Genomic DNA, 42,054 nt, shown 5'->3' on the forward strand with positions numbered 1-42,054 from the left:
CAGGGGTGGGGCCGAGGGCTGATAGCCGTAGCCGTCCTCATCTGGCTCTGGCTCGGCTACTTGCTCCTGTTCCCCTTCACTGCCGAGGGGGAGTGCGATTCCCGCGTCTTCCACCAGAACGGGCCCTGGCCGATGTCCTACCACACGGACGAGGGAGAGCGCTGTGATGCCGCGCGTGACCTGGGACCGATGCTCGCCGCCCTCCTCCTCTCCGTCCCCCTGGCCGCACTCGGCACTGGCCTGTACGCATCGGGAACGTCGGCAGTCCGCACCGCCGCGTACGCCGCGGAAATCGCCCGCCTGAACGCCACCAAGGAAGTCTGAGTGATGGCGGAGTACACGGCGTCGACTTCGGACTGGTCGGCGACAGCTTCCGGATTCCGTTGCCCCACACTCCCGCTCGGCCCGCATGCTCGCCATGCCGACCGACCGCGGGTCCATCGCCGAGCCAGGACGTTCAGTGTGAGTCGTTTCGGGGTCCCACGCCCTCGGTGTACCACCTGACGATGTGCGCTTTGAGGTTGTCGATGGAGTAATTGATCTTCGTTCGGACAGCGTCCGGGCTGACGAACACGGCCTTGAACGGCCACGGCCCCTCCATGTGACCCACATGTTCCTCTGTGTCGTCGGTCAGTACGGCCGTGTGCCCGTCGTCCAGGGTGACGACCCAGTAAGTGCCGCCGTCCTCCAGCTCGTGAAACACCTGTATCCGGCATGCGTCGACGCCCGCTCCCAACAGCGTGCTGACGACACCGTATCGACGGGCGACGTCGTGGAGATCCCCCGTCCCCCTCCACGTCACCCGGGTCGCGATGGCCGGCACTTCCGCCGGTCGGGTGAGGCCTCGTTCGGGGCAGTCGGCGGCGTCTTCCACGTGCATGCGGACGGAACCTCCTCCGTGGGTGGATACGCAGGGCCCACAAGCTTGCCCTACCCATGGCTAGTCCCACCATCGCTCTACGAGGTCGACGACTCCCGCATCGAGGTGAAAGGGGTGCCGGCTGCGGTCACCGTCGGGCCCGAAGGCGATGTTCTTGCCCAGCGCCACGTCATGGCCGCCGACGAGGCTCAGCGTGTCCGGCACGGCGACGTGCTCGTTCTCGACCCAGTACCCCAGCTGGGCCCATCGACCCTCGACCGCATTGCGTAAAGTCACGAGATCCAGTACCTCCGGACCGTCCGTGACGCCCGACCGCAGCGCCTCGGCGAGGGTGCCGGTGAACTCGTCGCCCGCCGGGATCATGTCGTCACCGGAGCTGAAGTACAGGGACGGCGCCTTTCCCACCAGGGACAGCGCGCTCGACGTGCCGGCTCCACCCGGCCTCGGGTCGCGGGTGAAACAGCACGAAGTGGCCTCGAAGTCCTCGCAGTCGAGGAGGACGACCCGGCGGGCCGCCGGACTCCGCCGCACGAGGTCGGCAACCGTTCGCAGCGGGGCGAGGCCCTCCGATCCCGGAACGGCGCGCGGGAGGACGAACTCTCTGTGGTGCGAACCAGAACCGACATAGTGGAACAGCAGAACGTCCGACGCCTCTTCGGCGGCGCGGCGTACGGCGTCGAACACCTCGGCGGGATGCTGCCACGATGTGACCACGGTGACGTTCTCGGGGCGGAACGCCATACCGATGGCAGGGGAGATCAGCGTCTCCGCCAGCTGCGCAGCCCGTGCCGCGGGCTGCGACTCGCGCACGCGGACGGCATCATCGTCGCAGGCGACCAGCACGGCGCGGGACCGTTCGAGGTCGGGCAGGAGCGCAGGACGCTGCTGTGGGGCATCGGTTGCCATGCCTCCATTGTGGGCGTGTCACGGCAATGGCTGGGAAGCCGATCCGTGCAGCCGTACCCGGGCCATTCGGTCAGGCCTACGCCTGGTCTTCGACCGGGTAGCGCACACCTATGCGTCGGCGGACGGAGTCCAGGGTGCGGATCACGGCCAGCGTGCCGTCCAGGGGGAGCAGCGGAGACTCGGTCTCGCCTGACCGCAGGCAGCGCATCACTTCGGTGGCTTCGAGTCCGTAGCCGTGGCCGGCGACCGGCGGGGCCGCGAAGTGTTCCGGCTCGACTCCGCCGCGGTGGAGGACGATGCCGGCCGGGTTGAACAGGTTCGGCGGGAAATCGATCCGCCCCCGCGTGCCGTACACGACGGCTGCCTGGCTGAGCGTGGCGGCGAACGAGCAGCTCACCATCGCTGTGGCTCCGCTGTCGTACCCGAGGAGGATACTGGTGTGCTCGTCCACGCCTTCAGGGGTCAAGTGCGCGTGGGCCTGGATACGGTCGGGTGCGCCGAGCAGGAAGTGGGCCAGGGCCACGGGGTAGACGCCGGCGTCGAGCAGGGCGCCGCCCCCGGCGGCGAGGTCCCGCAGCCTGTGGGTGGGGCCGACCCGCGTGCGCCAGCCGAGCTCGGCGTGCAGCGAACGGATCTCACCTATCGCCCCGTCGGCGATGAGTTCGGCCGCCTTGCGCACGGCGGGGTTGAGGAGCGTCCACATGGCCTCCGTCAGGAACGTGCCGCGCCTGCGAGCGAGGGTGACCAGCTCCTGCGCCTGGGCGCTGTTCACGGTGAGCGGTTTCTCGCACAGCACGGGGCGCCCCGCGTCCAGCAGCATCGCGACGGCAGGATGGTGGTAGCCGTGAGGCGTGGCGACGTAGACCACATCGATGCCCGGGTCGTCGGCGAGGGCCTGCCAGGAGCCGTGGGCCCGCGCGATCCCATGGCGGGTGGCGAAGGCGTGAGCCGCCTCGTTGCTGCGGGAGGCGACGGCGGCGACGACCGCACCCGGCAATTGGCGCAGGTCCTCGGTGAACGCGGCCGCGATGCCGCCCGTGGCCAGGATGCCCCACCGGATCGGGCGGCCCTCGGGCAGGTCCACGGCAGCTCCCGCATGTCTAGACCAATCGTGCCGCGCCGTACGTTACTGAATGACCTGCGGCCGGGCAAGGGTTTCCTCGCAGCGCGATCACCGGGGCTGGCTCCTGGCCGTGGGTCCGGGGCCCCGGGCGGCATCCGTCGGAGCGGTCAGGGGACTTCCGACAGAGTCACCCGCACGTACTGGTCTGCCTGCACGTACTGGTCTGCCCGCACGTACGGGTCTGCCCGCACGCGTCAGTACGGCCGAGCCCGCTTCGCGAAGGCCGGCGACAGCTCGTTCTGCGAGGTACTCGGGAAGGCGACGGTGTTCGGGTCCCCGTCCGAGACGTAGCGGTTCTTCCCGGCGGCGAGCTTGTCCAGCCAACGCGACGAACCGAACTCGGCGTCCTCGTCCTTGGGGCCCGCCGAGCGGATCCGGGGGATCGCGCCGGGTGCGAACGCCTTGGCGAACGGCGAGACCGAGGGGTTGGCCCCCACGAGGTACACCCCGTCGTAGCGGTAGCCCGTTCCCCGCGTGGCGAGCCCCGCCGGCTGGGGCATGGCACCGAAAGGCAGGGCGAGCGACGTGACCTGCGTCCCGGGCGCGGCCTTCTCGATCGCCTGCTGTCCGGCAAAGATCGCCCGCGTGGCGGCCGCCTGGTCCAGGGAGCGCAGGTTCTCGTGGCGGTCGGTGTGGTTGGCGACCTCGTGCCCGTGCTCCTTCAGCCAGGTCAGCGCCTTGGCGGAACCGGTGGCCGAGAAGGCGTCCGCGTTGACGAAGAAGGTCGCCACCGGCTTGAACGCGGGGTACTTCTGCGCCGTCTCCGTCAAGATGGCGACGGCGGTGTCCCGCGCCGGGGTGCCGTCCGGGTCGAGGTGCACCTGACTGTTGGTCGAGTCGTCGAACGTGAGGACCACCGGGTGCATGCCGGCCGGGATGTCGATGCGGCCCGTCTGGAAGTCCCGGGCGGTCACCGGCACGTAGTTCTCCCGGGCGAGACGCTCCAGCTCGGCCCGGAAGTCGGCCGGGGTGCGGTCGTAGACGCTGGCCGGTTTCTCGGTGAGCTGGTGGTACATCAGCACCGGTACTTGGCCGAGTTCATTGGCGCCGACCTCCGCCGGGGCCTTCGCGGCGACGGGACCGACCGCCGCCGGTGAGGCGGTCGCGTGGCGTCCCCCGGCGGCCGGTGACGGCCCCGTGGAACAGCCGGAGGCGAGCAGGGCGGCGCCGGCCAGGGCGCCGAGCGGGACGAGCGGATGGCGCATGACAAGCCCCTTCACGGCGAATGTGTCGCGCCATTCCTACCTGCGACGGGAGCCCGCATACCGCACTGTCCTCTGCATGGCGTAGCCGCTGCGCCGGGACCGAACGCGGCCGTTCGTGTGAAAAACGATCGGAAGGAGACGACCGGCACGCCGTGCGGCAATGAATGAAGGCAGCATCCCGCCCGGCCCACGGCACGAAGGACGTCATGATGTCCCCCACACGCATATCCCACTCCGTCCCCTCCCTCCGTCCGCGCCGCCCGGCCCGTCTGGGCGCCCTGATAGCGACGACCGGGGCGCTCACACTGGCCGGAGCAGGCGTCGGAGCCTGGACATTCCTCGCGCCGGGTCCGGACATCCAGGGTCTGGGCGACGGCGCCGTCCTCGACGGGCGCAAGGCCGCACAGGTCAGCGCCTACCTCGCCGCCGACGAGGCCGGCGGCAGGGACAGACTGCGCGCCACCCTGGACGGCGCGGCGCTCCCCGTCACACCTGAGGGCGCGCGCCTGAAACTGGCCCTCCCTCACCTCAAGGAGGGTCGGCACACGCTGGTGGTGGCGGGCGGCAGCAGTCTCCCCTTCGCGTCGTACCGCAAGGTCGTGGGCTTCAGTGTGGACGCCACCGCTCCCGAGCTGAAGGTGGCCGACCCCGAGATCAAGAACGTCGCCGCCCCCGTGACCATCACCGGCAATGCCTCCATCGACGCCGAGGTGACCGTCAACGGCAAGAAGGTCCCCGTCGACAAAGCCGGGGCCTTCAAAGCCACTGTTCCCAAGGGCATACCCGTCGTCACGGTCACCGCAGTGGACCGCGCCGGAAACACCACCGCCAAGGACGTGTCCGCGCGGGGACGTCGCCCCATGATCCGTGCCGCGCACATCACCGCCATCGGCTGGGGCGACAACACGCTGCGCGGCGACATCCTCGCCCTGGTCCGCAGCGGCAAGCTCAACGCCGTCGAGCTGGACGTCAAGGACGAGGACGGCGAGGTCGGGTACGCGTCCCAGGTGCCGCTGGCCCGCCAGATCGGAGCGGCCAAGGGCTACTACGACGCCCGCAAGGCGATCGCCGAAATCCACGCCGCCGGCGCCCAGGTCATCGGCCGCGTCGTTGCCTTCCGCGACCCCAAGCTCGCCTCCGCCTCATGGAAGTCCGGCAAGCGCGACCAGCTCGTGCTGAATCCGGCCGGACAGCCCTACGACGGCGGCCACTACGGCGCCCTGTCCTTCACCAACTTCGCCAACCCCGCTGTCCGCAAGTACAACCAGGACCTCGCCGTCGAAGCGGCTCGGCTAGGCTTTGACGACATCCTCTACGACTACGTGCGCCGCCCGGACGGCCCGCTGTCGCACATGCGCTTCCCGGGCATCGGTACCGCCACGCCCGAGCAGTCCATCACCTCGTTCGTCGCCGACACCCGGACCGCTCTGCGTCCGCACGCCAAGTACCTCGGCGTCTCGGTCTTCGGCATCGCCGCCACCCGGCCCACCGAGATCGCCCAGGACATCGGGGCCTTGGCCAAGGTCACCGACTACATCGCACCGATGGTCTACCCCTCCCACTGGGGCCCGGGGGAGTACGGCGTCGCGCAGCCCGACACCGCCCCGTACGCGATCGTGCAGCGTTCGCTCGCCGACTTCGCCCGCCAGGCGAAGGGCACGCGGACCGAAATCGTCCCGTGGCTCCAGGACTTCTCGATGGGCAGCACCTACGGGCCGGCCGAGGTGGCCGAACAGATCAAGGCCGCGGCGGCCAACAAGATGAATTCCTTCATCCTGTGGAACGCCGGTGCCCGCTACCAGGGCACGGCGCTCCAGCAGATCGCCACGCGCTGACGGGGCCGGCCGTACGGGTCTGAGTGGCCCTCGGCCGTATGGGAGGCGGGGCGTTCGGCCCCGCCTCCCACAGCAGTTCCCGCGTCGGTGGGCGGCGGCAGCCCTGAAGCTACCCAGGACGCCTTGTCCGCCCTCGAAGCCCGTATCGCTGCTCACGGAGACGGCTTCCTGCGCGGGGTGAGCTGACCGGCCTGTCAACCAGCAGTCAAAGCCCAAGAGAACCGGGCCATGCCCGCGGACATGGGTGGTATTTTCCCAGTCGCACCCGGTTCCCCCCAGACGCCTGCTGCGAGACGTCCTCTGTGGGGCTGCTGGCCCGTTGGGCTATTGGCCCTGGTCTCGGCCCATCTGGTCCTTGAGCTTGTCCTGGGCGGTGTCGACCTGGCCGCTGTACTTGCCCTGGGACTTGTCGTCGACGAAGTCACCGGCCTTGTCGATGCCTTTGCCAGCCTGGTCTTCGTGACCCTTGAGCATCTGCTTCAGCTTGTCCAGTACGGACATGGTGGACCTCCTGCAGAGATTTCCGGACTACTTCAGGATCGCGGATCCCCACCCACACTGCATCGCGAGTGGTGTCCGATGGGGTGTGTCGTCGTCACCGCTGGGGGCGCGCCCCCGGGGAAATCAAGTGAGCACGGCTGTTTGCACGGAGCTCACCAACACCTCAGGCTGGAGCGCCCCGGCCATTCCCTGGCCGTGCGCCAAGACACCCAGCGCCCCCGCACTTGCCACGCACAACGGCAAGCTGTACTGCGCGGTCCGCGGCGGAGACAACATCCACCTCTGTAACACCACCGCCACCGGCTGGAACACCTTCGCCCCCGTCACCGCCGCCGGGAAGACCCTCTCCGCCCCCGCCCTGGCTGCCTCCGACAGCGACCTGCACCTCGTCTGCCGAGCCCCGCTCTACTCCGCGACGGGACTGTCAAAGCAGGGTCCTTCACGTCCCATAGCCAGATCTGGCCGCTTCCTGTTCCCACGCCGAGCGTGCTTCCTTCGGCGTTGAAGGACAGGGAGAGCAGGTAGCCGTCCGGACACGGGATCGGCGCGCCGATCGACACGGGGGCCCGGGGGTTGGTGATGTCGTCGAGGCGGATGAGGCCGTCGGAGCCGCCGGTGGCCAGGGTGTGGCCGTCCGGGCTGATGCGGGCCGCGTACATGTTGACGTCCGGGACGGTGAGGGGTCGACCGAAAGAAAGCGGTCGGCGGGGGTCATCGATTTCTCAGGCAACCTGGCGCCGCTTGCGGGTCGTCCCGTCTGCGGCGAGTTGTTCAGCCGACGCAGCTGGGAACCGCGGGGACGCTGCCGGTGCAGTTGTTCGGGTTGTTGGCGGTGACGGGGGACGAGGTGAGTGTCATGGTGCCCGACTGACGGTAGATACCGCCCGCAGCGACCGTTGCCGCGTTCCCCGAGACGGGGGTACTTGTCACGGTGAGAATGCCGTCGACGGACGCGATGCCACCACCGTGTGCACCCTTGTTGGTCCCGCTGACGTCGCTGCTGGTCAGGGTCGCCGTACTGGCGTTGTACAGCCCACCGCCGTTCCCGACGGCGGTGTTGCCGGACAGGGTGCTGCCGGTGAACGTCGCCGCCGCGCCGGCTCCGCCGCTGTGCACGCCGCCCCCGGTGCCGGTGGCCTTGCTGTTCTTCACGGCGCTGTTGGTGAGGGTCAGCGCGCCGAAGTTCAGAATGCCGCCGCCGTTGGCCGGGAGCAGGCCCAGCAGCGCTTTGGCGGAACCGTTGCTGACGGTTACGCCCTTGAGCGTGAGGTTCCCCGTGTCGGTGACCCGGAAAATGCGGAAGTTCGCCGATCCGGTGCGGGTGATGACGTTGTTGTCCCCCTCGAAGGTGATGACGGTGGAGATGGCCGGCAGGCCGTCCGGGCCCTGGGTCAGGCTGCTGTTGTAGGCAGACGTCAGGTTGTAGGTGCAGCCCGCGGCCAGCGTGATGACTCCCCCGCCGGCGTCGTTGGTCGTGGTGACCGCGGCTACCAGGGAGGCTGCGGAGCAGGGCACTGCGGCCGCGTCGGCCCGTGCGGCGGCGGGCACGGCCATGGCGATGCCTACGGACATGAGCACGGTCGTGGAGAGAACGGGAAAGGCGCGGGTACAACGCACGGTGACCCCTTGCGGCTGCGGCCGGGTAAACCAGTTCTGAGAAATCTGGCTTCTTTCCGTTAGGAACGGACACCGGCAACCAGGTAAGTGGTTAGAGGTGACAGTATGGTGTGTCTTCGCATTCAAATAGATGGCACAGGCGTGCGACAATCGGTCGCGCTAGCCCTGCCTGACACCAGAATCACCCCGAACGCACCAGGGTCATCACCGCGGCCCAATCGGACAAATTCCAGAGCCGACGCATACCCGCATGCCAGTGACTGGGTCGTCGGGAGCGAGAAGCTGCGGGTGTGCGGCTGCCGTGGCAGACCATCCGCCCGACAAACCCTGGCCGGCCCTTCAGTGGCTGGTCGATCCTCAAATTCGCCGCCTACGCGCAGAGATCACGGCCGGCGATCCGGATCGGCGTGAAGCCCCGCGCTGCCGTCTTGCCCGACGCGGCGTCAACTTCAGCGCACCAAGACCTCGCAGGAGCCCACCAGCGCCGGCGGCGACCTCGAGACGACACTGCGATCTCATGCTCATGTCCAACCGGACATCGGCACGGTGAAGTGGTTCGGCAATGAGAAGGGGTTCGGCTTCGTCTCTTCACAGAGGGGCGGCGACAACCTCTTCGTGCACTTCAAAGGCGTCGAGTCCGATGGGGGTTCAAGTCCCTGAAGGAAGGCCAGACCGTCTCTTTGTCGCTGAGCGCGGGCAGAAGGGCATGCAGACGGCTCAGGTCCGCTCGGAATAACCAGCGTGCGGACTGAGTGCCGTAATGGGTGAAATTTGCCATTGCGGCACCCAGTATCAATTTGGCGATTTCCGGCCGAAGTTTTGTTAATCCGTCCATTTTGAGACATTTGATCAATATATGCAATGTGGGGTGAGTTATCTCGACGTAAGGTGACGATGTGATCAGTTGGGAAATATTTCCAACTGCACAAATCGAAAGGCGTACCCATGCGCATCACGCGCACCACCGCCATCTCCCGGACAATCCTGCTTGCTGCGGTCGCGGTCGTCGGCCTTGCCGTGACACCCACGCTCGCTTCCGCTTCTGCCCCGGCTCGAGGAGGCAGTACTCAGACCCTCGCCCACTACGGCCTCCTCGGCCTCCCCGGTGCCAATGGTGCCAACGGCCTCGGGACCAACGGCGGCGTCGGCGGCTTCGGCGGCGTCGGTGGTGCCGCCGGCTTCAACGGTAATGGCGGCAACGGTGGCGTCGGCGGCAACGCCGACGGCAGTGCGAGCACCGGTGGCGCCGGTGGCGCGGGAGGGGCCGGCGGTGCCAGTGGCAACGGCGGCAGCGGGGGTGCCGGCGGCGACGCAACCCTCGGTGGCACTGGCGGCAAGGGCGGCGTAGGCGGCGCCGGCAACGCCGGTGTTGGCATCGCCGGTGGGAAGGGCGGCAAGGGCGGTGCCTCAACGGCTGGTGGCGGCCACGCGGGCGGAGCCGGTGGCGCCGGCGGCGCGGCCAGCCCCGTGTGCCCCGGCAAGCCCGGCGGCAACGGAACCGCCGCCACGTTCACCGCGGACGGCACCGCCGGCGTCACTGGCGCTGCAGGCAAGACCACTCTCCCCTGCTGAGCGGATCACCGGGTGAGGACCCAGTCCGTGCTCCAGAGCCCCGCGCGGCTCTGGAGCACGGATCTCGCTTCAGTGGCTTCGCTGTCGAGCTGCTCTTCGCGTCCTTGGACACGGTGCTGCGCGATGGAGACATCTGCTTGCAGACGCTGGAGGTGATCGCTGCCGGTTGTGGTGCTGATCTGGCCCAGGTAGGCGCCGATCCTGCCGCGGGCGTAGGTCTGGGCCTCGGCTTGCCTCAGGAGGCTGCTGTCCGGGCGCAGGTCGCGCGGACCCCGACGGCGTACGGCATGGTCGCGCGGCCGACGGAATAACGCCTCCCGGGCACGTGCCGGGGCCGCCCGCGCCCCTGCGAGGGCTGGGCGGCGCTATCCGGCAGGCGGCGCTGCGGTCGTCTTGCGGAGAACGCCTATCTTGTCGATGCGGTGCTCGGGATTGCCCTGGGCATCGTTCCAGAAGTTGCCTTCGGCATGGTCTTCCGGGGTGGCGCAGGTCGAGATCGTGATCATGGCCCGGGTCGGGGTTACACCCGGCTTTCCGGGGACCGCGGCGCGCTGCTCGCTCAGCGAGCGTTCTGATCGGAAGGACGTCTTGCGGCTCGCGGTGATCTCGTACGTGTACACGACATCGCCCACGGTCACGAGCACCGAGTCGCCCTTCGCCACGGCGGGCAGGTCACGCAGCGGGCCGCCCGCCGACAGGCGGTGCGCGGTGACCAGGAAATTGCCCGCCTGGCCGGGCCCGACTCCGCCACGCTTCCCGTACGGGCTGGCCGCCACACCCTTGTCCTGAATGCGGGTGCCGGGCGCATCGTCGGTGGTGCCCTCGTACGGCATCACTCGCAGCCCGGTTATGCCCACCGAGGGTATGGACAGGACGGAGGCCTCGGTCTGCACGGAGGTAACCGGTGGCTCGGGCGCCCGCGCGGCAGTGGCGGCCGGCGCCGAAGCGGGTGCCGCTGCCATCGTCGGCGGTGCGGGAGCCGCCGCGCCGGCGGCAGCCTGGGTGGTGGTGCAAGCCGCCATCAGGACGACCATGGCGCCGGCCGCCGCGGCGGATGCGGCTCGGGACGGGAAATGCAGGGGCATGAGCGTTTCCGTACTGGTCGGCGGGGTCGTCGCGGCAGGTGCGCGAGCCGGTTTGCCCGCCAGAGTGACATACGGAGCAAGAGGTTCATAAGGGCCGGACCTGTGACCTTCGCCCTCCCGGGGACGGGACGGGACGGGGCGCGGTGTGGACGGGGCAGGGCGTGGTGACGGTCAGGACGTGGTGGTTGTGAGGACGCCGATCTTGTCGATGCGGTGTTCGGGGTTGTTCTGCGCGTCCCGCCAGTGATTGCCTGCCGCATCGTCCTCGGGCGTGAGGCAGGTGGTCACCGTGATCATCGCGCGGGTGGGGGCGGCGCCGGGGAAGCCGGGGACCGCGGCGCGCTGCGCGGCCATGGAGGACTGGGAGCGGAAGGAGGTCGTCCGGGTCGTGGTGATCGTGTACTTGTACGTCACACCGCCGGAGGTCACGACGACGGACGCGCCCGTCGGCAGTGACGGCAGCGCCCGCAGTGGCCCGCCCGCCACGATGCGGTGTCCAGTGACGATGTAGTTGCCCACATCGCCAGGGCCGACGCCACCGGCGGGACCATGCGGGCTGGCGGCCACCCCCCGGTCCTGGATTCGAGTGCCCGGCGAGTCGTCGGGGCTTCCGCGGTACGGGACGACGGGCAGCCCGGACACGCCGATGGCCGGAATCGACAGCACGGCTGACTGCGGGCGTGCCGCTGCGGCCGGCCGGGTCGCCGCCGCGGGGGCGCCGGGCGTCGTCAGCAGGAGGGCGAGGGCGGCGCTGGTGAGCACCGCTGGCACGGTACGGGAGGCGAGGAACGCGCGTTGGGACATAGCGGGATCCCTGGTCGGCCGGGCCGCGCGGGGGCGGACAGGCCCGGTTGGCCTTTCCAGCGTCGCATACGGGGCCGGGTGCGGCAGGGTGGCGTCCGACAGCAGAAACCAGGAGGCGCAACAGGCCGGTTCCCACGGGCGGAACCGGGTACCGCACTTCTCGCCGAGCTGGGCACTGCTCGGTCTGCGCGCTCCCGCTCCACCCAGTGTGTGAGGGCCGACAGGCCCCCTTTGGGATGCCTGTCGCGCTTTGCTCGGGCCCCCTCCACCCGTACGCGGCGCTTCCAGGGCGGGAGGCGGGGCCTGGGTGGGCTGTACGCCCAGCGCGGTAGCCGTCCGTGCTCAGTACGGCGGTGTGAGCGCGACGACCCGGCAGACGTGGTGGGAGTCCTGCGCCACGCGAGGAGGGCCTCTCGGTCGACCAGCAGGATCCCGTGCCGCTTTCCCCAGGCGGCGGCGTCGCGGGTGAAGGACCCGTTCGTCACGACCATTGACTGCGCGGCCCCGTACACGGGCCCGGGCGTTCCGTTGATCCGGTACAGGACCTCGGAGCCGACCCTTCGGTGCGATGTGCCGGGTGGGTGTCAGTGGGGCGCTGGCAGTGACGGACTGTCAGGAAGTCGTGCTTGTGCTGGTCGTGTGAACAAGAACCGGGTTCGTCACTGACATGGAAGTGGTGTCCGGGGTGGCTCTCACGTAGTGGGTAGCCTGGTCGCAGATCACCTAGGCGCGGATGCTCATGCCGCCCTGGGTGCTGTAGTTGCGGGCGGTGACGGCCCAGCCGTCGGCGCTGTCGGTCTGCTGCGGCACGGCGATCGAGGTGGAGAGATGGGGCCTGCCGCCGTCGCTCTCGGCGCCTCCGCCCGTCGCGTAGTAGCCTGCGGGGCATTTCACCCGGGCAGACTGCTCGCCGCTCGGTCCCGTGCTGCGCCACTCACCCACCGCGCGGACGGGCCGCAGGGCGGCCGCCTTCCCGGCGGCGTGCCCGGTCGCCCTCAGACCGCCGTCGCCGAGATCGGGGGCGCTCGGCGCGGCGGACGCCGCGGCGCTCGCGGCGGCCGTCAGCACGGCGGCGGCGAGGAACGTGATGAGTCGGCGGGCCTGGGGAACGCGGGGCCGGGGAACAGTGGGGTCGCTCATGGCGCGCTGGCCTCTCTGTTGGCCGGAAGGACCGGAAGGAGACGTGTCGGGGCGACCGTAGGGAGGGCACGGCACGGCGAACCGATTCTTCCGACGCCGACACGCCGTCACGTTCCGTGCTCGTGCCAAGGAGCAGCTCGACACCGGGGCGAAGCGGGAGCTGAAGAAGCTGCGCCGGGCCGCCCAGAGCCGCGATGGGCAGATCACCTCGGTCGTGATGTGCTTCATGGCCGAGGGAGTGGCTCACTTCTGGGGTCGCGAGGCACCCTGGCACACCGAACTCACCGAACGACGCGATGAGTTCCTCCAGCTGGACCGCGTCTCCCGGGCCGACCGCGACGAAGAAGACCGCGCCCGTACCGCGGCCGAAGCAGAGCGCATTTCGGCCGAGCTATCCGACAACCCGGAGTTCCGGACCACGACCAAGCGCTCCCACCACCTGGACATCGCGGCGAACGCCTATCCGCCACCAGCGGACGCGAACGGCGAACAGCTCGAGGAACACGAGCGCCTCATCCGATGGGCGGTGACAAGGGCGCTCGTGTGCCCGCAGTCAAGAGGAGTCACCACACGTGCAAGCTCATCGTGTCCGCCTTCGTTTCCCTCGACGGCGTCGTGGAGGTCCCGGGCGGCGAGCTCGGTCCCGGAACTCCGGGTGGACCTTCAAGGACATCGAGTTCCTGCCCGAGGCATTCGAGATCAAGGGCCGGGAGCAGAAGGAAGCCGCCGCGATGATGACGGGCCGGGTCAGCTACCAGGCGTTCAGCCCGGTGTGGCCCGACATGGCGGACTTCGCGGACTTCGCGGACTTCGCGGACTTCAAGGCGATGCCGAAGTACGTAGTCTCCACCACCCTCACCGACGACGACCTGGTGACGAACTGGGGCGAGACCACGCTCCTGCGCTCGCTCGACGACGTCGCCGCCCTCAAGGAGGCCGAAGGCGGCCTGATCATCGTGCACGGCAGCGCCTCGCTCAACCGGGCCCTCACCTGCCGCCTCGCGCCGGTGGGAGTCCTCGCCGGATTCGCGGGCTCCTCCGTCACCGTCCTGGCCTTCACCACCGGAGCGGGACTCGGCCTCCTCTGGCTCACCGCAGTGTCGGCCCGGCTTCTCACCGCTGCGTCGACAGTCCGGCAGTAAGCACGCCCCTGCGGCTTGCAGGCCAGGCGAAAGCCCAGCGACAACCCAAGATCACTACGCACGGATAGACGGGACACTGCGACATGACTGAACCGGTGAAGGGCCCTGCCAGCTACTTCCCTTCGATCGAGAAAAAGTACGGACGCCCGATCACGGAGTGGAAAGACGCCATCAGGGCCTCGCCCCTGACCAAGCACATGGAACTCGTCTCCTGGCTCAAGACCGAGCACGGCTTGGGCCACGGCCACGCCAACGCGCTCGTCGCGCACACCCTCGCCGAGGACAGCAGGCAGTGAGCCGCACGTAATCCCGTACAGGGGAGAGACCAGCGGCTTCTCGCAGAATCATCCCGGGGAGGCCGCACTGCCTTTCCTGTGGCGGGCCGGAACCGGGCATACTGAACTTGATTGAGTGATGTCGGCGCCGTTCGCCCGACAGTTTCTGGGTGGGTCGTGGACCACGGTCTACGACCGGCATCGGCGCTGGTGCGCTGACGGCACCTGAGAGCGGATCCTGGCGGCCGTTCGCGCTGCCCGGAGATCTCATCGGTCATCGCCAACATGAGCAAGTCGCCGGCCAGCGCGAACGGCCGCACCGGATCGTGAGGTGCCGGGCTCGGCGAGCCGGCCGCCTGCGCAGCGGGGAAGGGCGGGAACTGCAGGGTCAGTTCGACATGGCTGCTCCGTACCCGCAGGTACTCAGCGGCCTCGCCGTCAGCGGTGTTCGCGTCCGTTTCCATCAATGCGCCGCACAGTAACACCCAGGACTGCCACGAAAGGTGACGGTCAATCAGGCAGACAGTACCCCGGGCGGCGCGGCAGGATGGTGGTGCGGCGCGCGGCGGTGCCGGCCGGCGGCCAACGGGGAGGGGACGATGGAACGATTGCGCGTCACCGGGGTGACCTATCTCGGCGGGCATCCGCGACACCCACGCCGGATCGAGGGCCTGCGGCTGGACGTCGCCGTGGCGGGCCTGTCGGTGGGACGGCCGCTACGCAGCCTGCTCTCCGTGAGCTGGCCGTCGCTCACCGGGCTCTACGTCCTGACAGCGAAGGACGTCGGGGACAAGGCGGACAGCTGGGAGTTCCTCGAAAACTTCGGGCTGCTGATCCGCGCGTGGGAGGGCGCCGCCGCCGCAAGCGTGATCGGGCTGGACATCGACGACGTGACCTGCTGGCTGCTCGCGCCGCAGACGCCCGTCCGGGAGCTCAGGACGCGGCTGGCCTCCTGGACGCTCGGCGCCGTCGGTGCCCAGCGGCAGGCGGGCACGGGCGACGCGGACACACCGGAACAGGCGGCTCTGCAGGCCATCGCGGTGTGGCGCGCGGCCAGCCTGGGCCGGGAGCCGCTGACCGACCGCAAGACGCTCTCCTACCGGCTCGCGGTCGCCGAGCAGCACCGCCGCAGCGGCGACCTCCTCAGCGCGCTGACGCTGCTCCAACAGCTCGCGACGCAGGCAGTCGATGCCTTCGGCACAACGGACCAGGCCACCATCGTGGCACGCAACAACCTCGCCTTCGCTCTGGCCGTCGGCGGTTTCCGGCGCGAGGCCATCGAGGCGTACTGGGAAATCCTGGACGACCTGGCGGCCGCCAGGATCGCCGACCAGGCCAAGGCGGAGATGTTCGCCCGCCAGAACCTGGCGCGACTGCACGACCCCCACTGGCACCCCTGACAGACCTCACCGGCTGCCGACGGGATCCGGACTCGGCTTCAGTACTTGACCTTGAATTCGTGGATGTCGGCCTGAGAGTGGTCAGCCGTCCATGATCAGGCCGGTGCCGGCGAGGCAGCCGTCGATGAGGTGGGGGCGGTACTGGATCTTCTTCAGGCTGCGCTTCACGGCCTGGGGGAGTTGGTCAAGGTTGGCGGCGGCGAGGTTGCCGATGGTGCGCTTGACCAGCGACCAGATGCCCTCTTGCGGGTTGAGGTCCGGTGTGTACGACGGGAGTTGGAAGACGGTGAGCCAGTCCGCGCTCGCCTTGATGAACTCCCGCATCGGCGGCATCAGGTGGGCGCGCAGGTTGTCCCACACGAGCACGATCGGGCCGCCGAGCTGGATGTGCGTGCGAATGAGCAGGTCCCGGTAGTCCTGCCAGGTCAGGCCCTTCTTCTCGCCCTTGCGGCCCCGGCAGACGTGGAAGCTGTAGAACATCCGCGAGCGCCGCCCGGATTTGAAGCAGCTCAGCCCGGCCATGGAAACCCGGCCGCCTCCCCGGCCGCGCACCCGCACCACAGGCGTGCGGCCGACCCGGCCCCAGGTCCTGGCGCGCGGCGGCCTCATCGACTGCCCGGCTTCGTCCTCGAAGACGATCCAGGCCCCGTGGGCCGCCGCGGCGCTTTTACCCGGGGCCACACCTCCTTCTTCCACACCTCGACCGCCGTGTCGTCGCGCTCGATAGCCCGGCGTGCCGGCTCCTGCCACGACCATCCGTGGCGCTTGAGCAGGGCCCAGGTCCCCTCGACGGTGTAGCTGACGTGGAACATCCGTCCGATGAGCGTCTTGATCCGGGCCAGCGTCCAACGCTGGTCCTCCCAGCCGTGCGCGAGCGGCCCACGCTCCAATTCGCGCTCCAGCCGAGCTACTTGCGCATCACTCAGCTTCGACCTGCCCGGCGACCCCTTCGACTGGACCCCGGCCTCGCCGCCCTCCCGCCACTGCCGCCGCCAGCGTTCCACCGACCGCTCGGACACCCGCAACGTGGCAGCGATCTCTCTGGTCTTCTCCCCACCCTCGAAGCGGACGACTGCCTCCAGCCGGATCCGCTCCCGCGTGGCCCTCTCGGCGTCGGTCAAGCCGCCGCCCTGCGCGTACCTCACGGTCCACAGCTACCGGACCCGAACCCGAACCGTCAGGGGAACAGCCCGGCTTCACTCAATCAAGTTCAGTAGCAAGCACCGGGCCCAGATCCCTCGGCCTGTACGCCTTGTTCGCCTTGCCCCGTCCCATGAACTGCTCCCCGACCGCATTTACGACGGCGTCGCGCACCGACAGTCCGACACCGGTGTCTTCCTCGCGGCGGCCGGGCTGGAGAACGCCGAGGACGTAGACCTCACCGACCCGACTTCGTGGAATGGCGAGGTGCCGGGCCTGAGGCGTGGGACCCCTTCTCTGAAGACCCTGTCCTGGGAGGGCGGCTCGCAGCGAACCCGCTCCCTCGCGACCCGCAGCCACGCCAAGACGTAGCTAGATGTGGGGCAGCCAGCCATCGGCGAAGCCGGAGCGCTCCCGTGCGCGCTGCGCCTTCTCCTCGAGGAGTCGGCGGAACCCTGCCAGGGCATAACGCTCCCCGGTGCCCGCTCTGGGCCCGGGGATGCCGGCCATGCACTGCTGGGGCTGGGGCTGCCAGCCGGTGACCAGGACTCGTAGCCGCATGCGCTCCGCCCGCCGGTACAGGTGCAGGAGGTGGAGCAGGCCGTCGACGTCCATGGCCGCGACGGCGTTCAGGTCCACCAAGAGATCGCGCTCGTCCGTGGTCACGTAGTCCAGCGCGCGCTGCAGGACTCCTCCCGAACCCTCGTCGAGTTCCCCGGTGGCGCTGATAAGAATCGAGCTGCCTCGGTACTGGACGTCCGCGTTGGTCAATGTTCTGCTCCCGTCGCCCGAAGGCTCCGGACCTCGCGGGCCCCATCCTGGCGTGCCGCGGCGTAGGGCTGGCATGCGGCGCGCTGATACGCGCGTAGAGAGCCGGTACCGGGGTTGCATAGAGAGAGGGCTGGACCGTCGCCTGGAGCACTTTCAGCGGGAGACGGCCCAGTTCTCATATAGCTGCCGCTAACCCACAGGTAGCTGTGGGTAGTCGCAAGCCGGGAAGGACTGGCAGGCGCGGCTCATGATGCGCCGGGGGGTGCTGGAGGCGGTGGACCACCTGGGCCCGCGAGCACGAGATCACCGCGACGGTGGGCCTGAGCATCGCCGACCACCGGTGGGCCGGCGGAACCCCGCTGATAGATGAGGACGGAGTCCCGTACGCGGTGTTCGCCCCGGAGTCGGGACTGGTCAACGGTGAGGCGTTCGGGCTGCTGGCCGGGATGATGCTGCTGTTCACGACGATCAAGGACATGAAACGGTTCGACCGCAACATCCGCAACCGCAGCCGCCGCCAGGTCCCGGTCGACGGCTGGAAGATGCAGCACACCGAAGCGGTCCCGGCCGGGCCGCCCGCCCCCAAAGCCCCTCGCAAGGCCACCGAGCCCCGCTGCCGGCGCGCGTCCGGCCCCTGCGCGTGCCCGGAGCCGCGGCTCACGGCGGTGATCTCCGGTCAGGCGCATCTGGCAGAGCCCTGCGAGCTCATGACCCCGGCCGCGGCGGTCTACACCGCCTCGTGCCGGACCTGTGGCGGCCTATACGACAAGCCAGGGCGCCGTATCCGGCCCTGGCCCGGTCAGCCGCGGCGTCCCGCGTATCGCCGAGGCCGCGTCACGCGGGGAGAGCTGGTGCCGGGCCGACCCCGGTCCGGGGCGCGAGGGCTTTCACCGTTCCACGGTACGAAGCCCGGCACGAACGCGAACATCTCCCGCAGCGCCTGCGCGGCCATCAGGACGGCGAGCCACATGAAGAAGCGCGCCAGCAGATGGCCCGCGCGTCCGGCTAACGACGACAGCCGCCGGCCCGCGGGATCGTCGATCGTGGATTGCCTGCGGTGAGCGTCCCCCTGACCCCCAGAGATGTGTGATCACACAAGGTGCCGTATCAGCAGCGGGCCCGGCTCGCCGCACGGCGGTCGGGCCGCGGCAGGTAGCCGTTCCCACATCTGGGAACTTTGTCGACCATGAAGGGTCGGGTCAGTGCTTGGTTCGTGTGCAGAAGGCGATCAGGGGCGAGAGGAGGCCGGTCACGACGAGGGTCCCGATCATGACCATGATTACGCCGATCATGAAGAGTCCGCTTCCGTCGTCGGACCAGTCGTAATAAGCGGCGACGGTCAGTCCGGCGGTGGTGCCGAGGATCGCGGCCGCTTCGTACTCGTGGGAAGCCGCCCAGCACACCAGGGACAGCAGGGTCAGCACGAGCCCGACAACCTGCCATGGCTGGTAGGGGCCGGTCGTCGATCCGTCGGGTTGCACGTCGCGGATTTGGTCCCAGCCGAGCCAGGCGGCCCACCCGGCCATTGCCATCGCGGCCAGTACCAGGATCGCCAATGGTTGGGGAAGAGGCTTCGACAGTCCTATACGCATGTCCCCAGTGTTCGGACTCATCCGAAAACCCATCAGAGCGCATGTACTCAGCCCCATGTGAGTAGTGCACGCTTTCATCCGTTGCCCGCGGTACCCCCTGGTCGAAGGTTCGCTGTCCCACTGGGAATGAGCAGCTCCAGATGGCCCCGTCGCGCCTGCTACCTCCCCGGCCCCGGAAGAGACTGTGGTCTCTTCGTAGCTCTGCCGGATACCGCAGCTCTCCGGCAGTGAACGTAACAGTGGTGCGGACGGTCGTTGTGAGGCTGGGAAATGCACACCGGCCCAGGCGGGCCCTGCCCCACCTGTTCCCGCCTGGCGGCCGTCCCACATGGTCCCGGCGCCCGCGCTGTCACCGTTACGTTCAGGAGCGGACAACGCGCTGCTGGGCTCCGACGGTCTGTGACCGTCGGAGCCCAGCGTGGGTCCCTGCGCCCGCAGCCGCTACCTGTAGCGGTAGAGGATGCGGCCGCGGGTGAGGTCGTACGGGCTGAGTTCCACGATCACCCGGTCGAACGGAAGGATCTTGATGTAGTTCTTCCGGATCTTCCCACTGATGTGGGCGAGGACCTTGTGCCCGTTCTCCAGCTCCACCCTGAAGGTGGCGTTACGAAGACACTCGATGACGGTGCCCTCGGTCTCGAGGGCGCCTGCTGCTCTCGGCAAGTTTGCTCACTTCCCCGTGCTGTGACGGTGAGGTAGGAAAAGAAATGAAATGTGGCGTGTACGGCAGCCCCGGCGACACGTCAGCCGTGCACCAACTCGACGTTGCAGCCCATGGATTGAGCGCCGACGCTCTCGAAGAGCGCCAAGGCCGCGTCGTTGGATTCGTCGACCTCGGCCCGTGCGCTCGCGACCCCGGAGAGGTACAGGCCGCCCAGGACCGAGGCCAGCAAGGCCCTGGCGATGCCGCGGTGGTGTTCGTCGGCCCGGACGGCGATCAGGCCGATGCGCGGCTGCCGGGGCAGAGGCGCCAACCGGACCATTCCCACGTAGCGATCAGCCCGTACGGCCACCGCGTACTTCGACGGGTCCACCACGGTGGCCCCCACCGGGAGCGGCAGTACCTCGGCCGGCATCCGCCGCCAGCCGACCGTGGCTTCGACCTCGTCGCGAATCACGCGGTCCAAGGCGCACAGGGGTTCCTGCTCGGCCTCTCCCACAGGCACGATCCGCACGTCCGACGGCGGTGGAGTACAGCCGAGGCCCGTGACGGCCGGGTCAGTGGGGATCAGGTACTCCCGCTCCCGTCGGCCGATCGTGAAGCCGGCCCGCTGCCACCCGGAGGTCGAGTCGAGGTCGCTCTGGTCGACCAGTGTGTGGAGAGGGGCCGGAAGGTCCGCCACCATCGCAGCGGCGAGCCGATCGAAAGCCGCGGCGTGCCAGGCGTCGATGCTGATGAAGAGGCGTCCGTCGGGCCGGTTCGACGCATCGCTGCGGCCGACCACCCGACCGTCTTCGAGAGCCTGCCATTGGTGGTCCGCGACCCGTGAGATCGCTACGGTCGGACCGCCCGTGGCGGGAGTGAGATGTGTGGGGTTCATTGGCTTCGCCCTTTCGCGAGTGCCCCGTCGTTGCGGCACTCCCGGCGACGCCTGCGTCAGCCGCCCACCGTGACGGAAAGGGGGAGTGCCCACCTGCATGCAGCGTTCATGGGTCACACCTCCTCGCGTTTCGGTCACGTCCTCGGACACCGTACCGACCGCCGACCGGCGCGACCAACCCATTTTTCTCGGCGGGCGTCAGCGGGGCGGAGGAGTCGGCTGTGCGCCCGGGCCGCCGCACATGCCCCGGCATGGCTCGTGGGTTCGGCGCTCACTTGAGAGCTGGGCTGTCAGCGGTCGGCAGTAGCGTCTCGCGTATGGGCTTCACCAGCGCTTGGGCCATCACGACCCACACCGACGGCGTCATCGCCGAACTGACACCACGCCTGCTGCCGGCGATGGAGGCGGACCGGGCCGGCCCAGCCCGATGCCGAACGCCGATGGCAAGAGTGGCTACACGAACCGCTGCCCGACCACAACAGCTGGTATGCCCCTCCAGGGCACCCCGGTTCCAGCGCGTCCGGCGATGCGGCGGTCGCGTCCTTCCGGTAGCTCACGGCGCCCGGCTGTCACGTCGACGACGTTTGTGGCGGCATCACGGACACAGCCTTCCACGTAGTGGACGACGTGTGGGGAGAACAGAGCCGCGAGGGCATGTTCATCTCCGTTCACTCCAAGGAGTACGCGGTCACGTCCTTCTTCCATGCGATCGGCCCCGCTCGTGCGGCGCTTCTGCCGGGATGGTGCGGAAACTTCCTCCTCACCTCCGCCCAGGTCGCCCAGTACTTGCCGGACGTGGAGCGGGCCCTGGCCTTCACCGAGACCGAGCGCGCCGCCGCAGTCACCCAGGACTGGCTGGGCTACTCGAAGGGTGAAGAGCATGTGCTGGATGGCCCGTTGCGCGTCTGGCGCGTCGCCGCCAACAGCGGGCTTGGCCTGTGCGGGCTGGCAGCCCACCTTTCCTGACCGCACAGAGGGGCGAGTCACGAGCCGTCCGGCCGGCATCAGGCGGTGCGCGGCTCCGCCGCTGCCAAGTCCGGAGAAGGATCTCTGTTCTCGCTCTTTGGGAAGAGGGGGCGATGGTGCCCTGGTGATGCGCGGCAGGCAGCACCGGCGCCGTTCTGTTCGTTCACCCCCCGGCGGGGCATGACTGGCCGGTATGGTGTTCGAACGGCGAGGCGATTCCCTTGGGGAGAGGGTGCTGGCGATGGCCGGTATGGCAGCACATCCGTGTGTCGGCTGCGGGCACCCGCGAGGGCTGCACGTCCCGTCGCTCCGGCGGTGCCTCGGGCCTTTGGAAGCACCGGCGTGCGGCTGTCAGCTCTTCCGGCGTGCGGAGGAGCCCGTGGACGGTGGCGGGCGGGGCGTCGTACAGGAACCTGAGGCGCGGACCGCGCCGTGTGCCGAGTGCGGCTCGCTGTTCGGCCGTTGCCGGTGTGAGTCCTGGTGGGAGCGGCAGCAGGATCCGTTCGCCCCTTGCGGCGGATGCGGAGGCTAGCGCGGTGACGGGCGGCGACTGGGTCTTGGTGGTGATGGCCACCGCGCCACTGTGCCTGTTTGCAATCGCGCTCACCCTGGACACCGTGTTCAGCTCGCGCAAGGTCCCCTGCGCCGTCTGCCGTCACGCCCGTGAACGCCATGGTCCGGCCGGATGCAACCCTGTCGGCGGGGCGTGCGACTGTACGCGCTTCGTCGATCCGCCCCGAGAGGACCCGAACGGCATCTACGCCTGCGGGGGTTGAAGGACGAGAACTCGGCGAGGACGAGTGCCGCACTACGCGGTCGGTGGATCCGCCCGATCAGCCTCCGTTCGCAGTGTGAGAGCTCGCTCGGCGGGGTCGTAGTTCGGGCCGACGCCGTCGATCAGCAGTAAGTCGCCTTCGATGTGGTCGGTACGCAAGTGCAGGATGGCCTGGTAGTCCGGCGAGGCGTACCAGGCCCGGGCCTCTGCCACACCGGGGAACTCGATCAGCACCATGCTCCCGGGCCATGTCCCCTCCACGACTTGGGTCGGCGGACCGTGGATGACGAAGCGGCCGGCGAAGGGGTCAAGGGTTGCCTGGATGCGCTGCAGGTACTCGATGACGTCGGAATGATTCCTGCGGCTGCGGAGGTGGGCGAAGCCGTAAGCGGGCATCGTGGGGCTCCTTCGTTCCGGGGGTGATGAGGTGGAACGTAGCCGGGGGCGACCGGACGATGCGATAACCCCGCGGGTAATTGCCACCCCGTCGAGGAAGTGCCCCGGAGCCACGCCGCGCCACGCCGCGCCGCGCTCCACGCCCCAGGCAGGCGGCGGGAGGCAAGCAGGCACGCAGGCCGGTCGGGGCTCAGATGGTCGTGGTGGAGGCGACGGTGATCTCCGCGCAGCGGGTGACCACTGCGGCGAGGTCGTCGTTCGTGCGCAGGAGTTCGCGTTGGACGCGCGCCCCGTTCCCGTCCCGCAGGAGGGTGGCGAGACCGTCCCGGACGAGGCTGTCGTCGCCGTGGTCGCGGAGGGCGTCGCGCACGTGGCGGTGGAGGGCCTCCACGGCCTCCTCGGGGGAGGCCTCCCGCATCGTCGCGGGATGCAGCAGGGAGCCCTCCAGCCCGGAACGTCCGGCCTGCCACGACGCCAGCCGCAGTAGGCTCGTACTGACCGGGGCCGGCGGTTCCCCCGCGCGCCAGGCGCGCGCGGCCGTCTCGACCAGGCCTCGGACCAGGGCGGCGAGCAGGACCGGCGTCGAGGCGTCCAGGCACACGTCCGCGACCCGGATCTCCACGGTGGGGTAGGCGGCCGACAGCCGGGCGTCGGACCAGATCATCCCCTCGTCACGGAGTACACCGCTGTCGACCATGGCCCGGACCTGGCCGTGGTAGCCGCTCGCGGACCCGAAGATGTCCACGGGACCGGAGGACGGCAGCCGGTTCCACACCCTGCTCCGGTAGCTCCCGTATCCCGTGTCCTGCCCTTGCCAGAACGGCGAGTTCGCGCTGAGGGCGGTCAGGACCGCCAGCCAGGGGCGGATGCGGTCGAGGACCGCGACGCCCTCCTCATCGGACTCCACCGACACGTGGATGTGGCAGCCGCACGTCAGCTGCTCCTGCGCGGTCATTCCGAACTGCTCGGCGACCCACTGATAGCGGCGGCCGGTGTTCAACGAGGGCGCGACGGGCAGGGGTGAAGTGCCGAGCGCGGCGACGACGGCGCCGACGCCTTGCGCGTGCCGCGCTGCCTCGGTGCGCCACCGGCCGATCTCGCGCGCCAACTCGCCCATGTCGGTGACCGGTTTGGTGGCGAACTCGACTTGTTCCTTGGCGAGTTCCCGCTCGAAGTTGTGGCCCTGCTCCCAGCCGTCGCGCGGGCCCGGCCCGTCGGACCGGTCAGCGGCCTCCAGTACGTGCCCTGACAGGGCCAGCGGAACGCCGCTGGCGGAATCCACCAGGAGCAGTTCCTCTTCCACGCCCACACTTCGCATGCATGCACCCATCACATCGCCGGTCAGATACGTCCCGCCTTCCCAGGACGTCCCCGGCCATGCGGGTAGGACACGGCACCGTTCCAGGACAGGTGCACGCCTCGCCCCGGGACATCGCCGTGCCCCGTGCAACGCACGACCCGGCCCCACGACACGGACCGTCCCCCGACCGGGTCTACGGGAAGGCCCACCACGACGCCCGCAGCGAGCCGGCAGGCGCGAGGCTGTCCGTCCGGTCCCCGCGCCGCTCGCGGCCGGCGGTGGCACGAAAACCGGGGCCGGGGGAGGGGGAGGGAACCCCGGGCTGGTCCGCGCCGGACTGGTCGCAGCGACGGGATCAGGGGAGCACTCATTCAGGGGCAAGGGCAGGGGCACTGGTTATTCCGCCCCTCGGTGCCGCCGCCCAGCAGCGTGCCGGTCCGGACGGCGGCTTCCCGTGCACGTCCTCAGCCCGTCGGCCGTCGCACGGCCCGCGCAACGGCGGCAGACCCGTCCTCGGTGGCCATGTGGCCCGCGGCGGCCATGGCCGTCTTCCTGGACGACGGCTCCCGTACGACGGCCGTGAGCGCGTCGGCGTGTACGAGAACCCCTGCTTCGTCCTCGCCGGGCGTACGCCGGAGCCGACTTGCGGCTGCGGCGCCGGTTCCACACGGCTGATTTGTTGGTGGTTGGCGGGGCATGCGGCTTCTCGGAGGTGGTGCATGTGCCCTGGCGGGGCAAGGTGTCGGGAAGCTTGAAGGCAGGGGCTCTGGAGGCAGCGGGGTTTCTACGGCGGGCCGGGCGGTCTTCGGGAGGTGAGCGTGATGACCTGCTGCTGATCGCGAAGAGCGTGGTGGCGGCGATGGCGGCGTGGATGCTGGCCCACCACGTCCTTCCGCCGGCGGTCGTGACCTTCGCCCCGTTCACCGCGCTGGTCGTGCTCCAGACAACGCTGTACCGCTCTGTGCGCGACTGTGCCCAGTACCTGCTGGCGATGGCGGCCGGAGCTGTACTGGCGGCCACGCTGGCGGCAACCGCGGGACTTCACAGCTGGACTTTCGGGCTGCTCACCCTGATCGCGCTGGCGCTCGGGCGGGTCCGGCGTCTGGGCGAGCACGGGACTCAGATCGCGATCGTCGGAATCTTCGCTTTCTCCTCCGGGCACGGCAGGATCGACTACATCGGACATCTGGTCGCCTCTGTTGCCATCGGCGCGATCTGCGGCCTGGTCGCCCATCTCCTACTCCCTCCGGCGCGGCACGTCCGTCACCGGCAGGAAGCGGTCGCCGAGCTCTACACCGGCATCCAGCGGCGCGTGGCCAGCCTGGCCGACGCGTTCGAGGCGAGCAGCCCGGACGCGGACCAGGTGCGGCAGTGGCGCCGGGAATGGCGGTGGCTGTCCGCGGGCGCCGACCGCATCGAGCACTCCATCGACACGGAGACGGAGAACAGCCGCCTCAACCCGCGCCGGAGCTTCGACGGCGCCGCACAAGCCCTTCCTCGGGCCCGTGAAGCCGTCACAGCGGCCCAGAGATGCCTGGACCACCTCCGGTCCATCACCCGCACCCTCGACCACGCGGTTGACAGCGGGCGACTTGAGGCTGTGCCCGCCGTCTTCCGCTCCAGCTACGCCTCCCTGCTCCGTACGACGGCCACTGCCATGAAGCACATCGGCCAGACGACGCGCACAGACTCTGACCAGCTCGATGAGGCACTCGAAGTCGCTGCCGCCGAGCTCGACCGCGCCCAACAGCAGCCTCCAGAGGCTCAGCCGGCCGTCTTGACCTTGCAGGGCACGCTGCTCACCGACGCCGCTCGTCTGATGGCGGACCTCCGCGAGGGCCGCCAGGCGCTGAGTCCAACGACCTGAAATCGCCGCCGAAGTCTGCCCAGCGATCCGGTACGGGAGAAGGCGACTGGGAGACGTCAGACGGCCTGGCCGACGGCCGACCATCACGGCCGATGCCGCCCGGGTGTGCCAGCCCACGATCCGGCGGGAGAAGACGTCACGGATCGAAGCGAGCCACCACGGGCCCTCGCCGGTGGGGATCAATGTGATGTCGGCGACCCACAGCCGGTTGGGGGCATCCGCGGTGAAGTCGCGCTGGACCAGGTCGGCCGCGGCCTCGGCGGCCGGGGCTCCGGCCGGATCCGCCGTCGACGCCGTGGTGACCCTGGGCACCCCGTATCGTCCCGCGCGGTCTGGGCCGCATCGTCCGTCTCTCCGGCAAGCTCGCGGGCTTCGAGGGCACCTGCAGGCTGGTTTGGCCCACGCTCCGCGCATCATCCGGCCCTGACGGGTCAAAAGCCCCTCATGAAAAGAAGTCGCGGTCCTTCGGTGCGCGGTGGGTGGCCGTTGCTCTTCCTCCCCGCCCAGGCCGCCATCATGGTGGGCCTGGGACGGCTGGTTACCGGGCCGTCGGCCCGGCGCCCGCCGCTGTCGGAGGAGGGATCGGCCAGCCGGGACCTGGTGGAGCGCCGCGGCGAAGTCGCCAACGCGGTATCGGAGTTCTTTTCCCTGCTCGCCAGCACGCAGGTGGTCGTCGGCGTGACACTGGTCTGCATCGTCGGCCTGCTCGTGCTTCCCCGCCTCCCGCTCCAGACCGAAGCGCTCTTCCTCGGAGCCTCGGTCGCTGTGCAGTCGGCGGTGTTCCTGCTGGTGACATCCTTCGTCGACCGCCCCCGTCCCGACGTACCCCACCTGGACGTGGCGCCGCCGACGTCAAGCTTCCCCTCCGGACATGTCGGGGCGTCCCTCGCCCTCTACGGGAGCCTCGCCGTGATCGCCGTGCTGCGCATGCGCGGTCCCTGGCGCTACGCCGTGGCGGTATCCCTGCTCCTGATGGCGCCGGCCGTCGCGCTGGCGCGTATGTACCGCGGCATGCACTACCCCAGCGACGTCGTCGGAGGTCTGCTCAACGGCGCGGCGACGCTGCTGATCGTCGGGTTCGCGCTGTTGTACGGGCGCGAGTCCACTCCGGAACCGGCCCGCGCACAGCGGCCCGGCCCGGGGCCCGACCCCCGCACCGACGGTCCTGTCATCGTGGTGCGCCACCCGCACGGCTGCCCTGACGAGCTCGCCGACCGGCTGGACGCCGTGCTGCGCGGCCACGGCCACCGGGACGTGCGCTGGATTCTGACCTCCGCCGAACACGCCTGCGGCACCCTGGCCGAGGAGCTCCCTGCCGTCCGGCCCGCCCTCGTGGTGGTCTGCGGGGGCGACGGCACCCTGCGCGCCTGCGCCGACGTCCTGGCCGGCACCGGGATCCCGCTGGTCCTGGTGCCCTGCGGCACCGGGAATCTCCTCGCCCGGAACCTCGGTCTCCCGATGGACCCGGTCGCCGCGCTCGACGGATCCCTGGCCGGGGACAGCTTCGGGATCGATGTCGGCCGGGTCCGGGGCGACGGCCTCGCGCAGACGCGGTTCACCGTCATGGCCGGCGCCGGGTTCGACGCCGCCATGGTCCGGGACGCCTCCCCGCGGCTCAAGTCGCGGATGGGCTGGGCCGCGTACGTCCTGTCGGCCTTGCGGCACCTGAACGACCCCGGTGTGCGGCTGACGGTGCGCATCGACGGCGGCCGCCGCCAGCGGCGGCGCGCCCGCATGGTCGTCATCGGAAACGTGGGCACCCTCCAGGGCGGTCTGCCGCTCCTGCCGACGGCGCGGCCGGACAGCGGACGCTTGGACGTGGTGCTGTTCGACCCGCAGGGCGCAGCCGGATGGTTCACCGCGGCAGGCCACCTCGCGTCGCGCCTCCTGGGCCGCGGCGTGCCGGCACCCACCGGAGCGGGGGCCGTCATCGGGGCCGGGGGCGGGACGGTGGCCGGGCGTAGCGAAGCCGGGGGAGCGCTGGAGTACTTCACCGCCACCCGGATCGACGTCTGCTGCGCCCGGCCACAACCGCGCGAACTCGACGGCGATGCCGTGTGCGACGGCGTCCGCCTCACCGCGGAGGTCGAACCGGGCGCCCTGAGGGTGTACCTGCCCCGCGCGCCCGGGGCTCCCGCCGCCGCTGAGGAGGCCGGTGCACCTGCCGAACGGGCCGCGCCCCTTCCGGCGGCTCCCGGCCCGACGCCTTGAGGCGAGGCCGTCCGCGTACGGGTTCCCGGCCCGTCGGCCGACCGCCGCTCGGCGGGCCCGGTCGGGCGCTGCCGGTTCGGGCTGGCTCCGCAGCCTCGGGCCGGCTCCGCAGGTCAAGGCGGGCCCGGGACGGATCCGCAGGTTTCGTAGGCTCCCCGAGAAGGCAGGAACGCGATGGGCACGGCGCGACGGGTACCGCAGCAGCACGACGTGAGCGGTGAGGAACTGTCCGCAGACGAGGCGTGGATGGCGCTGCGTCGTTACGGCGGCTGGAGCCTCGCACGCGACTCCTTCGTGCGGTTCCGCTACGCGGACGGCTTCAGCCACGCCCGCGCGCTCGCCCTGCAAACGGTCCTGTCCATCGTCCCGCTGGCCATCGCCGCCGTCGGGCTGTCCGGTGTCCTGCACACCGAGGACGCGGGCCGCGTGGTCGAGCTCACCATCCGCGGGCTCACCAGCGGGCCCGGTCAGGCCGTTGTGGACGACGCGCTCAGCGAGAGCAGACGTCATGCCGGCGACGGTGGCCAGGCCGCGCTGTGGCTGGGCCTGCTGTTCTCGCTGGTCAACGTCACGACGGGTCTCTGCCAGGTCGAACGGGGAGCCAACCGCATATACGGCAACGAGCGGGACCGGCCCTTCCTCAAGAAGTACAGCCGCGGCCTGGTGATGTCGGCGCTCGCGGGACTTCCGCTGGGACTCAGCTTCATCCTCACCGTGATCGGCACCCACCTCACCCACGCGTTGGGCGAGGTCTACCAGCTCTCTCCCGCTACGGTGCAGACCTGGGAGGTGCTGCGCTGGCCCGTCGGCGTCCTGCTCGCCGTTCTCGCCACCAGCGCGATCTTCCGCCTCTCCCCGCGCCGCCGTCAGCCCGGCTACACCTGGCTGGCCTTCGGGGCCGTCGTCCACCTGGTGCTGTGGAACCTGGCGACCTGGGCCCTGAGTCTGTACATCGGCGAAAGCAGTTCGTTCACCAGCGTCTACGGGCCCCTCAGCGCGATCGTGTCGTTGCTGCTCTGGTCCTACCTCACCTCGATGGCGCTCTTCCTCGGCCTCTCCTTCGCAGCCCAACTGGAAGCCGTGAGGGCGGGGGTGCGGGAGCCGGTCAGGGCCGACCCCGGTGTCTGACGCCCCGTCCCAGCTCAGCCCCCTTCATCGTTCCCGCCCCCTCCCTTCACCCCGGCCCCGTCTCTATCCCGTTTCCCCAGCCCCTTCGTCGGCGGCCGGAGGCCCGCCACGGGCACACGAGAGGAACCCGCCACCATGGCACGGCGCACAGACAGTTCTCGACGACGGCCGCTGCGGAGCCTGCTGACGCGGCACGCCGGGCCGGACGCCACCTTCGGCGCGAGACTCGTGCTCGCCGCGGCCGCGACCGCCCTCGCCTCCGTGCCCTTCGCGCTCGCCTTGGTCCTGGTGGAGTCCCAGTGGCCTCCGCTGCACCGGCTGGACCGCGAAACGGCCGAGTGCCTGCACACCGCCGCGCACGCCCACCCGGACGGGGTGCGTTTCCTGCGCGTCCTCTCGGACTTCGTGTGGGATCCGGTGACCATGCGCCTGCTGGTGGGCGTGCTCGTGGCCTGGCTCGTGAGCCGGCGGGCCTGGCGGCTGGCGGCCTGGGTCTCCGTCACGGCGGTCGCCGGCGGCCTGATCGGGCTCCTGGCCAAGACCGCCGTCGAGCGGGCACGCCCGCACCTGCCGGACCCCGTCGCCCACGCGCCCGGCTTCTCCTTCCCTTCCGGACACGCGATGACGGCCACCACCTCGTGCGCCGTTCTGCTGCTGGTTCTGCTGCCCGTGGTGCCGCCCAGGTGGCGCCCGCTGCCCTGGGCGCTCGCGCTGGTCACCGTAGTGGGCGTCGGCTACACGCGCGTCGCCCTGGGGGTCCACTGGGTCAGTGACGTCGTCGGTGGCTGGCTCCTGGGGCTCGCCGTGGTCACCGCAACGACATTGGCCTTCGAAGCCTGGCGGGCCGACACCGGACGACGTCGCACGACGGTGACCGAGGGCCTGGAACCGGAGCTCACGGATCCCGAGCCCGAAGCGCCACCGGCAGGTTCGGAAGGAGCCGCCGGTCCCGGCGGAGCGGCAGGCCCCGGGCCGCAGGGCCCCACCGGAGCGGGAGAGGGAGGAGGCGCGTGAGCGCGCGCCTTCGCCTCGAGCCCGTCGGGGTCCTGCGCGAGACAGTGTGAAAGTGTCGCCGCAGCGGCGGATCGGGGTCCGCACCCCCGCCCGGCGTAGCTCGGAGCAGACGCGGTAGCCGTTCAGCCCGGGCAGCATCAGGTCCAGCAGGATCACGGCGAACGCCTGCTCGCGCCCATGAGCGGCGTATGGGTGGAAAGCCGCCAGACATACCACCTATCTCGTCCTCGTCTCCCTGCTGGGCATCGCCGGCGCGATCGCCGGTGGCCATCCCGAGGACGAGGAGCCCTACGTCCGGCCGCGCGACACCCGCAAATGGAGTGACGAAGGGCGCCGCCGCATGGAGTGAACACCGTCTGAACCGCCTCCGTCGGGGAAGGTGCTCTCCATGAGGTTTCTGGCTTCCTTGCGAACGGGCGATCATCGATTGACCAAGCGCATCGCCTCCTGGGATTCGCCCTGCGTCCGGGACCTGCTGCCGCCGGTGGAAGCCGCGGCCGAGCACACGAAACTCTGGTGGGCGGCGGCCGCCGCCATGGCCGTCGGCGGCGGCTGGAGGGGCCGCAAGGCCGCGACCGCCGGCGTTGCCGGGACGGCGTTGGCCGAGCTGCTCTCCAACGGAGTCGCAAAGCAGCTCGTCAAGCGTCGCCGCCCGCCGAAAGAGTGGATCCCCCACGAGGACGTGGAGGAGCGGCCGGAGAGCTCCTCCTTCCCCTCCGGGCATACCGCCGCAGCCGTCGCGTTCACCGTCGCCGTCACCCCGACCTGGCCATGGGCCGGCGCCGCCTGCGCCGTACCGACGGTCCTGGTGGCGATCGAGCGCGTCCACGACGGCGCGCACTACCCCTCCGACGTCGCAGCGGGAGCAGTCATCGGGTTGGTCGCGGCTGCTCTGGTCCGGGCCACGCCTCGCTTGCTGCTGCGCCGCCTGAGCTGAAGCGCGGCCGACTGGGCGGGTGCCCGGCCGGTTGCCGGGTAGTCGCGCCACGGACAGCAGCGTGTACATATTGATCCGAAACGCTTTGAGTTCAGGCTCGTTGATGATGTGTGAGTGATCTGGTGGGGGATGCGCGGGCCTGGTCGCCGGACGCGCAGGAGGCTGTGCGGTTGCTGGCGGTGTCGGCGCTGGTGGAGGGGCGGGACCGGATTGAGGTTGCCGCCCTGTTCAAGGTGTCGGTCAAGGCCGTGGACAACTGGTGGGCGAAGTGGCAGGCCGGCGGGCGGGACGCACTGCTGTCCCGCCCGCGAGGCCGCCGCGTGGGTGAGCATCAGGTCCTGTCGGAGGCCGAACAGGCCGCGGTCCGGCAGGCCGTCCTCGATCACATCCCCTCCGACCTGGGACTTGCGGGTCAGTTGTGGACACGCGGGCAGATAGGCGAGTTGGTCTTCAAGCTGTACGGGATCCGCTTCACCGAGCCCGGGGTGGGCAAGTACCTCAAGCGTTGGGGGCTGACCTTCCAGCGTCCGGACAAGCGGGCGGTCGAGCAGGACGCGGAAGCGGTCCGCGTCTGGCACGAGGAGACCTGGCCGGCGATCCGGGCCAAGGCCAAGGCGGAGAACGCCGAGGTTCTCTTCGGCGACCAGGTCGGGGTCCGCTCGGACCAGGTCACCGGCCGCACCTGGGGCGCCAAAGGCGCGACTCCCATCGTCCGCCGCACCGGGAACCGGTTCTCCGTGAACGCGATGTCCGCGATCAGCACCCGCGGCCGGATGCACTTCATGGTCTTCACCGAGTCGTTCGACGCGAAGGTCATGTGCCGCTTCCTCACCCGGATCGTCGGGCACTTCGACCGGAAGGTCCACCTGATCGTCGACCGGCACTCGGCCCACCGCTCGAAGACCGTCCAGGCCTGGCTCACCGGCCACAAGGACGAGATCGAGCTGCACTTCCTGCCCTCGTACTCACCCGAGCTGAACCCCGACGAGCTGGTCAACGCCGACCTCAAACGCAGCCTGCCCCACACCCACAGGGCCAGGAACCAGGCCGAACTCGCCGCCGAAACCCGCAGGTTCTTCCATAGGCGGCAGCGTCAACCGCACATCGTCCGCGGCTACTTCGGCGGCCCCCACGTCCGCTACGTCCTGGACGAGAACCCTTTGAGTTTCTGATCAATATCAAACTGGAGGAACTGCCATGGCGGCGCGTTTCGAGGTCCGGCACCAGAGCGGCAAGGGCATCGGCTATCACTTCGTTCTGATCGAACCAACGGGCAGGTCATCGCGACCAGCGAGCACTACGAGACGCATCGTTCTTGCCTGAACGGCATCGATTCAGTCAAACGCAACGCCGACGTCTATTCAGGACACCACCGGGAGCAAGAGCGACAGCGAAGAGATGCAGCTGGCCCGGGCGGAGATGACCGAGAAGGGCAAGCGGTTCGGTGTGGGCGGCGGCCTGTTCGGTGGGGCGGGCCTGGTCGGTGTCCTGGCCGCGCAGACCATCGACAGCGTCAAGGCCGATGTGGCCGAGATCAAGGAGAAGACCCACCGATGAGAGGAGCAGGCCGCTGACGTCAAGGAGCAAGCCGCACAGAAGGCAGCACACGTGACCGGCCAGGTTCGCGAGAAGGCGGAGCAGGCCGAGCAACTGGTGAAGACCCCCGACCCGGTCCTCGGCAAGGCAGCGCAGGCCACAGCGCAGCTACGCGAGACCGCGGCCCGTGCGGGACAGCTCGCGGCGGACAAGACGCCCGACCCCGTACGCGAGAAGGCCGGCCAGGCCGCGACTGTGGCCCGAGACAACCGCACCCCACTGCTTGCGGCCGCCGCCCTCGTCGTCTTCCTCCTCGCCGCCGCCCTCCAGGGCGCGATCTTCGCCGTAGTCAAGGCCGCCGTCGACCGGGCAGGGGCCGCCACCACCAGACGCCTGACGGGCACCTGGCCCGGCTGACTCAACCAAGACCGGCGCCGGTGGCGCCGCACAAGTTCCCCGGCGCCGAGCACCGCAGCGCCGTCCCAGTGTCGACACCGCTGACGGGCGCGTTGCCGAGCTGCACGCCTCCCTGCTCGACCCGGAGCTCCAGGAAACGGACACCCACTTCGAGCGGTACTGGGGGGCGATCAAGTCTCTCTACCCGCACCGGGACGGCACACCCCAGCAGGGCCGGCACTGACCGTACGGAACACAGCACCGGGACCTGATGCGGGCGGCCGGGGACGGCTGATCGTCCCCTCGTGTGCCGGCCGCCACGGCATAGGCCGGCATACGGACCGGCCTTGGGCATTCACCGCCACTGTCTGGGTAAACGGGCAGTCATGCACGGACAACATGCGCGTCCTACGAGCACACTGTTCGGCCCAGCCCCTGAGGGCGAGATACCGCCACCCGAGCAAGACGGTCCCAGGCACTCCCGCCGACGCAGGCTCACCGGCCGCCTCCGGCGCCGGCTCCTTGCCTACCGGGAGATCGAATTCCTGTCCTCCCGCATGCACGGAGATACCAGCCCCGGCGAGGAATGTCTGCTCCTCGTGCACATACGCAAGGTCGTCGGCCAAGCCCACTACCGCGTCTGTACCCACTGCGCCGAGGCTGTCATCACCGGTGTCGTCATCGAGGAACGCTTCCTCGGCACCGGTCTGGGGACCCGAACGCTGTCCCATCTACGCTCTCGCTACCCGGATATGACCTGGCGCACCACCCTTGATCTGCGCACGACACGTGATCTCCTGCGCCGGATGCGCATCCCGGTGACGACTCCTGACGGGCTCTGCTCGCACATGCGGCAGCCACTGTCCGATCCGGTGCGGGCCGGTTTCTGACCGAAGGCCCAAGCCGCTCCAAAAGGAGCGTGGTACCTCGTAGCCCCGCCGTCGACGCGGCGCCAGTGCCGCAACTGGACGTCCACCAGGTCCGCGACGCCTGCGCGGACGGCCCTGTGGGTGACGAAGTCCCGCTGCGCTCGGGACAGGGTGACCGCGGTGACCCTCGCCTTGTGCTCCCGGGCGCGCGTGGACTGCGAGCAAGCGACGCCAGACGGGGCCGGCGGATCCCCTGGTCGCGGATGGACCGGCCCGCTCGGCCGAGGACGTGGGCGAGATCAGGGCGACCCCATACCTTCCGCAACGGTGGGGGCGGCGCCGCCAGGCCCACCGGCCCCGACCTGCCGACCGGCGTGGACACGTACGTCGACGGAGGGTGCTTCAACCGCCGCATCCACATCGTGAACTGGTGCATCCAGTCCGGGACGGATCTCGGCGAGCGTCCGACCGCACCGGCAGGTGACGCGCGGCCTCCGGCGACCGCCCCTCGGGCGTCGTCGGCGGTCGCGCCCATGCGCGGGCCGCCACCGCGCGCGGGGTGTTCAATGAGATCAGGAGCGGGGTGGTCAGCAGCCGGTAGTGGCCGGTGGGGGTGCCCACGGCGGTGCCGATGCTGATCTCGGCGTCGATGACGCGAACGGTCAGCGCACCGATCCCGGCCAGTACCGAGCCGTCGCGGCAGATCGGCGCCAGTGGTGGCCAGCTGGTTCAGCAGTGCGGCGGAGGCGAAGTTCCTGTCGCCCAGCGGCAGCATCCCGGCGCGCAGGTCCACCGCCAGGCGGCGAGCGTACTCCAGCTCATCGGTGGTGGCGGGGCCGAATACGGCCCCGATGACCAACCGGCGGCCAGCTGCGGACCTGTAGGCTCCGCGCCTGTGGACGACATACGGCAGACGGCCATCACCTTCAGCGGAATCCTGACACGGGAGGAGTTCGACGAAGCCCTCGCGGCCACCGGTTGGTTCCGACGCCTGCGATGGCTCATCGTCGTGGCCGCGGCCCTGATGGCGGCGCTGAGCCTGAGACCTTCCGCTCACGGCGGCCCGATCAACGCTGGGCTGCTGACGCTCGCTCTTGTCTACGGTGTGCTCGGCCTGTTCCTGCCCCCGCTGCTCGCCGGGCGTATGTTCCGTGCCGACCAGGCCACGGGGGAGAAGCAGGCCGTCATCGACGACGCCGGCTTCGTCGTCTCCCGCGGCTCCGAGGAACTCATGCGTGTGCCATGGCGCACCATGTACCGCTCCTACGAAACGGAGCGGGTCTACGTGGTGACCGGCCGCCTCGGCTGGAAGGCCGGCCTGTTGGTCGTGCCCAAGCGGCTGCTCACCAGGACGTGCGAGACCGAGCTGGTGGGCGTTCTGCAGCAGGCTCCGGTTCGCCTCCCCAAGAGCATGCGGACACACGGCCGTTAGCCTCTCCTCGCAAGAGCCGGGTGGGTCTGAACCCCGGGGCTGGCGGTCATGTGAATGTCCGACATCCGCCGGGCAGCGGGTCCGCCGGCGGACCGCCTTGGCGAGCTCGCCCCCGCCGCGGACCGGCCCCACTCCCCACTGGCCGACCCCGGCCCCCGCCGCGCCCTGCGGTTGGCGAGGACGACGTGGTGGAGGTCAACCAGACGTCGACGATCACCAGCAGAGCGAGCACTTCGAGGAGCAGCAGCCCCACGGCAGTGCCCATGTCCCGCGCCCCGACCCGCGCAGGGCAAGGCACATGAACACGCGCAAACGGAGGCCCCAGCTCTCCTCCCCGTCAGAAGGCCGCCTCGCCGTCAGCTCGACCCGTCGTACACCACCGACCATGGGCGGGGTGGCCCGTCCGGTGAGCCGGGACTGCCGTCGGGGCGCAGGACCGCCGCATGGCCGCGGGCGAGCACACCGGCCGCGAGCTCCGCGAAGTGAGGGGCTGCCGGGTGGGTGGACCGGCCGGCAAGCCAGGCCCCGGTCATCCGCTGGAGGAGGGGGCGGCCCGCCAGCGGCCGCCAGACGACGCGGGGCTCCTTACGGGCCACCGGCCCCTGGTCGAAGGCGACGCCGTGGCCCGCGTGGACAAGGGCCAGCAAGAACTCGGGGTTGGAGGCGTGCCGGAGTCGGCCAGGCACGAAGCCCTCGGCGCGGCAGGTGTCGAGGACCCGGTCGTACCAGCCGGGGGCCTGGGCGCGGGGGAAGAGCACCAGGTCGTGGCCGGACAGTTCGGCGAGTGCGACCTCGGGGAGCCGGGCCAGCGGTGAGGTGCGGGGCAGGACGACGCCGAGTTCCGCGCACACCTCGGGGCCGAGGCGGAGTTCGGTGGCGTCCACGGGCTGGTGGACGAGGCCGACGTCGAGTCCACCAGAGGCGAGCAGCCGCAGCTGTTCCTCGGTGGTGATCTCCTGGAGGTCGACGGACAGGCCCGGGGAGTGCTCCGCGATGGCCGAGAGCAGCGTGGAGACCACGGAGACCGTGGTGTCGGGAGGGACGCCCGCGCGCAGGGTGCCCAGGCCGCCGTCCCCGGCACGGCGGGTCAGCGCCCGTAACCGCTCCTCGCGGGCCAGGAGCTCGCGCGCCTCGTCCAGCAGCACCATGCCGGCGGTGGTCAGCCGGACCTGACGGTGCGATCGGTCGAACAGTTCGGCGCCGAGGTCCTTCTCCAGTCTGCGTACCGCCTGGCTGAGGGGCGGCTGGGCCATGCCAAGCTGGTCGGCGGCCCGGCTGAAGTGCAGCTCGTCGGCGACGGCGACGAAGATACGCAGGTGGCGCAAGAGATCCACAGTCAGGGACCTTACGTGAGGGGCGAACCGATGGTCGAGGAACGGATCCGCGAGGTCTTCGCGGGGGCGGGCGCCGAGGTGTTGCTGCATGCGGTCCCGGTCGGCGGGGGGCCGGAGGTGGAGGAGGTGGCCGTCGGCGCGGACGAGCCCGTCGTGATCGCCTCGGTCTTCAAGGTGCTGCTGGTCCTGGAGTTCGCCCGGCAGGTGGCTGCAGGCCAGCTCGACCCCCGTGAGCGGGTGCGGGTCACGGCGGCCGACCGGCTCGGCGGCTGGGGCACCGCCGGCTGCGCGGACGACGTCGAGCTGTCGCTGCGCGATCTGGCGTTCTTCGCGATCTCGGTGAGTGACAACTCGGCGGCGGATCTGCTGCTGGCACGAGTCGGCCTGGACACGGTGCGGCTTCTCGCCGGGGAACTCGGGCTCGACAGGACCCGGATCGTGGGTGGTCCCCGTGACGTACTGGAGTCGATGCTCGCCGAGGTCGGCGCACAGGACGAGGCGGAGTTCGCCCGCCGGTACCCGGCTCTGCCGGACGACCGCAAGAGACGGCTGAGCGTGCTGGATCCGCAGCGGACCAACGCCGCCACGCCCCGTGAGATCACCCGGCTGCTGCGTCTGATCTGGCTTGACGAGGCGGGCCCGCCGAATGCCTGTGCTCAGGTGCGGGAGCTGATGGCCCGCCAGGTGTTCCGGCACCGGCTGGTGTCGGGGTTCCCCGACGAGGTGACGGTCGCGGCGAAGACCGGAACCCTGCCCGGACTGCACATGGAGGCGGGGGTCGTCCGGTATCCCGACGGCGGTCGCTACGCGGTCTCCGTCTTCGCCCGTACGCGGGAGCTGGCCGCCTCGCGTACGGCGGTGGACTCCGCGATCGGCGCCACGGCCCGGATCGCCGTCGACTTTCTGCGCAGTAAAGGGCTCTGACCTGCAAGTCATATGCGTACGCATATGAGGACTCCCAGATTTTGATCTTGGACGACAGGGGCCGTGTCCTGATCTCCTGACACCATGAACGACGACACAGACGCACAGCGCCCGAAGCGGCGCATCCAGGGATTCGGCCGGCGTACGGTGCTGCGCGGCGCCGTGCTTGGCGCGGCCGCCCCACTGCTTCCCGCCACCGCCTCCGCGGGTGGCTTCTCCGATGCGGCCACCCGCGGGGCCCCGGCGGCCGGTTCGGCCTCCTTCCGCTGGCTGGGCACCTCCGGCTGGCGCATCGACGTCGACGGCCGGACGGTGCTCTTCGACCCGTACCTCACCCGGTTCAAGACCGGCCTGTTCGACGGGGGCTTCACAGCGGCTACGAAGCTGGAGTCCGACCCCGAGCTCGTACGGGAGCACATCGGCCACCCCGAGATCGTCCTGGTCAGCCACTCCCACTGGGACCACATCGCGGATGTGCCCCACATCGCCAAGTCCACCGGCGCCCGGGTCGTCGGCACGGAGACCACATTCCACCTGCTGGTCGCGTTCGGCGTCGACCCGGGACAGATCTCGGTGGTGAAGGGCGGCGAGATACTGGACTTCGGCGGGATCACCGTCGAGGTCGTCTCGAGCCTGCACAGCCGGAACAAGCGGCACTCCTATTTCGCCCCGGGCACGCTGAACGCGCCGCCCGCGGCGGCCCCGAGGACCATCTCCGACCTGCCGGAGGGCGACACGCTCGCCTTCCAGGTCACGGCGGGGAGTGGCGGCCCTTCGGCGTTCCTGATGGGCGCCAGCGACTTCTCCGAGCGGGCAGTGCAGGGGCTGAGCCCCGATCTCGCGATGGTCGCGGTGCCGTCCAGCGCCGCCACCTCCCGCTATGTGCCCCGACTGCTGCGGGCACTGGGCCACCCCGGCGTCGTCGTACCCGTCCACTGGGACAACTTCGAGGAGCCGCTGAGCGAGCCCCCGCGCCCCGACCCGGTCATGGACCTGGACGAGTTCGTCGCCCAGGTCCACCAGGAGTCTCCGACGAGCCGGATCGTCATCCCGGACTACCGCACCACGTACGGGGGAGACATGCGGTCGGGGAGACTCTGACCCGCCACCCCGTCGAATCCGGCCAGCTGATCGGATTGCCGCCAATCCCCGGCGATCTGGCCGCAATGCTGCTGCCCTCCAGCTAGACAAGAAGCCGGGGGCTGTCGTCCGCTGCCCCGTAGGGCTTGGGGCGGGGGCTGGAAGCTTGCTGACGATCAACGTGGCGATATTGCTGATGGTCATCGTTGTTCTGCGGCTGCGCCGCCGTACCGAGGCCCGGAGCCGTTTCGACGAGAAGATGACGGTGCTCATCGTCCTCGCGCTGGGTGTCATCCTTGCCCCCACCGAGGTCGGCCAGGGCATTGCCAACATCGTGGGTCAGCTCGTCAGCGGTGTCTCCCAGGCCGGCCAGTGACCGGAACTGCCCGCTGTCATCTCCCAGCAAGGCGAGGTACCGCGGCCTCGCACCACGCCGCCAAGCCGCGGACGAGGAGAGGCTGGTGAGCGGGCGTCGTCGTCCGGTCCGACGGTCCGGCCGTCGGCTCCGGCGGCGGAAGAACCAGGGCTGGCGCCTGGGCCTGGCCCCGCAGGGAGGCCGCCCGGCGGGACCAGGTCCGGGCGAGCGGCCTGCGTTACGCGCTCGGACAGCTCGACGGCCTGCATCACGGGGCCTTCGAGTGAACCAAGCTCACCAGGCATCCGGGGGCGGTCGACTTGCGGGCGTCGGCGGTACGGAAGCGAGTACGGCACCGGTCACGGCTCCTGGACCGGCTTGGGAACCGTTCCCCCGGATCCTGCGTGAACTCTTGAGGGTGTAGTCGGCTGGTGGAGGGGATCTGATGAACAAGCGGACGATGGCGAGCGCGGCGGTATCGGCCTGCGTAGTGCTGGTGGCGTGCGCGTGCGGTCCGGAGAAGGCGAAGGAGGACGCCGGGGCGAAGTCTTCGCAGCCGTCCGCGTCGACGTTGACGAAGGGGCCGTCGGCCGCGCCATCCGCGTCCGCGGGCACCGAGAAGCCGTCGGCCGCCCCTACCGGCAACCAGCCCGCACCCATGACGAAGGAGCGCGCGATCCAACGGTACGAGCAGTACCTTCACGGCCTTGGGCATGAGGACATCGACACGGTCTGCGAAGTGGCCGGGCCGGGCGCGAAGAAGGCACAGGACCAGGGATTCGGTCCGTGCACGTCGACGTACGTCATCGTGTTCCAAATGATCTCACCGGAGCAGAAGAAGGCGCTGCGGACCGCAACGGTCGATCCGCAGCGTGTCGTCGTGCGCACCCTCGACAAGATCGAGATGCCGCTGGAAGCGGTCAGGTCCTCCGCCACCTTCACCGAGAGCGACCTCGGCAGCTACACCTTGGAGTACCTCAAGAACGACTACTACATCACCGACGGACAGTGACCCGGGTACGCGGACACGCCCGGCGGTAGAATCAGTCTCATTTGCACGGCTTTCAGGCTGGTCAGATGTCTGAGGGCGTACGATCCCGCGAAGGCTACCCAAGGGAGCGGTGACCTACGAGGGCCGCATCAAGTACAAACCCCGTCCGAGAGCCTCGGCAAGACCCCAGACCGACACGGTCGCTCTGCGGTGCAGCCGAAGATAGAGTCTGGCATCCCCCGGGCCGCAGACGTGGCGGGTGGTCGATGGAGCGCATGGGCGCCTCCCACCGGCACTTCCAGCCCGAGGCCTTCGCCCAGTCCGCTACCGCCCGGGTGATGGTCGGGGTTGTCTCCTTGGCGATCAGGACCGCGAGATCGACAATTCGACTGTTTGGGCAGCGGGTGCTTCTGGAACCGAACGATCGGGGCCCGCGTCGAGGCACTGAGCGCGGCGCGGGGGCCGTGCTCGGGCGGCGCCGGCAGGGCTGGTTTCGGGCGCATGCGTTACTGGGCTTCGAGCCTCGCGTCGAAGGCGGCCCGGGCTTCGGCAATGGGGGCGCGATGGCCGATGGACCAGTCGGCGATGGCCTTGATGAGGTGGCTTAGGTTGCGGCCCATGTCGGTCAGCTCGTACTCGACCTGCGGTGGAATGGTCGGGTAAACGGTGCGCTTGACGAGGCCGTCGCGCTCCAGGCGGCGCACAGTGAGAGTGAGCATGCGTTGCGAGATGTCACCGGGGATCAAGCGCTGAAGCTCCTTGAAGCGACGTACACCTCCGGTGAGTTCGACCATGACGTAAACGGACCATTTGTCGCCGAGCCGGTCCAGGACGTCCCGGACCCCGCACTCGTCCTGCGGGGTTTCGCAGCTGATCACGAGGTCAGCCGAGTGATCCACCCCCGGGGTGATGGTTACCGCTGTGTGCCCTGCTGACATGGAAGTGCCTCCTTATGCGGTCGTCTGCCGATGGTGATCATGGTTGCAGTCATCGGAAACAACCACGACATGAGGGGAACCATTCCATGCTGCTGATCACAGGCGCTTCCGGCGGACTCGGTCAGTTGATCGCAGGGCACCTCGCAGGCCGGGACGACGTGGTGCTCGGAACCCGTAGACCCGCTGAGAGTGAACGGCATGTCGACTTCGACGACCCGGCGTCGCTCGACTTCTCCGGGATCGACACCCTCCTGCTGATCTCGGCGGGCGAAGGTGAGGACGACATCGTCATCCGCCGCCACGAAGCGGCCATCTCGGCAGCGGAGGAGGCGGGTGTGCGGCACATCGTCTACACCAGTCTCAGCGGGGACGGCGACCATCTGGCGTACGCACTCGCCCACCGCTGGACCGAGCGCCGGCTGCGCGGGTCCTCCGTGGACGGGACGATCCTTCGCAACGGCCTGTACGCGGAGTTCCTCGCCGCCATCGCAGCGCCGGGCCCGGACCTGACGATCGCTGCGCCGCTGGGCGGGGGCCGCCTCGCCGCAGTGGCCCGCGCGGACCTGGCGGAGGCGGCGGCGCGGGTCTCCACGGATCCCGCAGCACACGCCGGCAAGGTGTACGAGCTGGTCGGCGAGGTGGCTCTCGGGGGTGCCGAGTTGGCGGCCGCAGTCGGGGGCTCGTACGAACCCTCCTCGCTCGCCAAGGCGCGGGAGGCTCTCACGGGCTCGGTGAGCCATTCGTTCCAGGTGCCGATGCTGGTCGGGACATACTCAGCGATCGCCGGCGGATTCCTGGACGGGGCTTCGCTACCCCGGGGGGAGTTGCGGGCGCTGCTCGGGCGCGCGCCGCAGTCGGCGATCGAGGTCTACGCCGCGACCGTGCGGGCATCCGCGTAACGTGGTACCGCGAGCCTGGGCCTGGCCGGGCGGCGGGTCTGGACATGCGAAAACCTCTTGGTCCCGCTGCCTGACGAGGTCTTCGAGACGAGTTCGTCTCTTTGGTGCGGGGGCCGGACCAGGCGGCGAAGAGTGGTGCACAGATCCCCATAACGCTCGCTAGTGTCCTGCGCCGGA

Annotated in this window: 42 protein-coding genes and 7 pseudogenes (1 of these 49 cut by a window edge); 26 read left to right on the forward strand and 23 right to left on the reverse strand. The window is 69.9% G+C overall.

What is annotated here, in order from left to right; all coding sequences use genetic code 11:
- Positions 1–324, forward strand: the 3' portion of a protein-coding gene (locus J7E97_RS22520) for a hypothetical protein (protein WP_215030228.1). Its footprint begins 57 nt before the window's first position; only the last 324 of its 381 coding nucleotides appear in the window; its start codon lies beyond the left edge, outside the window; the stop codon is at positions 322–324.
- A 133-nt stretch (positions 325–457) separates the two neighbouring features.
- Here J7E97_RS22520 and J7E97_RS22525 read toward each other — a convergent pair whose 3' ends face one another.
- From J7E97_RS22525 to J7E97_RS22540, 4 genes are all read right to left on the reverse strand, one after another.
- Positions 458–880 carry a hypothetical protein gene (locus J7E97_RS22525; RefSeq protein WP_215030231.1) on the reverse strand — a complete coding sequence of 141 codons (423 nt, stop codon included), beginning with the start codon at positions 878–880 and terminating at the stop codon, positions 458–460.
- 60 nt (positions 881–940) lie between these two features.
- Positions 941–1,786, reverse strand: a complete 846-nt coding sequence (locus J7E97_RS22530; RefSeq protein ID WP_215030234.1) for a hypothetical protein — start codon at positions 1,784–1,786, stop codon at positions 941–943.
- Positions 1,787–1,862: 76 nt separating this feature from the next.
- Positions 1,863–2,870 carry a Gfo/Idh/MocA family protein gene (locus J7E97_RS22535; protein WP_374224212.1) on the reverse strand — a complete coding sequence of 336 codons (1,008 nt, stop codon included), beginning with the start codon at positions 2,868–2,870 and terminating at the stop codon, positions 1,863–1,865.
- Positions 2,871–3,103: 233 nt separating this feature from the next.
- Complete coding sequence (locus J7E97_RS22540; RefSeq protein WP_215030237.1) at positions 3,104–4,114, reverse strand: polysaccharide deacetylase family protein; 1,011 nt, start codon at positions 4,112–4,114, stop codon at positions 3,104–3,106.
- Between the two features lie 209 nt (positions 4,115–4,323).
- On the opposite strand from J7E97_RS22540, the gene J7E97_RS22545 reads away from it, so the two are divergent.
- Positions 4,324–5,949, forward strand: a complete 1,626-nt coding sequence (locus tag J7E97_RS22545; protein ID WP_215030241.1) for a putative glycoside hydrolase — start codon at positions 4,324–4,326, stop codon at positions 5,947–5,949.
- Positions 5,950–6,273: 324 nt separating this feature from the next.
- On the opposite strand, the gene J7E97_RS22550 is transcribed toward J7E97_RS22545, so the two are convergent.
- Positions 6,274–6,450, reverse strand: coding sequence for an antitoxin (locus J7E97_RS22550; RefSeq protein WP_215030244.1), 177 nt, complete (start codon positions 6,448–6,450; stop codon positions 6,274–6,276).
- Positions 6,451–6,577: 127 nt separating this feature from the next.
- Here J7E97_RS22550 and J7E97_RS22555 point away from each other — a divergent pair, with 127 nt between their 5' ends.
- Positions 6,578–6,955, forward strand: a complete 378-nt coding sequence (locus J7E97_RS22555) for a hypothetical protein (protein ID WP_215030246.1) — start codon at positions 6,578–6,580, stop codon at positions 6,953–6,955.
- 88 nt (positions 6,956–7,043) lie between these two features.
- Here the strand turns inward: J7E97_RS22555 and J7E97_RS37085 are convergent.
- Positions 7,044–7,109: pseudogene (locus J7E97_RS37085) on the reverse strand (hypothetical protein); the annotation flags it as partial.
- Positions 7,110–7,221: 112 nt separating this feature from the next.
- Positions 7,222–8,022, reverse strand: a complete 801-nt coding sequence (locus J7E97_RS22560) for a hypothetical protein (RefSeq protein ID WP_215030249.1) — start codon at positions 8,020–8,022, stop codon at positions 7,222–7,224.
- 568 nt (positions 8,023–8,590) lie between these two features.
- Between J7E97_RS22560 and J7E97_RS22565 the strand changes: the two are divergent.
- Together J7E97_RS22565 and J7E97_RS36700 are read left to right on the forward strand one after the other, a co-directional pair.
- Positions 8,591–8,803, forward strand: a pseudogene (locus tag J7E97_RS22565) (cold-shock protein).
- A 209-nt stretch (positions 8,804–9,012) separates the two neighbouring features.
- Entirely contained in the window at positions 9,013–9,639 is a 627-nt protein-coding gene (locus J7E97_RS36700) for a hypothetical protein (protein ID WP_215030252.1), read from the forward strand.
- 365 nt (positions 9,640–10,004) lie between these two features.
- On the opposite strand, the gene J7E97_RS22575 is transcribed toward J7E97_RS36700, so the two are convergent.
- From J7E97_RS22575 to J7E97_RS22590, 4 genes and pseudogenes are all read right to left on the reverse strand, one after another.
- A complete protein-coding gene (locus J7E97_RS22575; RefSeq protein WP_251054963.1) occupies positions 10,005–10,673 on the reverse strand; it encodes a class E sortase in 669 nt (222 codons plus the stop codon).
- Between the two features lie 222 nt (positions 10,674–10,895).
- The gene (locus tag J7E97_RS22580; protein WP_215030257.1) at positions 10,896–11,528 is read right to left on the reverse strand and encodes a sortase domain-bontaining protein; all 633 of its coding nucleotides are present in this window, start codon (positions 11,526–11,528) and stop codon (positions 10,896–10,898) included.
- Positions 11,453–12,076, reverse strand: a pseudogene (locus J7E97_RS22585) (restriction endonuclease); the annotation flags it as partial. The pseudogene J7E97_RS22585 and the gene J7E97_RS22580, both read right to left, overlap by 76 nt.
- A gap of 175 nt (positions 12,077–12,251) precedes the next feature.
- Complete coding sequence (locus tag J7E97_RS22590) at positions 12,252–12,668, reverse strand: hypothetical protein (protein ID WP_215030260.1); 417 nt, start codon at positions 12,666–12,668, stop codon at positions 12,252–12,254.
- A 519-nt stretch (positions 12,669–13,187) separates the two neighbouring features.
- Between J7E97_RS22590 and J7E97_RS22595 the strand changes: the two are divergent.
- The 3 genes and pseudogenes from J7E97_RS22595 (at position 13,188) to J7E97_RS22605 (ending at position 15,485) form a co-directional block, all read left to right on the forward strand.
- Positions 13,188–13,810 (forward strand): annotated as a pseudogene (locus tag J7E97_RS22595) (dihydrofolate reductase family protein).
- An 83-nt stretch (positions 13,811–13,893) separates the two neighbouring features.
- On the forward strand, positions 13,894–14,106 hold the full coding sequence (locus J7E97_RS22600) for a DUF4287 domain-containing protein (protein WP_215030262.1): 213 nt from the start codon (positions 13,894–13,896) through the stop codon (positions 14,104–14,106).
- Positions 14,107–14,684: 578 nt separating this feature from the next.
- On the forward strand, positions 14,685–15,485 hold the full coding sequence (locus J7E97_RS22605) for a hypothetical protein (protein ID WP_215030263.1): 801 nt from the start codon (positions 14,685–14,687) through the stop codon (positions 15,483–15,485).
- A gap of 81 nt (positions 15,486–15,566) precedes the next feature.
- On the opposite strand, the gene J7E97_RS22610 is transcribed toward J7E97_RS22605, so the two are convergent.
- From J7E97_RS22610 to J7E97_RS22620, 3 genes are all read right to left on the reverse strand, one after another.
- Positions 15,567–16,166: a transposase gene (locus J7E97_RS22610; RefSeq protein ID WP_308346686.1), complete on the reverse strand. Its 600-nt coding sequence runs from the start codon at positions 16,164–16,166 to the stop codon at positions 15,567–15,569.
- Positions 16,091–16,630: a winged helix-turn-helix domain-containing protein gene (locus J7E97_RS22615; RefSeq protein WP_215030267.1), complete on the reverse strand. Its 540-nt coding sequence runs from the start codon at positions 16,628–16,630 to the stop codon at positions 16,091–16,093. The genes J7E97_RS22610 and J7E97_RS22615 overlap by 76 nt, the downstream gene beginning before the upstream one ends.
- Before the next feature lie 367 nt (positions 16,631–16,997).
- On the reverse strand, positions 16,998–17,396 hold the full coding sequence (locus J7E97_RS22620) for an STAS domain-containing protein (RefSeq protein WP_215030269.1): 399 nt from the start codon (positions 17,394–17,396) through the stop codon (positions 16,998–17,000).
- A 389-nt stretch (positions 17,397–17,785) separates the two neighbouring features.
- Here J7E97_RS22620 and J7E97_RS22625 point away from each other — a divergent pair, with 389 nt between their 5' ends.
- On the forward strand, positions 17,786–18,457 hold the full coding sequence (locus J7E97_RS22625; RefSeq protein ID WP_215030270.1) for a hypothetical protein: 672 nt from the start codon (positions 17,786–17,788) through the stop codon (positions 18,455–18,457).
- 138 nt (positions 18,458–18,595) lie between these two features.
- On the opposite strand, the gene J7E97_RS22630 is transcribed toward J7E97_RS22625, so the two are convergent.
- From J7E97_RS22630 to J7E97_RS22640, 3 genes are all read right to left on the reverse strand, one after another.
- Positions 18,596–18,988: a hypothetical protein gene (locus tag J7E97_RS22630; RefSeq protein WP_215030273.1), complete on the reverse strand. Its 393-nt coding sequence runs from the start codon at positions 18,986–18,988 to the stop codon at positions 18,596–18,598.
- A 441-nt stretch (positions 18,989–19,429) separates the two neighbouring features.
- The gene (gene infA, locus J7E97_RS22635; RefSeq protein WP_215030276.1) at positions 19,430–19,651 is read right to left on the reverse strand and encodes a translation initiation factor IF-1; all 222 of its coding nucleotides are present in this window, start codon (positions 19,649–19,651) and stop codon (positions 19,430–19,432) included.
- 80 nt (positions 19,652–19,731) lie between these two features.
- Positions 19,732–20,529, reverse strand: coding sequence for an N-acetyltransferase (locus J7E97_RS22640; RefSeq protein WP_215030279.1), 798 nt, complete (start codon positions 20,527–20,529; stop codon positions 19,732–19,734).
- Between the two features lie 618 nt (positions 20,530–21,147).
- Here J7E97_RS22640 and J7E97_RS22645 point away from each other — a divergent pair.
- Positions 21,148–21,495: a hypothetical protein gene (locus tag J7E97_RS22645; protein ID WP_215030282.1), complete on the forward strand. Its 348-nt coding sequence runs from the start codon at positions 21,148–21,150 to the stop codon at positions 21,493–21,495.
- 808 nt (positions 21,496–22,303) lie between these two features.
- On the opposite strand, the gene J7E97_RS22650 is transcribed toward J7E97_RS22645, so the two are convergent.
- Both J7E97_RS22650 and J7E97_RS22655 read right to left on the reverse strand, forming a co-directional pair.
- Positions 22,304–22,666 (reverse strand): DUF1330 domain-containing protein, encoded by a 363-nt coding sequence (locus tag J7E97_RS22650; RefSeq protein ID WP_215030285.1) that lies wholly within the window; start codon positions 22,664–22,666, stop codon positions 22,304–22,306.
- A gap of 190 nt (positions 22,667–22,856) precedes the next feature.
- Positions 22,857–23,984 carry a glutamate--cysteine ligase gene (locus tag J7E97_RS22655; RefSeq protein WP_215030287.1) on the reverse strand — a complete coding sequence of 376 codons (1,128 nt, stop codon included), beginning with the start codon at positions 23,982–23,984 and terminating at the stop codon, positions 22,857–22,859.
- Positions 23,985–24,717: 733 nt separating this feature from the next.
- Here J7E97_RS22655 and J7E97_RS22660 point away from each other — a divergent pair.
- Positions 24,718–25,833 (forward strand): aromatic acid exporter family protein, encoded by a 1,116-nt coding sequence (locus J7E97_RS22660; protein ID WP_251054966.1) that lies wholly within the window; start codon positions 24,718–24,720, stop codon positions 25,831–25,833.
- Positions 25,834–25,941: 108 nt separating this feature from the next.
- Here the strand turns inward: J7E97_RS22660 and J7E97_RS36125 are convergent.
- Positions 25,942–26,112, reverse strand: a pseudogene (locus J7E97_RS36125) (IS3 family transposase); the annotation flags it as partial.
- Between the two features lie 207 nt (positions 26,113–26,319).
- Here J7E97_RS36125 and J7E97_RS22665 point away from each other — a divergent pair.
- The 3 genes from J7E97_RS22665 (at position 26,320) to J7E97_RS22675 (ending at position 30,186) form a co-directional block, all read left to right on the forward strand.
- The gene (locus tag J7E97_RS22665) at positions 26,320–28,044 is read left to right on the forward strand and encodes a diacylglycerol kinase family protein (protein WP_215030290.1); all 1,725 of its coding nucleotides are present in this window, start codon (positions 26,320–26,322) and stop codon (positions 28,042–28,044) included.
- A 174-nt stretch (positions 28,045–28,218) separates the two neighbouring features.
- Positions 28,219–29,172, forward strand: a complete 954-nt coding sequence (locus J7E97_RS22670; protein ID WP_215030292.1) for a YihY/virulence factor BrkB family protein — start codon at positions 28,219–28,221, stop codon at positions 29,170–29,172.
- A gap of 135 nt (positions 29,173–29,307) precedes the next feature.
- On the forward strand, positions 29,308–30,186 hold the full coding sequence (locus J7E97_RS22675) for a phosphatase PAP2 family protein (protein WP_215030295.1): 879 nt from the start codon (positions 29,308–29,310) through the stop codon (positions 30,184–30,186).
- A 69-nt stretch (positions 30,187–30,255) separates the two neighbouring features.
- On the opposite strand, the pseudogene J7E97_RS36130 reads toward J7E97_RS22675, so the two are convergent.
- Positions 30,256–30,339, reverse strand: a pseudogene (locus J7E97_RS36130) (response regulator transcription factor); the annotation flags it as partial.
- A 100-nt stretch (positions 30,340–30,439) separates the two neighbouring features.
- On the opposite strand from J7E97_RS36130, the pseudogene J7E97_RS36135 reads away from it, so the two are divergent.
- The 7 genes and pseudogenes from J7E97_RS36135 to J7E97_RS22710 all read left to right on the forward strand — a co-directional run.
- Positions 30,440–30,535: pseudogene (locus tag J7E97_RS36135) on the forward strand (YihY/virulence factor BrkB family protein); the annotation flags it as partial.
- Positions 30,536–30,613: 78 nt separating this feature from the next.
- On the forward strand, positions 30,614–31,123 hold the full coding sequence (locus J7E97_RS22680) for a phosphatase PAP2 family protein (protein WP_251054967.1): 510 nt from the start codon (positions 30,614–30,616) through the stop codon (positions 31,121–31,123).
- 110 nt (positions 31,124–31,233) lie between these two features.
- A complete protein-coding gene (locus J7E97_RS22685) occupies positions 31,234–32,295 on the forward strand; it encodes an IS630 family transposase (protein WP_215030301.1) in 1,062 nt (353 codons plus the stop codon).
- Positions 32,296–32,521: 226 nt separating this feature from the next.
- Positions 32,522–32,680: a phage holin family protein gene (locus J7E97_RS22695; RefSeq protein WP_215030304.1), complete on the forward strand. Its 159-nt coding sequence runs from the start codon at positions 32,522–32,524 to the stop codon at positions 32,678–32,680.
- Positions 32,681–32,731: 51 nt separating this feature from the next.
- Positions 32,732–33,076 (forward strand): DUF4235 domain-containing protein, encoded by a 345-nt coding sequence (locus tag J7E97_RS36140; RefSeq protein ID WP_308346690.1) that lies wholly within the window; start codon positions 32,732–32,734, stop codon positions 33,074–33,076.
- 536 nt (positions 33,077–33,612) lie between these two features.
- The gene (locus J7E97_RS22705; RefSeq protein ID WP_215030307.1) at positions 33,613–33,945 is read left to right on the forward strand and encodes an N-acetyltransferase; all 333 of its coding nucleotides are present in this window, start codon (positions 33,613–33,615) and stop codon (positions 33,943–33,945) included.
- A gap of 604 nt (positions 33,946–34,549) precedes the next feature.
- Positions 34,550–35,356, forward strand: a complete 807-nt coding sequence (locus J7E97_RS22710) for a hypothetical protein (protein WP_215030310.1) — start codon at positions 34,550–34,552, stop codon at positions 35,354–35,356.
- Positions 35,357–35,712: 356 nt separating this feature from the next.
- On the opposite strand, the gene J7E97_RS22715 is transcribed toward J7E97_RS22710, so the two are convergent.
- Positions 35,713–36,681, reverse strand: a complete 969-nt coding sequence (locus J7E97_RS22715) for a LysR family transcriptional regulator (RefSeq protein WP_215030313.1) — start codon at positions 36,679–36,681, stop codon at positions 35,713–35,715.
- A 39-nt stretch (positions 36,682–36,720) separates the two neighbouring features.
- On the opposite strand from J7E97_RS22715, the gene J7E97_RS22720 reads away from it, so the two are divergent.
- The 4 genes from J7E97_RS22720 (at position 36,721) to J7E97_RS22735 (ending at position 40,061) form a co-directional block, all read left to right on the forward strand.
- Entirely contained in the window at positions 36,721–37,614 is an 894-nt protein-coding gene (locus J7E97_RS22720) for a serine hydrolase (protein ID WP_215030316.1), read from the forward strand.
- 84 nt (positions 37,615–37,698) lie between these two features.
- A complete protein-coding gene (locus J7E97_RS22725; RefSeq protein WP_215030320.1) occupies positions 37,699–38,715 on the forward strand; it encodes an MBL fold metallo-hydrolase in 1,017 nt (338 codons plus the stop codon).
- Positions 38,716–38,860: 145 nt separating this feature from the next.
- On the forward strand, positions 38,861–39,070 hold the full coding sequence (locus tag J7E97_RS22730; RefSeq protein ID WP_215030323.1) for a hypothetical protein: 210 nt from the start codon (positions 38,861–38,863) through the stop codon (positions 39,068–39,070).
- A gap of 424 nt (positions 39,071–39,494) precedes the next feature.
- A complete protein-coding gene (locus tag J7E97_RS22735) occupies positions 39,495–40,061 on the forward strand; it encodes a hypothetical protein (protein ID WP_215030326.1) in 567 nt (188 codons plus the stop codon).
- Between the two features lie 485 nt (positions 40,062–40,546).
- Here the strand turns inward: J7E97_RS22735 and J7E97_RS22740 are convergent, their stop codons facing one another.
- Positions 40,547–40,978, reverse strand: coding sequence for a helix-turn-helix domain-containing protein (locus J7E97_RS22740; protein WP_215030329.1), 432 nt, complete (start codon positions 40,976–40,978; stop codon positions 40,547–40,549).
- A gap of 86 nt (positions 40,979–41,064) precedes the next feature.
- On the opposite strand from J7E97_RS22740, the gene J7E97_RS22745 reads away from it, so the two are divergent.
- Positions 41,065–41,877 (forward strand): NAD(P)H-binding protein, encoded by an 813-nt coding sequence (locus J7E97_RS22745; RefSeq protein WP_215030332.1) that lies wholly within the window; start codon positions 41,065–41,067, stop codon positions 41,875–41,877.
- Positions 41,878–42,054 lie beyond the last annotated feature (177 nt).

This window comes from Streptomyces sp. ISL-66 (assembly GCF_018614135.1).
In the GTDB taxonomy this organism is placed as follows: Bacteria; Actinomycetota; Actinomycetes; order Streptomycetales; family Streptomycetaceae; genus Streptomyces.

Excerpts from the sequence above, each read along its gene's own strand:
- J7E97_RS22525 (WP_215030231.1), bottom strand. The coding sequence starts at position 880 with ATGCACGTGGAAGACGCCGCCGACTGCCCCGAACGAGGCCTCACCCGA.
- J7E97_RS22530 (WP_215030234.1), bottom strand. The coding sequence starts at position 1,786 with ATGGCAACCGATGCCCCACAGCAGCGTCCTGCGCTCCTGCCCGACCTC.
- J7E97_RS22540 (WP_215030237.1), bottom strand. The coding sequence starts at position 4,114 with ATGCGCCATCCGCTCGTCCCGCTCGGCGCCCTGGCCGGCGCCGCCCTG.
- J7E97_RS22545 (WP_215030241.1), top strand. The coding sequence starts at position 4,324 with ATGTCCCCCACACGCATATCCCACTCCGTCCCCTCCCTCCGTCCGCGC.
- J7E97_RS22550 (WP_215030244.1), bottom strand. The coding sequence starts at position 6,450 with ATGTCCGTACTGGACAAGCTGAAGCAGATGCTCAAGGGTCACGAAGAC.
- J7E97_RS22560 (WP_215030249.1), bottom strand. The coding sequence starts at position 8,022 with ATGTCCGTAGGCATCGCCATGGCCGTGCCCGCCGCCGCACGGGCCGAC.
- J7E97_RS36700 (WP_215030252.1), top strand. The coding sequence starts at position 9,013 with ATGCGCATCACGCGCACCACCGCCATCTCCCGGACAATCCTGCTTGCT.
- J7E97_RS22575 (WP_251054963.1), bottom strand. The coding sequence starts at position 10,673 with ATGGTCGTCCTGATGGCGGCTTGCACCACCACCCAGGCTGCCGCCGGC.
- J7E97_RS22580 (WP_215030257.1), bottom strand. The coding sequence starts at position 11,528 with ATGTCCCAACGCGCGTTCCTCGCCTCCCGTACCGTGCCAGCGGTGCTC.
- J7E97_RS22590 (WP_215030260.1), bottom strand. The coding sequence starts at position 12,668 with ATGAGCGACCCCACTGTTCCCCGGCCCCGCGTTCCCCAGGCCCGCCGA.
- J7E97_RS22600 (WP_215030262.1), top strand. The coding sequence starts at position 13,894 with ATGACTGAACCGGTGAAGGGCCCTGCCAGCTACTTCCCTTCGATCGAG.
- J7E97_RS22605 (WP_215030263.1), top strand. The coding sequence starts at position 14,685 with ATGGAACGATTGCGCGTCACCGGGGTGACCTATCTCGGCGGGCATCCG.
- J7E97_RS22630 (WP_215030273.1), bottom strand. The coding sequence starts at position 18,988 with ATGCGTATAGGACTGTCGAAGCCTCTTCCCCAACCATTGGCGATCCTG.
- J7E97_RS22640 (WP_215030279.1), bottom strand. The coding sequence starts at position 20,529 with ATGAACCCCACACATCTCACTCCCGCCACGGGCGGTCCGACCGTAGCG.
- J7E97_RS22650 (WP_215030285.1), bottom strand. The coding sequence starts at position 22,666 with ATGCCCGCTTACGGCTTCGCCCACCTCCGCAGCCGCAGGAATCATTCC.
- J7E97_RS22655 (WP_215030287.1), bottom strand. The coding sequence starts at position 23,984 with ATGCGAAGTGTGGGCGTGGAAGAGGAACTGCTCCTGGTGGATTCCGCC.
- J7E97_RS22670 (WP_215030292.1), top strand. The coding sequence starts at position 28,219 with ATGGGCACGGCGCGACGGGTACCGCAGCAGCACGACGTGAGCGGTGAG.
- J7E97_RS22675 (WP_215030295.1), top strand. The coding sequence starts at position 29,308 with ATGGCACGGCGCACAGACAGTTCTCGACGACGGCCGCTGCGGAGCCTG.
- J7E97_RS22695 (WP_215030304.1), top strand. The coding sequence starts at position 32,522 with ATGCAGCTGGCCCGGGCGGAGATGACCGAGAAGGGCAAGCGGTTCGGT.
- J7E97_RS22705 (WP_215030307.1), top strand. The coding sequence starts at position 33,613 with ATGCACGGAGATACCAGCCCCGGCGAGGAATGTCTGCTCCTCGTGCAC.
- J7E97_RS22720 (WP_215030316.1), top strand. The coding sequence starts at position 36,721 with ATGGTCGAGGAACGGATCCGCGAGGTCTTCGCGGGGGCGGGCGCCGAG.
- J7E97_RS22725 (WP_215030320.1), top strand. The coding sequence starts at position 37,699 with ATGAACGACGACACAGACGCACAGCGCCCGAAGCGGCGCATCCAGGGA.
- J7E97_RS22735 (WP_215030326.1), top strand. The coding sequence starts at position 39,495 with ATGAACAAGCGGACGATGGCGAGCGCGGCGGTATCGGCCTGCGTAGTG.
- J7E97_RS22740 (WP_215030329.1), bottom strand. The coding sequence starts at position 40,978 with ATGTCAGCAGGGCACACAGCGGTAACCATCACCCCGGGGGTGGATCAC.
- J7E97_RS22745 (WP_215030332.1), top strand. The coding sequence starts at position 41,065 with ATGCTGCTGATCACAGGCGCTTCCGGCGGACTCGGTCAGTTGATCGCA.